The sequence below is a fragment of the Thermotalea metallivorans genome (assembly GCF_001562415.1).
Lineage (GTDB): Bacteria > Bacillota > Clostridia > Peptostreptococcales > Thermotaleaceae > Thermotalea > Thermotalea metallivorans.
On the sequence record NZ_LOEE01000035.1, the window covers coordinates 1 to 57,671 of the forward strand.

Annotated in this window: 63 protein-coding genes (1 of these 63 running past the window's edge); 55 read left to right on the forward strand and 8 right to left on the reverse strand. The window is 42.2% G+C overall.

What is annotated here, in order from left to right; genetic code table 11:
* Positions 1–249: 249 nt before the first annotated feature.
* The 3 genes from AN619_RS08695 to rlmD all read left to right on the forward strand — a co-directional run bounded on the left by AN619_RS08695 (position 250) and on the right by rlmD (position 3,428).
* Complete coding sequence (locus tag AN619_RS08695; RefSeq protein WP_068556345.1) at positions 250–1,626, forward strand: RsmF rRNA methyltransferase first C-terminal domain-containing protein; 1,377 nt, start codon at positions 250–252, stop codon at positions 1,624–1,626.
* A gap of 21 nt (positions 1,627–1,647) precedes the next feature.
* Positions 1,648–1,938 carry a hypothetical protein gene (locus AN619_RS08700; protein WP_068556346.1) on the forward strand — a complete coding sequence of 97 codons (291 nt, stop codon included), beginning with the start codon at positions 1,648–1,650 and terminating at the stop codon, positions 1,936–1,938.
* Positions 1,939–2,072: 134 nt separating this feature from the next.
* The gene (gene rlmD, locus AN619_RS08705; RefSeq protein ID WP_068556347.1) at positions 2,073–3,428 is read left to right on the forward strand and encodes a 23S rRNA (uracil(1939)-C(5))-methyltransferase RlmD; all 1,356 of its coding nucleotides are present in this window, start codon (positions 2,073–2,075) and stop codon (positions 3,426–3,428) included.
* Between the two features lie 209 nt (positions 3,429–3,637).
* On the opposite strand, the gene AN619_RS08710 is transcribed toward rlmD, so the two are convergent.
* The 6 genes from AN619_RS08710 to AN619_RS08735 are packed head-to-tail and all read right to left on the reverse strand — an operon-like array spanning position 3,638 to position 11,796.
* Positions 3,638–6,145, reverse strand: coding sequence for a DEAD/DEAH box helicase (locus AN619_RS08710; protein ID WP_004103232.1), 2,508 nt, complete (start codon positions 6,143–6,145; stop codon positions 3,638–3,640).
* Positions 6,146–8,455 carry a site-specific DNA-methyltransferase gene (locus AN619_RS08715; protein ID WP_068556348.1) on the reverse strand — a complete coding sequence of 770 codons (2,310 nt, stop codon included), beginning with the start codon at positions 8,453–8,455 and terminating at the stop codon, positions 6,146–6,148.
* A gap of 20 nt (positions 8,456–8,475) precedes the next feature.
* On the reverse strand, positions 8,476–10,113 hold the full coding sequence (locus AN619_RS08720) for a DUF2326 domain-containing protein (protein WP_068556349.1): 1,638 nt from the start codon (positions 10,111–10,113) through the stop codon (positions 8,476–8,478).
* A complete protein-coding gene (locus AN619_RS08725) occupies positions 10,088–10,330 on the reverse strand; it encodes an ABC-three component system middle component 7 (protein ID WP_014451309.1) in 243 nt (80 codons plus the stop codon). Before AN619_RS08725 ends, AN619_RS08720 begins: the two co-directional genes overlap by 26 nt.
* Entirely contained in the window at positions 10,314–11,552 is a 1,239-nt protein-coding gene (locus AN619_RS08730; protein ID WP_068556350.1) for an ABC-three component system protein, read from the reverse strand. Before AN619_RS08730 ends, AN619_RS08725 begins: the two co-directional genes overlap by 17 nt.
* A gap of 16 nt (positions 11,553–11,568) precedes the next feature.
* The gene (locus tag AN619_RS08735; RefSeq protein ID WP_028306832.1) at positions 11,569–11,796 is read right to left on the reverse strand and encodes a helix-turn-helix domain-containing protein; all 228 of its coding nucleotides are present in this window, start codon (positions 11,794–11,796) and stop codon (positions 11,569–11,571) included.
* Positions 11,797–12,068: 272 nt separating this feature from the next.
* On the opposite strand from AN619_RS08735, the gene AN619_RS08740 reads away from it, so the two are divergent.
* The 33 genes from AN619_RS08740 (at position 12,069) to AN619_RS08900 (ending at position 37,551) form a co-directional block, all read left to right on the forward strand.
* The gene (locus tag AN619_RS08740) at positions 12,069–12,278 is read left to right on the forward strand and encodes a hypothetical protein (protein ID WP_038002252.1); all 210 of its coding nucleotides are present in this window, start codon (positions 12,069–12,071) and stop codon (positions 12,276–12,278) included.
* A 152-nt stretch (positions 12,279–12,430) separates the two neighbouring features.
* Positions 12,431–12,820, forward strand: coding sequence for an RNA polymerase sigma factor (locus tag AN619_RS08745; RefSeq protein WP_028992620.1), 390 nt, complete (start codon positions 12,431–12,433; stop codon positions 12,818–12,820).
* Positions 12,821–13,091: 271 nt separating this feature from the next.
* Complete coding sequence (locus tag AN619_RS15945) at positions 13,092–13,262, forward strand: hypothetical protein (RefSeq protein ID WP_157064966.1); 171 nt, start codon at positions 13,092–13,094, stop codon at positions 13,260–13,262.
* A complete protein-coding gene (locus tag AN619_RS08755; RefSeq protein ID WP_154653795.1) occupies positions 13,229–14,587 on the forward strand; it encodes a DEAD/DEAH box helicase in 1,359 nt (452 codons plus the stop codon). The genes AN619_RS15945 and AN619_RS08755 overlap by 34 nt, the downstream gene beginning before the upstream one ends.
* Entirely contained in the window at positions 14,577–14,993 is a 417-nt protein-coding gene (locus AN619_RS08760; RefSeq protein ID WP_330382060.1) for a gp33 family protein, read from the forward strand. Before AN619_RS08755 ends, AN619_RS08760 begins: the two co-directional genes overlap by 11 nt.
* 121 nt (positions 14,994–15,114) lie before the next feature.
* Entirely contained in the window at positions 15,115–15,867 is a 753-nt protein-coding gene (locus tag AN619_RS08765) for a hypothetical protein (protein ID WP_068556352.1), read from the forward strand.
* Positions 15,868–15,925: 58 nt separating this feature from the next.
* Positions 15,926–17,848, forward strand: a complete 1,923-nt coding sequence (locus AN619_RS08770) for a bifunctional 3'-5' exonuclease/DNA polymerase (protein ID WP_068556353.1) — start codon at positions 15,926–15,928, stop codon at positions 17,846–17,848.
* Positions 17,849–17,852: 4 nt separating this feature from the next.
* Complete coding sequence (locus AN619_RS08775; protein WP_011838168.1) at positions 17,853–18,650, forward strand: phage antirepressor; 798 nt, start codon at positions 17,853–17,855, stop codon at positions 18,648–18,650.
* 15 nt (positions 18,651–18,665) lie between these two features.
* A complete protein-coding gene (locus AN619_RS08780; protein ID WP_011838167.1) occupies positions 18,666–19,091 on the forward strand; it encodes a DUF7768 domain-containing protein in 426 nt (141 codons plus the stop codon).
* Positions 19,088–21,643, forward strand: coding sequence for a phage NrS-1 polymerase family protein (locus AN619_RS08785; RefSeq protein WP_068556354.1), 2,556 nt, complete (start codon positions 19,088–19,090; stop codon positions 21,641–21,643). Before AN619_RS08780 ends, AN619_RS08785 begins: the two co-directional genes overlap by 4 nt.
* Before the next feature lie 299 nt (positions 21,644–21,942).
* Positions 21,943–22,230 (forward strand): VRR-NUC domain-containing protein, encoded by a 288-nt coding sequence (locus AN619_RS08790; protein ID WP_068556355.1) that lies wholly within the window; start codon positions 21,943–21,945, stop codon positions 22,228–22,230.
* Positions 22,231–22,336: 106 nt separating this feature from the next.
* A complete protein-coding gene (locus AN619_RS08795) occupies positions 22,337–22,792 on the forward strand; it encodes a hypothetical protein (RefSeq protein WP_068556383.1) in 456 nt (151 codons plus the stop codon).
* Between the two features lie 491 nt (positions 22,793–23,283).
* Positions 23,284–23,643: an HNH endonuclease gene (locus AN619_RS08800; RefSeq protein WP_068556356.1), complete on the forward strand. Its 360-nt coding sequence runs from the start codon at positions 23,284–23,286 to the stop codon at positions 23,641–23,643.
* A 120-nt stretch (positions 23,644–23,763) separates the two neighbouring features.
* Positions 23,764–24,315 (forward strand): P27 family phage terminase small subunit, encoded by a 552-nt coding sequence (locus AN619_RS08805; protein WP_003515999.1) that lies wholly within the window; start codon positions 23,764–23,766, stop codon positions 24,313–24,315.
* A complete protein-coding gene (locus tag AN619_RS08810; protein WP_068556357.1) occupies positions 24,315–24,497 on the forward strand; it encodes a hypothetical protein in 183 nt (60 codons plus the stop codon). Before AN619_RS08805 ends, AN619_RS08810 begins: the two co-directional genes overlap by 1 nt.
* Positions 24,472–25,770, forward strand: a complete 1,299-nt coding sequence (locus tag AN619_RS08815; RefSeq protein WP_068556358.1) for a site-specific DNA-methyltransferase — start codon at positions 24,472–24,474, stop codon at positions 25,768–25,770. Before AN619_RS08810 ends, AN619_RS08815 begins: the two co-directional genes overlap by 26 nt.
* Before the next feature lie 5 nt (positions 25,771–25,775).
* Positions 25,776–27,029, forward strand: coding sequence for a site-specific DNA-methyltransferase (locus tag AN619_RS08820; protein ID WP_068556359.1), 1,254 nt, complete (start codon positions 25,776–25,778; stop codon positions 27,027–27,029).
* 116 nt (positions 27,030–27,145) lie between these two features.
* Entirely contained in the window at positions 27,146–27,838 is a 693-nt protein-coding gene (locus AN619_RS08825) for a virulence factor (RefSeq protein WP_068556360.1), read from the forward strand.
* The gene (locus AN619_RS08830) at positions 27,831–28,166 is read left to right on the forward strand and encodes a DUF6329 domain-containing protein (RefSeq protein WP_023062550.1); all 336 of its coding nucleotides are present in this window, start codon (positions 27,831–27,833) and stop codon (positions 28,164–28,166) included. The genes AN619_RS08825 and AN619_RS08830 overlap by 8 nt, the downstream gene beginning before the upstream one ends.
* The gene (locus AN619_RS08835; RefSeq protein WP_013782362.1) at positions 28,163–28,393 is read left to right on the forward strand and encodes a DUF4314 domain-containing protein; all 231 of its coding nucleotides are present in this window, start codon (positions 28,163–28,165) and stop codon (positions 28,391–28,393) included. Before AN619_RS08830 ends, AN619_RS08835 begins: the two co-directional genes overlap by 4 nt.
* Positions 28,394–28,534: 141 nt before the next feature.
* Positions 28,535–29,434, forward strand: a complete 900-nt coding sequence (locus AN619_RS08840; protein ID WP_068556361.1) for an amidoligase family protein — start codon at positions 28,535–28,537, stop codon at positions 29,432–29,434.
* 61 nt (positions 29,435–29,495) lie between these two features.
* Positions 29,496–29,963, forward strand: coding sequence for a gamma-glutamylcyclotransferase family protein (locus tag AN619_RS08845; RefSeq protein ID WP_068556362.1), 468 nt, complete (start codon positions 29,496–29,498; stop codon positions 29,961–29,963).
* A gap of 3 nt (positions 29,964–29,966) precedes the next feature.
* Positions 29,967–30,161, forward strand: a complete 195-nt coding sequence (locus AN619_RS08850) for a DUF5049 domain-containing protein (protein WP_004400074.1) — start codon at positions 29,967–29,969, stop codon at positions 30,159–30,161.
* A 54-nt stretch (positions 30,162–30,215) separates the two neighbouring features.
* Positions 30,216–31,868, forward strand: a complete 1,653-nt coding sequence (locus tag AN619_RS08855) for a terminase large subunit (protein WP_068556363.1) — start codon at positions 30,216–30,218, stop codon at positions 31,866–31,868.
* The gene (locus AN619_RS08860) at positions 31,865–33,187 is read left to right on the forward strand and encodes a phage portal protein (protein WP_068556364.1); all 1,323 of its coding nucleotides are present in this window, start codon (positions 31,865–31,867) and stop codon (positions 33,185–33,187) included. Before AN619_RS08855 ends, AN619_RS08860 begins: the two co-directional genes overlap by 4 nt.
* Positions 33,126–33,854 carry a head maturation protease, ClpP-related gene (locus AN619_RS08865; RefSeq protein ID WP_008409538.1) on the forward strand — a complete coding sequence of 243 codons (729 nt, stop codon included), beginning with the start codon at positions 33,126–33,128 and terminating at the stop codon, positions 33,852–33,854. The genes AN619_RS08860 and AN619_RS08865 overlap by 62 nt, the downstream gene beginning before the upstream one ends.
* A gap of 50 nt (positions 33,855–33,904) precedes the next feature.
* Positions 33,905–35,107, forward strand: coding sequence for a phage major capsid protein (locus AN619_RS08870; protein WP_013297316.1), 1,203 nt, complete (start codon positions 33,905–33,907; stop codon positions 35,105–35,107).
* A 20-nt stretch (positions 35,108–35,127) separates the two neighbouring features.
* The gene (locus AN619_RS08875; RefSeq protein ID WP_046499149.1) at positions 35,128–35,436 is read left to right on the forward strand and encodes a head-tail connector protein; all 309 of its coding nucleotides are present in this window, start codon (positions 35,128–35,130) and stop codon (positions 35,434–35,436) included.
* Positions 35,437–35,438: 2 nt separating this feature from the next.
* Entirely contained in the window at positions 35,439–35,774 is a 336-nt protein-coding gene (locus AN619_RS08880; RefSeq protein ID WP_068556365.1) for a head-tail adaptor protein, read from the forward strand.
* 16 nt (positions 35,775–35,790) lie between these two features.
* Positions 35,791–36,222: an HK97 gp10 family phage protein gene (locus AN619_RS08885; RefSeq protein ID WP_068556366.1), complete on the forward strand. Its 432-nt coding sequence runs from the start codon at positions 35,791–35,793 to the stop codon at positions 36,220–36,222.
* The gene (locus AN619_RS08890; RefSeq protein ID WP_068556367.1) at positions 36,219–36,563 is read left to right on the forward strand and encodes a hypothetical protein; all 345 of its coding nucleotides are present in this window, start codon (positions 36,219–36,221) and stop codon (positions 36,561–36,563) included. The genes AN619_RS08885 and AN619_RS08890 overlap by 4 nt, the downstream gene beginning before the upstream one ends.
* 5 nt (positions 36,564–36,568) lie before the next feature.
* A complete protein-coding gene (locus AN619_RS08895) occupies positions 36,569–37,168 on the forward strand; it encodes a major tail protein (RefSeq protein WP_013782353.1) in 600 nt (199 codons plus the stop codon).
* Positions 37,168–37,551 carry a hypothetical protein gene (locus tag AN619_RS08900; protein ID WP_003516030.1) on the forward strand — a complete coding sequence of 128 codons (384 nt, stop codon included), beginning with the start codon at positions 37,168–37,170 and terminating at the stop codon, positions 37,549–37,551. The genes AN619_RS08895 and AN619_RS08900 overlap by 1 nt, the downstream gene beginning before the upstream one ends.
* 236 nt (positions 37,552–37,787) lie before the next feature.
* On the opposite strand, the gene AN619_RS08905 is transcribed toward AN619_RS08900, so the two are convergent.
* Entirely contained in the window at positions 37,788–38,192 is a 405-nt protein-coding gene (locus AN619_RS08905; RefSeq protein WP_004463999.1) for a putative toxin-antitoxin system toxin component, PIN family, read from the reverse strand.
* Positions 38,189–38,461: an AbrB/MazE/SpoVT family DNA-binding domain-containing protein gene (locus AN619_RS08910; protein ID WP_004463997.1), complete on the reverse strand. Its 273-nt coding sequence runs from the start codon at positions 38,459–38,461 to the stop codon at positions 38,189–38,191. Before AN619_RS08910 ends, AN619_RS08905 begins: the two co-directional genes overlap by 4 nt.
* Before the next feature lie 133 nt (positions 38,462–38,594).
* On the opposite strand from AN619_RS08910, the gene AN619_RS08915 reads away from it, so the two are divergent.
* The 19 genes from AN619_RS08915 to AN619_RS09000 all read left to right on the forward strand — a co-directional run.
* Complete coding sequence (locus tag AN619_RS08915; protein ID WP_068556368.1) at positions 38,595–40,883, forward strand: phage tail protein; 2,289 nt, start codon at positions 38,595–38,597, stop codon at positions 40,881–40,883.
* Positions 40,884–40,896: 13 nt separating this feature from the next.
* A complete protein-coding gene (locus AN619_RS08920) occupies positions 40,897–41,670 on the forward strand; it encodes a distal tail protein Dit (RefSeq protein WP_068556369.1) in 774 nt (257 codons plus the stop codon).
* 4 nt (positions 41,671–41,674) lie between these two features.
* Positions 41,675–44,197: a phage tail spike protein gene (locus AN619_RS08925; protein ID WP_068556370.1), complete on the forward strand. Its 2,523-nt coding sequence runs from the start codon at positions 41,675–41,677 to the stop codon at positions 44,195–44,197.
* Positions 44,198–44,207: 10 nt separating this feature from the next.
* The gene (locus AN619_RS15620; RefSeq protein WP_003520677.1) at positions 44,208–44,402 is read left to right on the forward strand and encodes a hypothetical protein; all 195 of its coding nucleotides are present in this window, start codon (positions 44,208–44,210) and stop codon (positions 44,400–44,402) included.
* A gap of 67 nt (positions 44,403–44,469) precedes the next feature.
* Positions 44,470–44,739: a hypothetical protein gene (locus AN619_RS08930; RefSeq protein ID WP_004400089.1), complete on the forward strand. Its 270-nt coding sequence runs from the start codon at positions 44,470–44,472 to the stop codon at positions 44,737–44,739.
* 79 nt (positions 44,740–44,818) lie between these two features.
* Positions 44,819–45,403: a hypothetical protein gene (locus AN619_RS08935; protein WP_068556371.1), complete on the forward strand. Its 585-nt coding sequence runs from the start codon at positions 44,819–44,821 to the stop codon at positions 45,401–45,403.
* Positions 45,400–47,868 carry a glycosyl hydrolase family 18 protein gene (locus AN619_RS08940; protein ID WP_068556372.1) on the forward strand — a complete coding sequence of 823 codons (2,469 nt, stop codon included), beginning with the start codon at positions 45,400–45,402 and terminating at the stop codon, positions 47,866–47,868. Before AN619_RS08935 ends, AN619_RS08940 begins: the two co-directional genes overlap by 4 nt.
* Before the next feature lie 87 nt (positions 47,869–47,955).
* Positions 47,956–48,375 carry a phage holin family protein gene (locus AN619_RS08945; protein ID WP_068556373.1) on the forward strand — a complete coding sequence of 140 codons (420 nt, stop codon included), beginning with the start codon at positions 47,956–47,958 and terminating at the stop codon, positions 48,373–48,375.
* Positions 48,372–49,376: an N-acetylmuramoyl-L-alanine amidase gene (locus AN619_RS08950; protein ID WP_068556374.1), complete on the forward strand. Its 1,005-nt coding sequence runs from the start codon at positions 48,372–48,374 to the stop codon at positions 49,374–49,376. The genes AN619_RS08945 and AN619_RS08950 overlap by 4 nt, the downstream gene beginning before the upstream one ends.
* A gap of 57 nt (positions 49,377–49,433) precedes the next feature.
* A complete protein-coding gene (locus AN619_RS08955) occupies positions 49,434–49,652 on the forward strand; it encodes an SHOCT domain-containing protein (protein WP_068556375.1) in 219 nt (72 codons plus the stop codon).
* Between the two features lie 61 nt (positions 49,653–49,713).
* The gene (locus AN619_RS08960; protein ID WP_068556376.1) at positions 49,714–51,282 is read left to right on the forward strand and encodes a recombinase family protein; all 1,569 of its coding nucleotides are present in this window, start codon (positions 49,714–49,716) and stop codon (positions 51,280–51,282) included.
* Entirely contained in the window at positions 51,282–51,737 is a 456-nt protein-coding gene (locus AN619_RS08965) for a recombinase family protein (RefSeq protein ID WP_068556377.1), read from the forward strand. The genes AN619_RS08960 and AN619_RS08965 overlap by 1 nt, the downstream gene beginning before the upstream one ends.
* Positions 51,700–53,268: a recombinase family protein gene (locus tag AN619_RS08970; RefSeq protein WP_068556378.1), complete on the forward strand. Its 1,569-nt coding sequence runs from the start codon at positions 51,700–51,702 to the stop codon at positions 53,266–53,268. The genes AN619_RS08965 and AN619_RS08970 overlap by 38 nt, the downstream gene beginning before the upstream one ends.
* A gap of 153 nt (positions 53,269–53,421) precedes the next feature.
* Positions 53,422–53,568 (forward strand): integrase, encoded by a 147-nt coding sequence (locus tag AN619_RS08975; protein ID WP_068556379.1) that lies wholly within the window; start codon positions 53,422–53,424, stop codon positions 53,566–53,568.
* A gap of 138 nt (positions 53,569–53,706) precedes the next feature.
* On the forward strand, positions 53,707–53,946 hold the full coding sequence (locus AN619_RS08980) for a single-stranded DNA-binding protein (RefSeq protein ID WP_066067925.1): 240 nt from the start codon (positions 53,707–53,709) through the stop codon (positions 53,944–53,946).
* Between the two features lie 20 nt (positions 53,947–53,966).
* Positions 53,967–54,707, forward strand: a complete 741-nt coding sequence (locus AN619_RS08985; RefSeq protein WP_066067927.1) for a response regulator transcription factor — start codon at positions 53,967–53,969, stop codon at positions 54,705–54,707.
* Position 54,708: 1 nt separating this feature from the next.
* Complete coding sequence (locus AN619_RS08990; protein ID WP_066067929.1) at positions 54,709–56,088, forward strand: sensor histidine kinase; 1,380 nt, start codon at positions 54,709–54,711, stop codon at positions 56,086–56,088.
* A gap of 185 nt (positions 56,089–56,273) precedes the next feature.
* Positions 56,274–57,053 (forward strand): hypothetical protein, encoded by a 780-nt coding sequence (locus AN619_RS08995; protein WP_066067932.1) that lies wholly within the window; start codon positions 56,274–56,276, stop codon positions 57,051–57,053.
* Positions 57,046–57,671, forward strand: partial view of a hypothetical protein gene (locus AN619_RS09000; RefSeq protein WP_066067936.1) — the 5' portion only. Its footprint extends 868 nt past the window's final position; only the first 626 of its 1,494 coding nucleotides appear in the window; it begins with the start codon at positions 57,046–57,048; its stop codon lies off the right edge, out of view. The genes AN619_RS08995 and AN619_RS09000 overlap by 8 nt, the downstream gene beginning before the upstream one ends.

The following is a 57,671-nucleotide window of genomic DNA, read 5'->3' on the forward strand; positions in this document are numbered from 1 at the left end:
ATTCACTACTCTAACTAAAAGGCTTTCTATGTGATATTAATCCTGATGAACCGCCGGATACGGGACCGTATGTCCGGTGGTGTGAGAGGACGGTAGATAAATTAATTATCTACCTCCTACTCGATTGCTAAAAAGATAAGAAATTTGTACTGAAAATTTGCGAGTCAGACAAGAAATGTTTATGGTGTATATTATGGAATGAATGAAAGGACACTAGGAATATAAAGGAACAATGGAGGGGATAGATGGATGCATTTGCCAAAGGATTTTTTGAAGAGAATGCAGGGATTTATGCAGGAAGAGTATGAAGCATTTGTAGAGACCTATAAAGAAAACAAAGTCCAAGGTTTGCGGATCAATACGCTGAAGATATCCGTAGAGGATTTTTTAAATTTCAATCCCTTTCATTTGAAACATATTCCCTGGATAGAAGAAGGTTTTTATTATGGCACTGAAGATAAGCCTGGAAAACACCCATATCATGAGGCAGGCTTATATTATATACAAGAGCCCAGTGCCATGGCAGTGGCCACCATTTTAGATCCTAAACCCAGAGAAAGGATCTTAGATTTGTGTGCAGCTCCAGGGGGAAAATCTACCCATATTGCTGCAAGGCTGAAGCATGAGGGTTTTTTGCTTTCTAATGAAATTCATCCGTCTAGGGCCAAGATTTTATCGCAAAATATTGAAAGAATGGGAATTAAAAATTGCGTTGTAACCAATGAAAGTCCTGAAAGGCTGGCACAACGATTTCAGAATTTTTTCCATAGAATACTGGTAGATGCCCCTTGTTCAGGAGAAGGTATGTTTCGAAAGGATGTAGAAGCTTGCGAGCAATGGAGCATGGAAAAGGTGGCTTCATGCGCTCGGCGCCAACTGGATATTTTAGAGCAGGCTGTCAAAATGCTAATGCCGGAAGGCAGACTGGTATATTCTACATGTACTTTTTCTCCGGAAGAGAATGAAGGTGTAATTGATCAATTTTTGAAAAAATATCATGAATTCAGCATAGAGGCAGTAGAAATTTATCATGGCTTCGGTGGAGGCAAACCGGAATGGATAAAATCTGAAAACGAAGGGTTGAGAAAAACCATAAGGTTGTGGCCTCACCGTATACAGGGAGAAGGACATTATATTGCGGTGCTGAAAAAGAATGATGGAGATGGAGAGTATAAAATAAAAAATAGTAAAAAAGAGATTGACCGAAAGGCCATCAAGGACTATTTTTGCTTTGCAGAAGAATATTTGCACAAAATTCCGGAAGGGGAATACATATTGTTTGGAGAGCAATTATATATTATGCCTAAGGAAATGATTTCTCTAGAGTATTTAAAAATTCTAAGACCAGGATGGCACTTGGGTACCATGAAGAAAAACAGGTTTGAGCCTTCCCATGCCTTTGCTCTGGCTCTCACAGAGAAGGAAGCAAAAAATAATATCTGTTTTTCTGCCGAATCCAAGGAAATTCTATCTTATCTGAAAGGAGATCCCCTATCTGTTGACGGAAAAAAGGGATGGCATTTGATCCATGTGGATGGATATTCCTTGGGGTGGGGGAAATTGGCAAACAATGTTTTAAAAAATCATTACCCCAAAGGATTGAGATGGACCGTGGATTCAGTCTAACGGCAAATTGATGAATTAATTGTGAACAGGCAGCAGAGAGACGTGCTGGATTTTCTTTATGGCAGACTAAAGACAGATGCATTTGCCCAAGGACTTGAGAAAAACAAAAAAATTTCTTTCCGGGGCAGTGTACAGGGACGTTTCCATCATTCTTTGACTGACTTGTTAGACAATAAGGCCCTTTCTTCTATAAGACAAGTATTTTTCGGGAAATTAGAAACAGACGGAAAAAGAAAGAAATTAAAAAAATCAGGAAACGTTATGATGGGGATCTTTATGAATACGCATATGCGGTCAATTTTCCATTTCTAAAGTTGCAAATTTTAGATATATGAAACAAAATGGACCAGCCCATCAAGAATCATGACACGAATGAAAACCAACGCAAGCAACAAAAGTTTTTACTTTGAATTTATAACCAAGGGGAAGAGGAGTGTGGAAAGAAAATGAAGAAGAAAGATATTTTAGAATTGATGATTGAGGAAGTTGCCTTTCCCTCCATAGGAATAGCCTTCCATGAAGGAAAATCAGTCTATATAAAAAATACGATTCCTGGACAAAAAGTAAAGGTTTTTGTCAATAAGGTAAAGGATGCTTACGCAGAAGGAAAGACTTTGGAAATCTTAGAAAGATCTCCTATGGAACAGGATTCTTTTTGTACCCATTTTGGACTATGTGGAGGATGTATTCATCAAACTATCGCTTATTCAAAACAATTGGAAATGAAGGCGGAGCAGGTGAAAAAACTGCTGGATGCCGCAGGAATTCAGGGCTATGAGTTTTTGGGCATTGAGGGCAGTCCTAAGGAATTTGCCTATCGAAATAAAATGGAATATTCCTTTGGCGATGCGGAAAAAGACGGTGATTTGACGCTGGGAATGCATAAAAAGGGAAAGTTTAATTCGGTGGTAACGGTAGAACAATGTAAAATTGTTGATGAAGACTTTAATCAAATTCTTAAAAACACCCTGTCTTATTTTAGGAGAAAAAATGTACCAAGGTATAACAGCAGATTCCATAAAGGATATTTGAGGCACTTGGTCGTTCGCAAGGGAAAAAAGACAGGAGAAATTCTTGTGAATTTGGTGACTTCCACCCAAATGCAGTTTTCTATGGAGGAATGGGTAAATCTTTTGAAAGGACTAAGGTTGGAAGGGAAAATTGTAGGGATTTTGCATACCTTCAATGATAATCTTTCCGATGTGGTAGTTAGTGACAGAACGGAAGTATTATGGGGACAGGATTATTTTATGGAGGAGATTTTAGGCCTTCGATTTAAAATCTCTGCTTTCTCTTTCTTTCAAACCAATTCTCTTGGCGCCGAAAAGCTGTATAATATGGTACTAGATTTTATTGAAGATGCACAAGGCAAAACAATTTTTGATCTTTACAGTGGAACCGGAACCATTGGGCAAATTGTGGCGAAAAAAGCGAAAAAGGTGATAGGCATTGAGATTGTAGAGGAAGCGGTAGAGGCAGCCAATAAAAATGCCAAGATGAATGGTCTGGAGAATTGTACATTTATTGCCGGAGATGTTCTGAAAAAAATCGATGAGCTCAAGGAGAAGCCTGACATTATTATTCTTGATCCGCCCAGAGCTGGAGTTCATCCGAAGGCCTTAAAGAAAATACTAAACTACCGAGCGCCTGAAATCGTCTATGTGTCCTGTAATCCCAAAACATTGGCTGAAAATCTAAAGGATGTCCAACAGGCGGGATACAGGGTAAATAAGGTAAAAGCAATGGATATGTTCCCTCATACCACTCATGTTGAGTGCGTCACATTGATGTCAAGGGTTTAGAAATAAAGAACAGAAAAGCTTGTAAATAAAGGGTTTCCAGACATTTAGTTTTTCCCGAGGCCGATCTGCCGGATGTGGCAATGTCAGGAAACCCTTATTTTGGTTGCTTGAGGGAACATATCAACCGTCCAGAAAATTAATAGTTGAGTTACCAGATTAGATAACCCCCTTTTTTACAGGGGGTTGAGGGTGCAGGATGGATGTATAATTTAATCTTCTCGCTCAGCATCCGTATCAAAAATTCTATCAAGTTCCTCGTTTGATGTAATGCCACGAACTTTATTTCTAACAGCTACTTTTGCCATATCAAGTCTATAGAAATGTTCACGACCGTCTAATCCTTTCTTTTGCCGGATAAGTTGAATTCTTCCAAATTTATCCCAATGTTTCTCTGCGAATTTTGCTAGGCCAACTGCCTTGGGATAATTGTCCTTACGGCTGGGGTCGTGTGGTTCTAGAATATCAAAAATGTAACCTTGTACATCAGCTCTCACTACCACTAAATCAGGAAACATAGAAGTGATAACACCGCCGACCTCATATGGGATTTCAAGTGACCACTTTTTACGATCAAGATTACGTAACCAGCAAACGGCACCGTTTTTTAGTTCTTCTTCAATAACTCCCTTTTCCCATGGGTTTAGTGATGCTTGGAATGTTCCATCCTCAGAACAATAGAGGTGTCGATCAATTTTTATACTGTTATCTGAAACTGAAAAATCGATTGAATCTGGCAATACCCAAGGAATAGCTATTGGTTGAGCGGAAGCATTTATTAATCTTTCATAGATGTTTTTTCGAGCCTCATTTAATCTTGCAATAGAGCGTTTATTATTCTCATATAGACTAATAAATTTCTCTTCTGCAAAGGCGTTTATTCGCTCCATAGCAGCAGTATCACTTGTAAGCACAATGACTTCAATCTTTACTTCAATATGGTCTCGGGTACTGTGGCGAATCCAATACTCCTTATGTAAGCCTTCTCCCAATATCCTTCCAGCTTGTTCAAAATGTCGAGAAATGTCAAATTCGGTAACAGTCATGGTTTGTGTAGCTTCATCAAATGAATAAGCATTTTCTCCATAGTCAAATGTTAGCGTATTAAGAGCAAATCCAGTGATTGAAGCAACTCGACCATCAAAGTCACCACTTTCTTTTATGCGAGCAATTTCTTCGTCCATTTTTGATAAAACTGCATTTTTAACGGCTTTTTGTGCTTCCAAATCAATACCATCCATTGTTAATGCTCTAGAAAGCTGTATTAATAACTTAAGCGGTGCTTGCTTGCGGGATGAATCCAGGCGGTATGTAATGAGCTTATCCATTGAATCAAACACATCAGAATAAGCGAGGTTGCGCCCGAGTGTTATAAGCTCTTTATTTGTACCAGTTTCAGTGGGCATAACCGATTCACTATCATGTAGAGCATTAACAACATTTTTTACTGTATCTTTATCAAAGTATGGAAGAAACAGACTTACATTATTAAGTTCAGCATCGGAGGCAATTCTTCTTGCCAAAGGAGTGCGAATCATACGCCCCAAAAGCTGTGCTATGTAGGTATAGTCCTGCGCGCTACGAAATGACATCATTGTTTCAGCACGAGGACAGTCCCAACCTGTGGAAAGGTTCATTTTGAAGAACACAACCTTCACATTTTCTTCGTCTTCGATTCTAGAAGCTTCAATTTGATGAATTTCAACGTCACGCACTTTGATCGTACCATAATCATTAAAGGTATGTACCACTTCACCGGGCAATAACTTGCGTACCATTGCCTCTTCCAGCAAATCGATACAAATCCCTAAATCGGTACGGGTTATTTCTCGTTCATTACCATCTTCGACTTGGACGACAAGGATAGGGTTTACCATTTTCTCATTTTCACGTTCACAGTAAGCTTTCCAGTGAGCACATTTATTAAGCCAATTTTCGACTGCACCTTTGAACATTGTCATATCGGCACCAAGTTGGATATCTGGGTAATGAATAATGATTCTGTCCTTTAAAAGCCCCGATTCACGTACTTGTTCAGGTGGAACAATAACTTTTTGTACTGTCGAAGTAGTCCCAGCAATTAAGTTATCAAATCTCTGGGGTGTTGCGGTCACGCCGATAACTAAAGGCATAATACAAAGTCCGTCTTCTTCGCTACCTTTGATGAATTTTTGCATGATGGATTGTGCTTTATTTTCTGCTTGAGCAGATGTATAAGTCCCTCTATGTGCTTCATCAATGACCACATAGAACTGTTTGGGAATGCGTTTAGCTGTATTTGTGAGTGTTTCCCAAATTGTATATTGCCTTGTATCGGACTTAGTTGTTAATAACTTGTCAGAACCGAGTTTTTGTGTGTTAATAAAATAAATACGTCCACCCTCCAAATACTCGGCATCAAAGTTTGAATCTACAGTTACTAAGTCCCGTACACGAATTTTGTCTGATTTGCTTTCAATTTTTAATCGCGTTTGCTCGTTAAGTTCCGGCGAATCGGAAAGCCAAACAAACACTGAATTCGGATCGCCGATATTATCTGAACCTCCATATAGGATTTCTTCAAAAAGTGCAGTCATAATTATAGTTTTTCCAGAACCCGTAGGTGCGGAAAACGATATTACCTGAGGGTCTTTTTCGCTCCACATTAAATGAGCTTTATTAATTTTCTCATGCAATTCTGCAAGAGCCGTTTCCTGAAATGGAAATAAAGTAACTCTCATTTATGAATCCCTCCTACTTCCCAACACAAAGTTATCAATGTAATCTCGGTATAGTTGGTATGTATTTTTTATTTTTATGCCATCAGTCATTTCGCGGAAAGCTTCCTCCGAGTTTGTTACAAAATATACCACTTTAATATTATTTACTTCTGAAATCTTTTTTGCAAACTCGGCATATTTTGCTTCATCAACCAGAACTGCAAAGCCGTTTTGAGGAAGAATTAACATATCTGGTTCTTCATCGCTGTTTATTTCTGGCCTCCGGCCGATAGCACCGGATTTTAGCCAAAGCAATGGTAATATTTCGCGGAATTGTTGACCTAGTGATACGCTGTTTTTATCTAAAAAACCTAGTTTAAAATACTCAACATTTGCAGGAAAACCATCGCTCATGGGACGTTTAACTTGCAATGTTACATTCATTGGACCGAGCAAGTTTGATACCTGTGCTTTAATTTCCTTGAAAGTGGCAGCAGATTTTACCACTATATAAAAGTCTGTGATGTGGTCTTGATCTTCTAAAGCTTCCAGCCATTCATTAACAGCATTTACATCAAACAAGATAGTCGCCGAATGTTTATCCGAAACAATAAATTTACTATCTGCTTTGACTAATGATTGTGGTAATTGCGACTTTCCATCCTTACCGCGTAGCAAAGAAACAAGCTGCTTTTTTGCATTAGTTGTTAGTTCCGTAGGATTATCAATAAAGCCAAGCTGATAGAATGAACGCTCTACCTCTTTTGATACTGTTTGGTTTGTGTAATACTCTCCTGATAGGATAGTGCCATCATCACGTTTTCCAAGGATACTATATTTTATCCTAGGCCAAGTAACCGAGCGACATATACCATGTTTTTCCCATTCTGGGTCGCCAGGTTGATATCCTTGTTCGCGTAAAGCTTTTGATTCTGCGTCTGATACTTCGTTATTTGTTACTAAAATACAACGACGGTTACCATTATCCTCTACGTTTAGTAAATTTACCGCATGGAGCGTTGTTCCACTACCAGCAAAAAAGTCGACAATTAAAGCATTTTTCTTTCCTGATACAGCGAATAACAATGCATCATGGACAGCATAGAGTGATTTTGGGTAAGAAAAACCGCCACCAATTATGGTTTTAAGCATATCTGTACCATGGGCTTCTGCATTATATAAAGGATCAGTCCAAACCGTTTTTGGAGGTTCGCTTTCTCTACGTAAAATAATTTCTATTCGATTTCCTCTTTTTTCAATAAACATTCTATCTTTTACTGATTCTACGGTATCACGTCCATATCGCCATTTCTTTTCAATGCCATTCTTATCAATTGGCCAAACATAAATTGTACCATCTGCATTATATTCTACTTGAGCTGTAGGGTGTAACTCTTCATCGAGTAAATCACCAAAACCGATGATGTTATAGTTAGAGTCTAGAATTACTGGATAAAAACATGTTGCACCTTCGTAGCGACCTGAAGTGCTTCCCCAACGTCTTAAATTATATACATCTCCACCAGTATGTTGCTTGCGAAAAATAGTACTTTCTGATGAATATGAAAATATTGCATATTCATGAGTCACAGAAAATTTTTTGCCCTGAGTTCCGCCGGGATTATGCTGAATGGTTATGCAGGTATGAGTTAGGTTTGGAAAAATTTCGTGAAGGAGAATCCATAGATGAGCATATTCATTGTCATCTATTGTAGTAATCAAAACACCATCATCAGCAAGTATTCTTTTTGCTATCTTTAAACGTTTCTGCATCATGGATAGCCATTTACTATGACGCCAATTATCAGTGGAATCAACATAATCATTATTATATTTCCAATCCCGAGCACCGGTATTGTATGGTGGATCTATATAAATGCAGTCTACTTTCTTTGGATATAAATATTCTAATAACTGGAGAGCGTGGTAATTATCTGCTTCAATAATAGTGTGCCATAAATTACTGTCGGGTGCATTCTCTACAGCAGCAATTGGCTGAAGCATGGGGAAAATAGGTTCTCCAAATTGAGCAACTGAAACCAACTCCGAAACTGGGATATTTCTAGTATCACCTGTTGTTTTGTTGCGGCAAAGGGCAATATCCTCTTCTATTTTTAACACCGTATACAAATCGTTAATATGACCTGTTTTGAGTGCAACCGTCGAGCCACGTTTTACAGGAACATCATAAAGAGGAGTACATTCAGGAATGTGCTCTTCAAATACAAGACCAAATTTTTTATTTTTTGATAAGCGGGCAAATTCCTGTTCTAATCGATCACGCAAAGAAGTGTCAGGAATTTGACGCAGTAAATCATTGATTGCAGCCATATTTTTCAGCCTCCTAATATTTAATCATTCGATTCGTATTTACTCCACGAACGACCAAATAGTTCATTACCATCTGATAATCGCAAGATTGCTGTTTCTTCTAAAATCTTGTGCGCTTTCTCAGTTGTAGAATCAGCTTTATCAAACGCAATGAAAACCTGGCGATTACTGGATTGATAACGTTCCAATATATGTTCTAAGTGTATATCCTCAATACGTTTAAGGATATTGGAGTCGTGGATAAGTGCAGGGATTGGACGTAGTTCAAGTATAGTTAAATCGTATATAACTAGGCTCTTGAAAGCGGTTCCCTCACTTGTGTTTCCGGGTGTTTCAAATATAATTTCCTTTTGAGGAGTTATCTGCAAAAGTGGGGCGATTTCCTGCTGTTCAGTTACTACGTCGTTAATCATTTTCATTCGTAAGTTAATGTTATCTTGTATTTCATGTATTATTTCGGTTTGTTGCAGCAGCAAATCTTTTAATTTCCTCTCCGCTTCAATGCGAGCTTCTTGAAGCTCTTTCTGACGAATTAAATCCGCCGTTTCTTCTTCAAGTCTATCAATTGTTTTAGACACATTAACACACTGTGATAGTATTCTCTCTGACATTTCCTTAGCTAAGCCAGTTTCTTTAATTTTTCTATTAAGGCGATTTATTTCTTTATCATATTGATCAATTATTTGCTGCAAACGCTCAATTTCCTGATTCATCTCTTCGCCTAAAATTTCTCTAATTTTCTCATGAAAATATTCAATCTTTTCAAATGCTGATATATTAGCATTTGGGAAAAAGTGTAACAATGAATCAAATTCACTTGCGATTTCGGCCTTGCTATCAGCTATATTGCTCGTAATAGCATTAAGCTGCGATTGCAAGCGATTACGTTTGCGAATAAAACTATTCAATTCTTTTTGAATTGCAGTTATTTGTTCGAATGTATGTGTATCAAACCCAAAAACTGCTAATTGCGCTTCTTCGTTGTTTTTCATTAATTTTTGAAGCCTTTTCTTTAAAGACTCGATCATTTTTTGATTGGTTTCGATTTTTTCTATATCCACTCTCTGATGTTGGCGGTATTTGAGCTGCGAAAATTTAATCCCAAGTTCTTCTTCCATGCTCTTAATCGCAGATAGAATTTCATAATGCCCAAAAAGTTTTAATAAAAAATCGACTGCCTTTTCATCTTGTTCACGAGGTTTTACAAGTAATGGATACTTTTCAAGCGTATTTTCGCGCCCATAAATGCGGAAAAAACGCTCAGTTATATCTGAAAATGTAAGAGAGGGGATACCAACTTTATATTCTTGAAATAGAAAGCTACGAAATTCATCAAGTGTCAATTTTGTAATAAAATGTCCGTCCTTATCACTTCGATATACATTTTTAGTATCTTCAGTACTTCTATAAAAATAGTACGGTTGTCCTTCAAACTCGTAAGTGAAATGGATGGTATGTGGGCCTATTTCCTTTTTTATATCATCCGACATGGAGTAGTATCTGTCACCGCCGAATGCATAATCTATAACCCACAGAAATGTTGATTTTCCTATTGCATTAGTACCGCTGGAACTGCCCAAAACCGTGTTTAATCCTTCATTAAGTTTTATCACTTGATGATTTGGAGCAAATTTATCGCATCGTATCTCTTTTAACATAGCGCAGTACCCTCTTTTCCTCAATTAGTTTAATTCTGCCTAATGCAAACAAGCAGTCTAAAGCACTTAGAAAATCAGCCATGTTTTTTTGGCGTGGCATGGTTCGTTCAAATAATTCTTTTGGGGACATATCTTGCTGTGACAATGCTTCTAAAATACCTGGAAAAAGCGCAATAATACTGTTTGAATATGATGTTACTTTATTTGGTAATCTCATCGAACACCTCACACCTTTGCACGAAGTAGGAGATTATTATCTCACAAGCCTCTCTGTATTTACGACCGGTCTTTTCAAATAATGTCTCAACAAGGAGGTTGTAAATAGCACTTTGTGAAATCTGTGATTCACTAGCATCTTCATACATCCGTTTAATACTTTTAGCAAATCTATCCACATTTAATTTATTTTCTCCGGCTAACCGATCTAATGTATCATTTACTCCTTCATAAAACCGTCTAACATCAAAAAGCACTCTTTCTTTCAGGCGTTTTTCAGTAATTTTATTTTCAACCTTAATAGGTTCCATTTTGAGTTGTGTATCGGCTGTAACATCCATTAGATCAACTTCTCGAAGTACTTGTTCAATTTGCTTTTCTATTTCATGTCTTGATGTAGCATCTCTTGCCTTAACAAGTATTTCTAAGTCATGCTTGTCGGATAATAAAGCCAATTTATCTTCTTCAGATAAATTTCGAATTTCGCGTTCACAGTCAACACATAGAATAATATCGTCAGTTTCTGAAAGGCGAACGATCTTAGCGTAGTTAATATCGTTGCCTTCTTTTTTTATACCAAGAATTCTACCGCACTTTTGGCATCTGCCGCCCGTTTCAGCTAGTAGCACCAAAGCTCGAGCATCGATCGCAACTTCATTAGCGGCTTCCATAGAAAAATTATTGTAAGTTGTAATAAATTTAATGCTTTTCTTTTGAGTTTCAAAGGATTGTATGTACTCATCGGTTATCTCTCTTACACTATTTTCACAATTCCTGTTTTCGACATTAAGTACTGTATAAAGAAATATTCCGGCAAGAAAGTCTTCCAGAACAAATGAATTACAGCTAACAATATCCTTCTTTGTCATGTTATTTACTTTCTCAACAATTGTTTCAGGTTCGATTGTGTCATCAGAAGCAATGATGTCCTTCAATGCAAGAACTATTAGGCTATTTTTATTACTATCCAACATGGGGAGGACTTTCTCCTTAAAGAAAACCGAAATATCACGAGCATCTACATCCGGAGCAGCATCGGTTACAACAGGTGAAAGATTTTTTTTACCTAATATCAAATCTGAAACGGTGCCATCATCGCTGCGAATATCATAAGTAGGCGCAATAGAAAGCAGCATGGTACCGCACAATTGCTTTTGTGTTACTCTTTTTGCCATGCAAATCTTTAAAATTGTTGCAAAAGTGCCAAAACATAGCTTCTTCATGTATTGCGCCCTCCTGTTATTTTGTTTTATTGGTTGGAATATCGTCGTCAACATAGTCGACAATATCGCCTATGTTGACATCAAGAGCTTTACAGATTCTTCCTAACACATCCATGCTTACCGGCAAATCTTTACTCAACTTCGCTATTGTTGTCGATGTTAAATTCGTCATCGCCATCAGATCTTTTTTCATCATCTTTTTATCAATTAATAGTTTCCAAAGTTTATTATAACTAAATGCCATTTTAATCGCCTCCAAGCACTATTGGATGGTATTCCCAACAGGTTATTTATTATTATAGCAATTAACTATACAAATTACAATTAGTTATTTATATATACAAACTTCGGCTTTACAAACGCTTATGTTAGTTTTGTTCCAAAAATAAATGGAGATTTGCGGAGTTTCAGCGGAGTAACAGCGGAGTCATAGCCGAGGACTTCAGGTGCTCGAATTAATAAAATTTAGATAGACGGCGGAACAAAGCTGTAATTTAAGAAAAAGGAGGGTAACTCATGAAAGATATTCGCGATTTCAATGGTCGCTTAGTCTGTAAAGCTGACGCAGCCACAGGTCTTGTAGAAGTTGCATATAAACGATGTAAAACCAGCACACAGATACCTATCGGAGGAACATTGAAGATTGAACGTGATGGGGTTGTCACAATAATCAAACGAATAAATGATGCTGCTTTTCATGTAGAAAGCTATGTCTGCGCAGCATAAGACGTTAATCAACTAAATAGAAAATCCGCGGAGCTGCATGACGGCCAGGATTAATTCTCATACCAGAGAATTATCCCGGCCGTCATTTTTTGTTCTATGGATTTTCGGCTCCTGCGGATTTCAAAAATCTGAAATTCAAGGAGCTGAGAAAAATGAAAATCAAATATCACTTCAACACTGAAACCATTGAAATTGAAGTATCTGAAGAGTGGGGAGAAATTCTGGTCGAACTTGACCGTCAGGAATACAACATTAACCATAAAGAGACTCGCCGACATACATCACTTGATGCAATGAAATATGAGGGAGAGATTTTCGCAAGCAATACCAACATTGCCGCAGAGTACATAAGAACTCAAGAAAATGAGACATTGCTAAAAGCCATCGATAGTCTTCTCCCACAGCAAAAAGAACTGGTACGAAGGGTGTACTTCAATAATGAATCCCTTGCTTCAATAGCACGAGAAGAAGGGGTCAGTAAGATGGCTATTACAAACCGCATGAAAAAGATCCATGAAAAACTAAAAAAAATTTTGAGTTAGGGGGTTTACTTTTACTGTTTTCGTGGCCTAACAGTGAGGGCCAAAACATCAGTCCTAAGAAAGATGAGGTGAAAAGAGCATATGAAACACAAACTCAAAATCAATATCTCGGATAATGACAGAGATTTAGGTATTGTGAAATGTCGCAATGTCACTCTACGAGAAAGGTTTTTGCAATATCTGCTGGGGAGAAAACAGAGAGTAACGATTATTGTTCCTGGTAACAGTGTAAAGTCTGTCGATATCCGCGAAGTTTCGGAGGTAGATGATCTTGATGCATTCTAAACGCGAAGAAATTATTCCAATGCCCATAAAGGGCAGACCATACAACCATCAGATTCGTGCTTTCAATTTCATCTGCAGTCTATTTGGGCTTTTGAAGGGTGGTGGTGTTTCTGCCATTTCCGGATGGGGTGCAGCGCTCCTGATGGAAATGGGCTGAAAAGCACCGGGAAAACTCTTGTCTCAATCGCCATTATAGGAGCATTGCTTGCTGCAGGAAGAATAAAACGTGTGCTGATTGTTGCGCCACTTTCCATTCTGGGAGTGTGGGAAGACGAGTTTAAACGGTTCGCAGATTTCCCATATCAGCTTATAGTCCTTAATGGCACGATTCAAAAGAAAATCCAACAACTAAGATTTTTAACTGGCGAAGGTGTCCATGTAGTGGTAGTCAACTATGAATCAGCATGGAGAATGGAAAAGGAACTGGCTAATTGGCATCCTGACCTTATCATTGCTGATGAAGGACATAAAATTAAAACTCATAACACTTCAGTTTCAAAGGCAATGCACCGGTTGGGCTTGCTTGCCCGGTATCGGCTCTTGCTAACAGGAACGGTTATAACCAACAAAGCCATAGATGTATTCAGCCAATATAAGTTTCTCGATCCACGCATCTTTGGCAACAGCTTCTATGCCTTCAGAAACCGTTATTTCAACATGGTCGGCTATGGCAACCATACACCAGTGCTGAAAAAATCAATGGAACAGGATTTAATGAAAAGGATCCACAGCATCGCCTTCCGGGCGACCAAAGCGGAGTGCCTGGATTTGCCGGAAACCACCGATATTATTCGCCACATTGAGCTTGAGCCTGTCACTTTAAAGAAATATAAAGAGCTTGTCAAACAAAGCTATACTGAGCTGTCAGCAGGAGAAGTAACAGCTACAAACATACTGATACGCTTGCTTCGTCTTTCGCAATTAACCGGCGGCTTCATCGGAAGCGATGACGGTGGGAAAATCGAGCAAGTCAGCGATGCCAAGTTGAAAGCTCTTGAAGATATCCTTGAAAGCAGTATTCAAGAAGGACATAAGCTGGTTGTTATAGCAAGGTTTATCCCTGAAATTCATGCCATATGCAGGTTGCTGGAGAAGAAGAACATCGGTTATGCGTGTATTTATGGTGCAACTAAGGATCGCCAAGGGCAAGTAAACCGGTTTCAATGTGATCCCGACTGCATGGTGTTCGTAGGCCAGATTGCAACTGCTGGCCTCGGTATTACACTAACCGCTGCAAGCACAATGGTATTTTACTCACTTGATTATTCCATGTCGAATTTCGAACAGACAAAAGCCCGTATCCATAGAGTTGGACAAAAGAACGGTTGCACATATATCTACCTTATCGCCAAGGGTACTGTAGACTCAAAAATCCTGACTGCTCTGCGCAATAAGGCAGATCTTGCAAAAATGCTGATAGACGACTACCGCAAAGGAGCAAATCCTTTTGCCCCAGAGGGAGGTGAAAGCTGTGAGCAATAATGCGATGTTTGAACTTGCTGATCGTCTTAAGGAGCTTCGCGATGCAAAAAAGGCCGCGGAAGAGGAAATGAAAAGCATAAATGCGGAGATTGACGATGTCGAATACCGTCTGTCTGAGCTGATGATCAGCAGTGAGACGCAAAACTTCACAAGAGCAGGAACAATGTTCTGCCTTACAACGACAACAAGAGCCAGTGCTGCCGCAGGCATGAAGGAGGAACTGTTTGACGCACTACGCAGTAAAGGCTTTGGAGAACTCATCTATGAAACAGTAAATGCAAATTCCCTGTCAGCATTTGTTAAAGAACAGATTGCGGAGAATGGGGACGAGCTTCCGGACTGGCTGAAAGGCCTTGTGAATGTCTTCGAAAAGACAACAGTAACTGTGCGGAAAGCAGCAAGGTAAATAGCTTCAGAAAGCAATGCTCCAATATCAATGTTCAAGGAATAACTGTTCGAAGAACAATGCTTCAAAGAACAATGATATAGATTACATTCCAAATTCATAATTACGGAGGTATAAAAGCATGAAAAACAATGAACTCGTAACTATTAACGAAAATACAGGTTTTCTTCAGCTCGCTAATTTCAATCTTGACGAGGCAATGGCATCAGAACTTGACGGTCTTGACATGACTTTTGAACGCATAAAAATCCCGTCCGCAGGCAGCACAGTATTTGAAGTGCCCGGGGAAAATCCCGGAGAACCTGATACTGTCAAGGAATTCTCAGCGGTAATTCTTTATCATCATCCACTTTATGCATACTACAAGGACAAGTATACCGGAGGCAGTAACCCACCGGATTGCGGAAGCTTTGATGGTATAACCGGCGAAGGAGACCCCGGAGGAAGCTGTGCCAAATGCCCATATAATCAGTTCGGTTCGGGGGAAAACGGCAGCAAAGCTTGCAAGAACCGCCGCAGGATATATGTACTGCGTGAAGGGGAGATTTTCCCGTTGATACTCTCATTGCCAACAGGATCGTTGAAAGAGTTTTCCCGCTACATCAAAAGGCTGCTTTCTAAAGGTAAAAAATCGAACAGCGTAGTTACCCGCTTTTCATTGAAAAAGGCGACCAATTCAAGCGGTATCACCTATTCACAGGCTCAGTTTGCTGTAGATCGGAATCTGACCGCTGACGAATATGCGTTGATATCCAAGCTTTCCGAGCAGGTCAAAGCATTCAGTACCCGAGTCGGCCATGACACTGAACCTGCCGGTGAAGAGGTAATAAATGTAGACCCTGAAACAGGTGAAATTACAGAGCCGCTTAAGTGATCAATTGCCCTATCGGAGAGGAACTTTCTATCTCCGATAGGGCGGAAAGGAGAACCGCATGGGATACAAATGTGTTTATACGCTGGCTGAAATACAGGAGTATCTGAAAAACACTGTCCTATTTGCTTTCGACTTTGAAACGTCACCCCGCGATAAATGGAGGAACGATAAAAGTGCAGCTCTGGATGCTCATAAAGCAGATATTACAGGGATCAGTTTTTCAGTATCAGAAGGGACTGCTATATATGTTCCACTTAAACATCGTAGCGGGCGAAATGCAGAGAACCAGGCGGCAATATGGGAATATCTGAAATTACTATTCGAATCCAAAGATGTAATAAAGGTTGCCCATAACCTGGCTTTTGAGTCTATGTTCCTTTATGCAAGAGGTATTGTCCTTCAAAAGCCTTGTTATGACACTATTGCAGCATCACAGCTTACATTGAAGAGCAAGTGGGAGTTCAGAAGCCTTGCTGACAGTGGACTTAAGACGCTTGCACCCGCACTATGCAAAGCGGAAATGACAGAATTCTCAACAGTTACTGACGGTCGATTTTTCGATGAATTGAACCCTCAGGATGAGAAGACTATCTGCTATGCCTGTGCTGACAGTGATTATACTCTTCGCCTATACCATGTTTTCAATCAGTGGTTTGATAGATTTCTACCCAAACACAGAACCATTGTGGAAGAGGTGGAATCGCCTACATCAGTGTATGTCGGGATAATGAAGTATAACGGCATATTGGTGGATAAGTCAGCCATGCTGAAGAAACAAGCGGAAGCTGCGAAAAAGATCGTCAGTATCAGGAATGAGATTGCCGGAATTATCGGCAACGTAGAGATAGGGGCAAATGCTTCAACTTCAGCATTTAAGAAGTATCTTTTTGTGGATCTTGGCCTTCCGGTTATGAAAACAACCGCAAAACATCAGGAAGCTGCCGATGATGAAACCATGATTCTGTTAAAAGAATGGTGTGCAACTAACAGGCCCGAGCTAGTTCGCTTATTTGAGCTGGTACAGGAGTACCGCAAATGGGGAAAACTCAAATCCACCTATATAGACGGTTATCTTCGATTTATTGATGAGGATATCGGCAGGATTCATCCAGATCTTATGCCGCTGGGGACAGAGACAGGGCGGTTTGCTTCAAGAAACCCGAATATGCAGAATTGTCCGCAGAAAGACAATGACCCAATAGGTGTACGAAAATTTATCATTGCGCCAGCCGGAAAGGTTCTTTTATCCCTTGACTTTTCACAGATAGAACTGCGCGTCGGAGCGTTTTATTGCAGGGACAAACGTATGCTGGAAACCTATCGTACAGGCGGTGACATCCATGCGCAGACCACTTCTGTTATTTACCGCATTCCTTTTGAGGAGGCAGCAGACAAAAATGCTCCGCATTATAAAGAGCGAAGAACCATCGCAAAGAACTGCAATTTCGGTGTGTTCTATGGCCTGTTTCCCACTGGCTTACAGAGGACACTAAAATTTAAAGCTGGCATAAACCCAACTTTGGCTGAATGTGAGACCATCATTCAAAACTTGAAATCCGGATACCCCGGTCTTGCCAAATGGCAGGATGAGGTAAAAAAGCGGGCTGCTGTAAGCTGCTATTCAGAAACATGGCTGGGCAGGCGAAGATACTTGCTGGGAATTCGGTCATCAGATTGGGGCAAGAAGTCGTTTGCCGAGCGGTGCGCATTAAATACACCTATTCAAGGTACAGCGGCAGATATTCTAAAGCTTGCCTGTGGGCGCATCATCAGTGGACTTCCCGAAAGGCTTTGGCTGAAACCTATGCTGCAGATACATGACGAGCTGGTTTTTGAATTACCGGAAGACAAGGTGGACGAAGCAGTTGTTTTTATAAAAGAGTGTATGGAAACACAACCCTTCCCTGCATTTGATGTACCTATTGTGGCAGAGGCTTCGGTAGGAAGAAATTTTGGAGAAATGAAAGAAATGGAGGATTGATATTATGACTAATTTACAGGTTTTTAAGAATACAGAATTTGGAGAACTTAAAGTACTCGTTATTGATGGAAAGGAATACTTTCCTGCAACGGATTGTGCAAGGATGCTGGGATACAGTAACCCACACAAGGCAGTAATAGATCATTGTAAGTACCTAACAAAACGTGAGGTACCTCATCCGCAAAATCCTGAAAAAACCATCAACATAAATTATATTCCCGAAGGTGATTTGTTCCGGTTGATAGTTAAATCCCAACTTCCTGCAGCTGAACGCTTTGAGAAATGGGTCTTTGATGAAGTGCTGCCCACGATCAGAAAATATGGAGTTTATGCTACAGATAAAGTTATCGAAGAGATGATTTCTAATCCGGAGTATGGCATCAGGATTTTCTCTGAACTAAAGGCAGAACGCGACAGGCGGAAAGCTTTAGAAATAGAAAATGCAAAGAATAAACAGATTATCAGTGAGTTGAAGCCCAAAGCGAGCTATTATGATCTCATATTGCAAAATAAAAGCCTTGTGCCGATCAGCAAGATTGCCAAGGATTACGGAATGTCTGGCCGCGCTTTCAATAAGCTGCTTCATGAGCTTGGAGTACAGTACAAAATGGGAAACTGCTGGCTTTTATATCAGGAGTACGCCGATCAAGGATACACGCAGTCCAAGACTCATGCTATTGATGCAGAAAGAAGCGTAATGCACACATATTGGACACAAAAAGGAAGGCTATTTATCTATGACCTTCTTAAAAACAAGAAAGGTATATTGCCTGTAATCGAACGTGAACAAAAAAGCGCATAGGCAGGGGGTAATACCATGAGTATCAGCAAGTTTAACGCAGAAGGATATTACGACCCCACACCTTATGAAGCACTGCTTAGGATTGAGCGAGAGGCCAGGAAAGCGCCTTACAGACCGATGGTATTTATCTGCAGCCCATATGCTGGTGATATAGAACGTAATATCCGTAAGGCTCAGGGGTACTGCCGCTTTGCAGTGAGCAGGAATTGCATACCTATTGCTCCGCACCTCTTGTTTCCGCAGTTTATGGACGACGATGATGAACAAATGCGAAATCTGGGCTTGTACTTTGGCATGGTATTGATGTCAAAGTGCTCAGAAGTGTGGGTATTTGGCAGAAAAATTACTAAAGGGATGTCCATTGAGATTGAAAAGGCAAAGCAGCGCAGCATTCCGATCCGGTATTTTAATGAACGATGCGAGGAGGTGCAGTGTAAGTGAGCATCTCATTCCCTAAAGAATTAGCAAACCGGAAGCAATGGATCTGCTGGCGTCTGGAACCAAACACAAAGGACGGAAGAGACAGTAAAATCCCTTACAATCCCTTAACCGGTAGAAAAGCCTCAAGCACTAACCCAAACGACTGGTCGACCCTTGACGATGCGATTGCGGCAAAAGAACAATATCTCTATACCGGATTAGGTTTTGTATTCGCAAAAAGCGGAGGTTTAGTAGGGATAGACATAGATCACTGCCGCGACAAAAACACTGGGGAATTAAGCGATACCGCCAAGGATATCCTTGAGCGGTTTCCGTCCTATACGGAAATCAGCCCTTCAGGAACTGGGCTTCATATTTTCTATAAAGGGGAGATGCCCGCCAAGGGCAATAAAAACACTAAAACCGGCGTTGAAATGTATGCCCACAGCAGATACTTCACAATGACTGGCGAACGACTGCCAGGGACTCCTGATTACATTGCTGAAGATAACGGGGCACTGGCCTGGATACATGAGAATTATATCAAAAGTAAAAAACGGAGAGGAAAAAGCAAGAAAGACAGTAAGGTGGTTAAGCTAGAGCCGCTTACAGATGAAGAAATTCTGGAGAAAGCCCGTACAGCCGAAAACCATAAGGAATTTGATCTGCTATGGGAAGGAAAATGGCAGGAAGCAGGGTATCCGAGCCAGTCCGAAGCCGACATTGCTCTTTGCTGTATGCTGGCTTTTTGGTCAGGCAAAAACAAAGAGCAGATGGACAGGCTGTTTAGAAATTCCGGGTTATTCCGGGAAAAGTGGGATACGGTACATCATGCAAGTGGAGCAACATATGGGCAGGAGACACTGGATAAGGCCATTGAAGTTACAGAGAACGTATACAGCCGCGAAAGCGAGTCAGTTATCTTTGAACATGAGGGCAGGTATTACCGCACCAGAGGCGAAAGTGTGTATCCTATAACAAATTTTATCATTCAACCGGTGGAGATGATTGTATCGGAAGATGAAACGCAGATGACTGCTGACCTTATTACAATCCGTGATGAAATATACCGCCAGACATTTATGACTACCGACTTCAATAACATCCAAAAATTTAAAAATATCTTGAACCGCCGGACAATATCCTTAGGCTATTTTGGCTCAGAAGGAGATTTGGAACTGCTGAAAGGTTATATATCTGAAATGGAGTGGGTAAGGAAAACAGGGGTCAAGGCTCTTGGGATTTATGAGCATGGCGGGCGGATGGTATATGTTTCAACGGATGGTGCCATTGAAGCAGGAGGCAACATTGTTGAAGATATCGTGCAGCTTGATAAGTATAAAAGCATAACAACCGATATCCTAACCTTTGAGCCATTGACAAAGAAACAGCTTATTATGCTTGGTGAATGGCTCCTCAGCTATAACGAGCCCATAAAAACGGTATCAGTAATGGCCTGGGTGGCCGGATGCTTCATTAAACCGCATCTTAAAAAATCAGGCATCAAGTTTCCTCATTTATTGCTTGTCGGAGAACAAGGCAGCGGAAAAAGTAATACATTGGAGCGGGTTATTCTGCCGGTATTTTCGTGCAGCAAAATCCGCGCGGCTACGCAGGTTACTGCATTTACACTGATGAAGGAATCTGCATCATCGAATCTGATACCGCAGTTGATGGATGAGTTCAAGCCTTCAAAGATAGATAAGTTAAGGCTAAATGCCTTATACAACCATCTTCGAGATGCATATGACGGCCATGAAGGTGTCCGCGGTAGGGCGGATCAAAGTGCTGTTACTTATGAACTGTTGGCACCTATTATTGTAGCTGGTGAGGAATCGCCGGATGAAGCGGCCATCAGAGAACGGAGCATAGAATTGCTATTCAGCAAGAAGGACTTAAAACCAGCCAGCCATAGACAAGCATTTTATAAGCTGTGTGCAAAAGCGGATCTGCTTGGCAGCTTCGGTCGGAGCCTGCTGGATATAGCACTCAGAGTATCGGTTGCTGAGGCAGAGAAGTGGTATGAGGAAGCAAAGTCAGAGATATCTGATGAGTTTCCATCTCGTATCGTCAATAATCTCGCCTGTTGCTATGCCGGATTGAGCCTAGTAAACAAACTGTGTGAATTCCTTAATGTAACGTGGGCTGAAGTATTTCCCATTAACAAAGGGGCATGTATTCGATATCTTCAAAACGGTGTGCAGGAGTACTTGCTGGATGGCGGCAGCAATAACAAGACCATTGTAGAACAGACCCTGGAAATCATGGCCCGGATGAAACTGGCTCCGAATCAAGACTACACTTTTGATAAAGATGGCAAGGTTATCGGGATTCGTTTCTGTGATGTATATGACCGCTATACCAAGTACAGACGCGATTATGCAATCACTGGTGAATGTCTTCCATATAACCAGTTTTTGAAGCAATTGAGGCAAAGTGACTTTTTTATAGAGAGCAATAAAACGATGCGTTTCGGGAATGAAACAAAAAAAGCGTGGGCTCTTGATTTCTCAATACTGAAAGAGCGATGCGATGTGAGCGGTTTTGAAATCACAGATATTGAGCCTCTTTAGTATTGAAAAAGGTAACAAGGTAACAAAAAGGTAACGCCAGAAACGCTGATGAATAGCCACTTGTTACCGATGTTACCTTTGTTACCTCAACTTTATATATACGCGCGAAAGTACCATTGCTTTTTTAAGACTAAAAAATATAAAAATAAAAATATTTGTGTATACACCTACCCCAAAAAGAGGTAACAAGGTAACAAAATCCTGAAAAGCGCTTGGGAAGCTGATTTATGAGATGCCTTTTTTGGACGTTACGAGGTTATAAGAGGGAAAAAGGTAACATTTTTGGAGGATGAGCGGTTATGTCTGAAAAAAGTATTGTGACTAAAGTACTGCGGTACTTAAAGACAGTACCGGGGTGTTTCTGTTGGAAGGAACATGGTGGTATGTACGGGACAGCGGGGATACCAGACATTATTGCCTGTGTAAATGGACGGTTTATAGCTTTTGAAGTAAAAACCCCATCGGGAAAGACAACAAAACTGCAGGAAGCAACTATAAGGAAAATCCTCAATGCAGGAGGAGTGGCAGCGGTTGTCCATTCGGTAGATGAGGTGAAGGTTATTTTTGAAAAGCATGGCCTTTCATAAAGAACGAAGACATAACGAACAAGGAAACAAAGCACTGCAAAGCAACGCAAAAAAGCACACTGCTTCAAAGATCAAGGTTTTTATCTTGATTTTTTGGAGGTGCGATATGCTGATTGCATGGCAGTATTTAGATAAAAAAGCGGCTGCTGTTGAAGCTTTGAAAGATTACAGCAGCATGCAGTACATTATCGAACACAGTGATGAGGATATATATGAAATTGAAAACCGTATGACAAGCCCTCACAGTGCAAAGATTACCGGAGTTCCGGGCAAACACAATCCCAAAAGCGGCGAAGAACGCCTTGCTGCTTGCCTTGACGAGATTGATGTGTTGAAAGAACGTTACAGACGGGCATTAGAATATATGGAGTGGTTCAAGCCTGCTTGGGAAGCCCTGTCGGAGGAAGAACAGTTTATACTGACAGAATTTTTTGTTAATGATGTGAGCAAGACAGAAGCTGTAGCAAACATCGGAGAGAAGCTGTTTCTTGAAAGAGCACAGGTGTACCGTAGGAAAGACAAGGCACTTAATCATCTGGCACTGCTTTTATACGGGAAGTAGTAATGAGATTTCTATGAGATGTAAAACACAGGTATCCAATATATAATGATATCGTGAAAAAATGACATTAAAACGCATAAGCCCTTCGGGGCTTTTTCTTATGACATAAAACAGGAGTGAGGAAAGATGTACGATAATTGTTTTGGCAGTAACGGACGGAATGGCTGCAATATCCTGACTGTACACAAGTGCTTGTAAGATAAATGTTCCTTCTATAAAAGCACCCAAGAGTTAGAGGAAGATAGAAAAAAGGCTTATCTTTTGCTTGCAGCTTTACCACCCGATATGCAGCGGTATATCTCCGATAAGTATTATAACGGTAAGATGCCATGGTCAAATAGCAAATGTGTTGTTCAATATTCCAGATGAGATTTTTATGAGATGAAATTCATTATAAATCCAAATATAATGGTATTGTGAAAAATTATGGATAAGCCTTCATGGGATGAACCTGTGAGGGCTTTTTTTATACCCGTAAAGGAGGTGGCCAGATGCCAAGAAAACCAAAAAGGCCTTGCTCCTTTCCCGGCTGTCCTGAACTGACGGACGGAAGGTACTGTGACATGCATCAAAGGCAAGTGGATGCTTATTACAACAAATACGAACGAGATCCCCAAACAAGAAAACGCTATGACCGGAGATGGAAACGCATCAGGGACAGATATATCTCAGAGCATCCGCTTTGCGAGGAGTGCCAAAAATACGGAAGGCTTACACCAGCCGAAGAGGTACATCATATTATCCCTTTATCCAAAGGCGGAACCAATGCAGACAGCAACCTTATGAGTCTGTGCAAACAATGTCACTCATCGATCACTGCCCGCGAAGGGGAGCGATGGGCAAGACGGTAGGGGGGTCAAAATCTCTGGCGGAGTAGTTTTGTGCAACGGGCGGGGGGTCACGCGCGAAAAATCGCAGTTTCAAACGGGGTATATCCCCTGTTTATTTTTACATGAATCGAGGTGATGTGTATGGCAAAGGACGGTACCAACCGCGGCGGGGCACGTATCGGTGCAGGACAGAAGAAAAAACCTCTGGCGGATAAGATTTTGGAAGGAAATCCCGGCAGACGAAAGCTCATGGTAATGGAGTTTACGGATGCTGCGGAACTGGAAGGAGAGAGCATGCCGCCACCGAGGGATTATCTTGCTGCAAAGCAGAAGAACGGAAAAACAACACTGGCAGTGGAAATATACGAAAAAACATGGCAGTGGCTTAAGGAACGCAGGTGTGTTCACCTTATCCCTGCGCAGCTTATAGAGCAATATGCCCAGAGTGTGGCGCGGTGGATCCAGTGCGAGGAATGTATCACTGAATTTGGCTTTCTTGCTAAGCATCCGACGACTGGTAATGCCATCCCGTCACCTTATGTGGCTATGAGTCAAAGCTTTATGAAACAGGCCAATAACCTGTGGTATCAAATTTATCAAGTCGTGCGGGAAAACTGTGCTACCGAATACAAGGGGGCTACTCCTCACGATGATGTTATGGAAAAACTCCTGACAGCCAGGAGGGGTGGCTGATGCATAAAACAAATTCAATCTTTCTTAGGGAACTAAGAAAATATAAAGACCATTTAACGAAGCAGCAGTTTAAGACTCTGCGGGGACAAGTATTAAACGGAGATAGTGAGGGTGCTAAAAAGGGTCTTAAGAAAATATTGAACAGGAGAATGCAACATGAACATACAAAAAATATCTGTTGACAAACTTAATCCAGCAGCATACAACCCGCGCAAGGATTTAAAACCTGGCGATAAGGAATATGAAAAGCTGAAACGGTCAATAGAGGAATTTGGCTATGTGGAGCCTGTAATCTGGAACCAAAAGACGGGCAACGTGGTAGGCGGGCATCAACGCTTAAAGGTTTTACTGGACTTAGGACAGACTGAGATAGACTGCGTCGTTATAGATCTTGACCCGCAGAGAGAAAAAGCGCTCAATCTTGCTCTTAATAAGATTCAGGGAGAGTGGGACGAGAATAAACTGGCTGAACTGATGGCTGAGTTGGACGCAGGTGCATTTGATGTTTCGCTCACAGGATTTGACGCTTCTGAAATAGACGAACTGCTCAACCGATGGTACTCCAAAGAGGCGATACAAGACAGCTTTGACATAGATAAAGCGCATGAGGAAATTGTGCAGTGCGAGCCGGTAACGAAGCGGGGCGATATCTGGCTTCTCGGGAATCATCGCTTGATGTGCGGCGACTCTACTAAGGATGAGGATTTTGAGAAGTTGATGGAAGGGTGTCACGCACAGATGGCAGTAACTTCCCCTCCATATGGGGTAGGCAAAGAATATGAAAAGGCCGGGATTGAACCATGGTTCGAGACAGTACGCCCAGTGATTAGAAACCTGTGCAGGTATGCAGATATTGTCTGCTGGAACTTAGGTGATCTCTATGCCACCGGCTCTCAGTTTATTGAACCCACCAGTGTTTACAGCGTGAATATGTTCTTGGACAACGGTTACCGCCCTATCTGGATCCGCATTTGGAAGAAACAAGGGCAAAATTTCGGTGTAGGACCCTATCATCTTGTTTCAAACAAGCCGGTTCAGCAGTATGAGTATATTTCAGCCTTCAGCAATAAAGGAGAAGTTGAGGAATATAACGATCAGGAATATGTGTGGCTTTCAGCCTTTGCGGGACACAGTTATAAATTTGTGAAACGGCTTACAAAGGAAGAACGCAAGAAATGGGGTTATGCTGGGATATGGGAGATGACCACTGTACGGGCAAACAAGGAGCATCCTGCAATGTTCCCTGTGGAGCTTCCATGGCGGTGCATCAAAATGCACAGCGACAAAGGCGGTATTGTGCTTGAGCCGTTCTCTGGTAGCGGAACTACTATAATTGCGGCTGAACAGACCGAGCGTAAATGCTACGCAATGGAGTTATCCCCTGTTTACTGTGATTTAGCTGTTAAGCGCTGGGAGGAATTCACCGGCGAAAAAGCCGTCAAACTGGAGGGTTAAGATTTATGGATATACTGAAAATACCAGCAGAAAAATTAAAACCTTCGAAATATAATCCGCGGAAAGATTTAAAGCCTGGTGACCCTGAATATGAAAAATTACGTCGGTCTATTGAAGAGTTTGGATATGTAGAGCCGGTCATATGGAATAAACGCACCGGGAATATTGTCGGCGGACATCAGCGTTATAAAGTACTTACAGCTTTGGGGTATAAGGAGATCGACTGTGTTGTAGTTGATTTGGATGAACAGCGGGAAAAGGCGCTCAATGTTGCACTGAATAAAATCAGTGGCGAGTTTGATATTCCGCTTTTGACCGATCTGCTTATGGATTTAAATGAAGATGGTTTTGACGTTTCTCTTACCGGGTTTGATGCTGCGGAAATTGATGAGTTGTTCCGTGATAAATCAACCGCTAATGTCAAAGAGGATAATTTCGATACAGAAAAGGCAATTGCAGAGATTAAAATTCCGGTTACCAAAAAGGGCGACCTATGGATGCTTGGCAGCCACCGTCTGATGTGCGGTGATAGCACCATGCTTTCAGATGTGCAAAAGCTGATGGATGGCCAAAAGGCGAGATTTGTTTTCACCGACCCACCCTGGAATGTTGATTACGGTTCAGATACCAGGCATCCGAGCTGGAAGCCAAGACAAATTCTAAATGACAATATGAGCACCGAAGAATTCGGCGCTTTTTTATTGTGCGCTTTTAAATGCATGAAAGAGGTTTCTGAAGCCGGATGCATGACCTATGTAGTAATGAGTGCTCAGGAATGGGGCAGTTTGATGAACGTCATGCGGGAGGCAGGGTATCACTGGTCGAGCACAATTATATGGAAAAAAGACAGCTTGGTACTATCAAGAAAGGACTATCATACCCAGTACGAGCCGATCTGGTATGGTTGGCTTGAAGGAACACGCCTTTGCCCGCTTAAAGACCGTAAACAGTCAGATGTTTGGGAGATACCCCGTCCTAAAGTATCGGAGGAACACCCTACCATGAAGCCGGTATCGCTTGTAGCAAAGGCAATGCTCAATAGTTCCCATATTGGAGATTTATCTCTTGACCTGTTCGGTGGTTCTGGTACGACAATGATTGCGGCGCAGCAGACCGGGCGGGTTTGTTTTATGATGGAGCTTGACCCGAAATACTGCGATGTGATTGTAAAGCGCTATGTTTCACAATTTGGAGCAGATTCAGTATTCTTGGTGTCAGGTAGCGAAAAAATACCTTACGCGGAAACAAAGATTGCTTAAAAATGTCCTTGCTTTCCCCTCAAAACAGAGCGTTAATGTACCCCACCAAAAAGTAAAGGTGGGATTTTTTATGGGAATCAAAAATGTTTTAGCTTATTTGAGGGGAGGTGTATGGCATGAGCAATAACAGCTTTCGCTTTTCACAGAAGATTGTCGGTCAGGAGAGAAAAGCCATTGCCTCGGTCATAGCTGAAGCCCTTGAAGGCCAGGTGCGCTATGCCGGAGCACCGGAGTTTTTGTATGAGATTAAAGACGAAAAATCTGCTGGCAGTTGGACGATTGACAGGGACAGTGTGGTTCACTCACCGAAAATCAGTCTCAATGAAATAAAAACCATCCGTTCAGTTATTGACGCGCTGAATATGGCGGGCTTTTCAGCAGAGGGAACCATGACAATTACTCTTTCGTTGGAGGGCTTTAGCGCGATTAGCCTTGAAAACCTAAATAATATGCTGGCCAGCAAAGAGACATTGATAAAGAAGGCAATGTTGATTGAGGGGGAACTTGTAGTCTTAGCTGAAAATGATGAGATTTCCTTCCCTTTCTGGAACGCGACTTTAAATGCTGATGAAGTGCAGACCTATATAACGCTGGCAAAGCAGATGGCAGAACAGGCAAAATTACAGAAGCGAGTACTACGAAAAGAAAAACCAACAGATAATGAAAAATATGCTTTTCGCTGTTTCCTGCTTAGGTTGGGGTTTATAGGTGATAACTTCAAAACTGAACGCAAGGTGTTACTTTCAAGGCTGTCCGGTAACGGGGCGTATCGGAAAGGCAGAGCAAAGGCGGTGGACGAAAATGAATGATTTTCATAGCACCGCCTTCTTTGTCAAGCATCCGTTTAGAATAGAGGATTTAAAAGTGCCGCATCGGTATGAGACGAGGAAACGATTTGTAGTTGTAAAAACTATCGAGCTATCAAAGATTGATTATGATAACTTCGTTGCCGACCTATGTGTTGATCGCATTTTCATTGAGGAAAATAAAGGGCTTTGTCACGTTAATGAGGATGGAGTGTGGCGTTGCCTGCTGGTTAAGCAGCGGGGACGGTCTGATGGAGTGTTGGTAATGCCGGATGGTAGAGATTACCCAAAGTATGCCGCATATTATCCTGGAGAGGAGGACGAACTATGAGTGCAAGAGGCTTCCCTTCAAAAGAAACAGTCCTTCGCATTAAAGAGCAGTATCCGCCGGGAACACGTGTTGAGCTTATCTGCATGGATGATCCGTATTCTAAGCTGAAACCGGGAGACCAAGGAACAGTATCTTTCGTGGATGATATCGGAACTGTTCATATCAACTGGGACTGCGGTTCTTCTTTGGGTGTAGCCTATGGTATAGATGTGATCAGAAAGCTGTAAATGTACACAATTCAAGATGTGTAAAATTGTTCAAAATCCAGTGAAAACTCACGCAGAATTGCCTTGCTATCCTGTGTTTTCAATGGCCTAATGTACACTGCCAAAGGGCAAAAAACACAGAGAAAGCGAGGAAAAAGCGCAATGCTTACAACGAGATTTGGAATCGAGGTAGAATTTACAGGAATTACAAGGGCGCAGGCGGCAAAGGTCGCCGCCGAGTTTTTGGGCGGGAGGATCGAAAGCGGCAGCGACTACTACAACACGCAGAAAGTTATTGCACCGGATGGACGGATATGGAAATTCATGAGCGACGGGAGCATCCGGACTCAGAAAAAGGAAAGCGGCCGGGTTGCGGCGGCTGGCCGAGAATATAGCGTCGAGTTGGTAAGTCCGATACTGACATACCGCGAAGACATTGAAACCCTGCAGGAATTGGTAAGAAGGCTTCGCAAGGCTGGAGGTTTTGCAAACACAAGCTGTGGGATCCATATCCATATAGACGGTGCAAACCACACTCCGCGAAGCATCCGCAATTTTATCAATATTATCGCCAGCAAGAATGACCTTTTCTATAAAGCATTGCAGATTGAGCCGGACAGGATGCGGTTTTGTAAAAAGATGGATGCGGCACTGGTTGAGAAGATGAATCGGCGTAAGCCCAAAACCATGGCAGCGATTGAGAGCATCTGGTACGAGGGTTACAGCGAAAGCCGAAGCACCCATTACCATAATAGCAGATACCACTTTTTGAACCTGCACAGCTTTTTTAACGGCAATGGGACAATTGAGCTTCGAGGCTTTAACAGCGAACTTCATGCGGGAAAAATTAGAAGCTACATAGTGCTTGCCCTTGCGTTAAACCATCAGGCATTAACCCAAAAATGTGCTTCCAGCAAGAAACCACAGGTTGAAAATGAGAAGTTTGCCATGCGGACATATCTCAACCGCATAGGACTTATTGGTGATGAGTTCAAAAACTGCCGGGAGCATCTTTGCAAACACCTTGATGGTAACGCAGCATGGCGGTTTCGGGCAGCATAGATAGACAAGCGCAGGGGTGGATCTCCGCCTCTGCCTTGGTAAATACAAGGAGGATGATACGATGAGCAAAGAAAAAGGAACCATATATTTAGCATACGGAAGCAATCTGAACTTAAGGCAGATGGCATACCGCTGCCCAACGGCAAAAGTGCTGGGGAGTGCAAAACTCACAGGATACCGGCTGTTATTCAGAGGAGGGAATGGCGGCGCAGTAGCGACAATAGAAAAACAAAAAGGTGAAAGTGTACCGGTAATGCTTTGGAGAATCATGCCTAATGATGAGAAGGTGCTGGACAGATATGAAGGTTATCCGCATCTATACCGGAAAGAAACGGTTAAGGTACGTTTCAAAGGGCAGTGGGTACCCGCAATGGTGTATATCATGAATGAAGGTAGACCTTTGGGAGCACCGGGTCGTTACTATTACGAGGTGATTCGGCAGGGCTATATAGATGCGGGTTTTGATATTTCGTTTCTCAATAAAGCGGTAAGAGATTCAATTTCAGCGGCAGAGAAGTCAGAGGTGTAGGACATGGGTAACGAGAATCTGATAACTGATAAGATTTATCGGCAGATTATGGCCATACGGGACAGCGGTGCCTGCAATATGTTTGACTTGCCAAGAGTACAGGAAGAGGCATATAAAATGGGGTTTTATGAATTAGTAGTATTTCTTAATGAACACAAGAAAGAATATGCCGAGTTTATCCTGACAGGCAAACGATAACGGTTATAACGTAACAAGTTTCATAGAAATCCACTAAGGAGAGGAACTTCATCCATGAGGTTCCTTTTTTCTTGCTCAATTTTAGGAAAGGAGGCGGCAAAGCTGCGGAAGTTAAAACGGTATAAACCAACCAAGTTTATGGCGGAAGGTTCTCGATATGACAAGGAAGCGGCGGATGCCGCTGTTACTTTTATAAACTGCCTGAAGCATACCAAGGGTGAATGGTATGGAATGCCTTTTGAATTAATTGACTGGCAGGAACAGATTGTCCGGGACATATTCGGAATCTTGAAACCTAATGGATACAGGCAGTTTAACACTGCCTATATAGAAATTCCAAAAAAGCAGGGTAAGAGCGAACTTGCAGCGGCAATTGCTTTATACCTTACCTGCGGTGATTTCGAACATGGTGGCGAGGTTTACGGATGTGCATCTGACCGTCAGCAGGCATCCATCGTTTTCGATGTTGCGGTAGATATGGTGGAACAGTGTCCGGCATTAAAATCTCGAATTAAGCCAATGCTGTCACAGAAGCGGCTGGTTTATAAACCGTTAGGCAGTTTTTATCAGGTGCTTTCAGCGGAGGCATATACAAAACATGGCCTAAACGTCCATGGTGTGGTATTTGACGAACTTCATGCTCAGCCAAACAGGGATCTTTATGATGTAATGCTTCACGGATCTGGCGATGCAAGAAAACAACCGCTGTTTTTCCTGATCACAACTGCTGGCACAGACCGCAATTCCATCTGCTGGGAAGTACATCAAAAGGCTGAGGATATTCTTCAAGGGCGTAAGATAGATCCGACTTTCTACCCTGTTATCTACAGCGCAGCCGATACCGATGACTGGACAAGTGAAAAGGTATGGAGAAAGGTTAACCCGTCACTGGGCATTACAGTCGACATCGAAAAATTGAGGGTGGCTTGTGAAAATGCCAAGCAAAATCCTGCAGAGGAAAATTTATTCCGTCAGCTCCGCTTAAATCAGTGGGTGAAACAATCGGTGCGCTGGATGCCAATGGATAAATGGGATAAGTGTGCGTTTCCTGTTGATGCAGAAAAATTGCGCGGCAGAACCTGTTACGGAGGACTTGACCTGTCATCTACTACCGATATTACCGCCTTTGTGCTGGTGTTTCCACCGCTTGATGAATCTGATAAATATCAGATTCTACCTTTTTTCTGGATACCGGAGGAGAATATTGATCAGCGTGTGCGGAGAGATCATGTGCCTTATGATGTCTGGGAGAGGCAAGGCTTTTTATATACCACTGAGGGTAACGTCGTGCATTATGGCTTTATCGAGACCTTTATTGAGGAACTCGGAATGAAATATAACATTAAGGAAATAGCCTTTGACCGCTGGGGCGCAATTCAGATGACGCAAAACCTCGAGGCTTTGGGGTTTACGGTTGTTCCATTCGGTCAGGGTTTCAAGGATATGTCGCCGCCTACAAAAGAGTTGATGAAGCTGACATTGGAAGAACGCATCGCCCATGGTGGTAATCCAATACTGCGGTGGATGATGGACAATATCTATGTCAAAACCGATCCCGCCGGAAACATTAAGCCGGATAAAGAAAAATCCACCGAGAGAATAGATGGTGCGGTAGCGTTAATTATGGCGCTTGACCGCGCGTTAAGGCATGACGGGGATGAACACAACGGATCAATTTATGATGAAAGGGGGCTGTTGATTATATGAGTGTATTTTCCCGTTTGTTCAAAGCAAGGGATAAGCCGAAAAACAGCCTGTTCGGTAATGCATATAGCTTTTTCTTCGGCGGCACATCCAGCGGAAAGACTGTAAATGAGCGGACTGCTATGCAGACAACTGCAGTGTATGCCTGTGTAAGGATACTTGCAGAAGCCATCGCCGGGCTTCCGCTTCATGTGTACCGCTATAAAGAAGACGGTGGCAAAGAAAAAGCGTTGACCCACCCGCTCTATTATTTACTCCATGACGAACCAAACCCTGAGATGACTTCATTCGTGTTCCGAGAAACACTGATGAGTCATCTTCTTTTATGGGGAAATGCTTACGCTCAAATTATTAGGGATGGTTCCGGACGAGTGCTGGCGCTTTATCCACTTTTGCCAAACAAAATGACGGTAGACAGGGCTCCAAACGGAGAACTGTTTTACACTTATCGGCGCGACAGCGATGAGAGTAGGGTTAATCCAAAAGCAGGCCTTATATACCTACGAAGTGATGAGGTTCTTCACATCCCGGGACTCGGTTTTGACGGACTGATCGGATACTCCCCTATTGCTATGGCCAAGAACGCCATAGGCATGGCTATTGCCTGTGAGGAGTATGGTGCATCCTTTTTTGCCAACGGAGCAAATCCGGGTGGCGTTCTGGAACATCCCGGCGTATTAAAGGATCCGGCAAAGGTGCGAGAAAGCTGGAATGCTGTTTATCAAGGAAGTGCCAATGCTCATCGCATTGCAGTTCTGGAAGAGGGAATGAAGTTTCAACCAATCGGCATTCCACCCGAACAGGCACAGTTTTTAGAGACAAGAAAGTTTCAGATAAATGAAATTGCTCGGATATTCCGAGTACCTCCCCATATGGTTGGAGATCTTGAAAAGTCAAGCTTTTCAAACATCGAACAGCAATCTCTGGAATTTGTTAAATACACGCTTGACCCGTGGGTGGTGCGTTGGGAACAGGCTCTCCAAAAAGCGCTGCTTTTACCATCAGAGAAGCGGGCATACTTTGTCAAATTCAATGTAGATGGCCTTCTGCGCGGTGATTATGCAAGCCGCATGAATGGTTATGCTGTAGCTCGACAGAACGGCTGGATGTCTGCTAACGATATCCGCGAGCTTGAGGACATGAACCGGATTCCGGCGGAGTTGGGTGGAGATCTGTATCTTGTTAACGGTAACATGACCAGGCTTGCCGATGCAGGTGCCTTTGCAGGCAAAAACAATGCTAAAACGGAGGGATCAAAAGTTGAACAAATCACAAAAACCAAAACCGGTTCGCCGCTTCTGGAACTGGATACAAAACGATGATGGCAGCCGGACATTATATATTGACGGCCCAATAGCTGAAGAAAGCTGGCTGGGAGACGAAGTAACTCCCAAACAGTTCAAATCAGAGCTGTTGTCCGGAGAGGGTGATATAACGATCTGGATCAACAGCCCTGGCGGAGATATATTTGCAGCTAATCAAATTTACAACATGCTTATGGATTACAAAGGCAAAGTGACGGTAAAGATTGACGGTATTGCAGCCAGCGCCGCTTCGGTCATAGCTATGGCCGGAGGTGACGTCTTTATGTCACCAGTCAGCATGATGATGATTCACAACCCTATGACAATAGCCATCGGTGATACGGAAGAAATGGAGAAAGCTATCGCAATGCTGGAAGAAATAAAGGAATCCATCATCAACGCTTATGAGCTGAAAACCGGACTTTCCAGGGCAAAAATATCGCACTTAATGGATGCAGAAAGCTGGTTTAACGCAAGAAAAGCGGTGGAACTTGGCTTTGCCGATGGAATCTTGTTTATGGAGGATGAATCATTCCCATCCGAATTTGAAGTATCAGGAGGAATGATCTTCAGCAGGCAGGCAGTAACAAATTCCATCCTGCAAAAGCTTAAACCAAAAGAAAAACCAAAAGGAACACCAATTGAGTCGCTTGAAAAGCGGCTTTTTCTACTTTTACCCCACTAAATCTGCGATTTAGCGGGGACCCCAAATAAAACCGTAAGGAGGATTTGATTATGAGCAAAATACTGGAACTGCGTGAAAAACGCGCTAAAGTATGGGAAGCTGCTAAAGCTTTCCTCGACAGCAAACGCGGGAACGACGGACTGCTTTCACCGGAGGATACCGCGACTTATGAAAAAATGGAAGCCGACGTTATTGCGCTGGGCAAAGAAATAGAGCGTCTTGAGCGTCAGGCTGCCATAGATTTGGAACTGTCAAAACCGTTGAATATTCCTATTACAGACAAACCCACTTCCATATCTGGCAACAATGAGAAAACCGGACGTGCCAGCGATGAGTACAGGCAGTCTTTCTGGAACATGATGCGCGGCAGGCGCAAATATGACGTACACAACGCGCTGCAGATTGGAGAGGACACCGAAGGTGGATATCTTGTTCCCGACGACTTTGAGCGTACTCTTGTGGAAGCACTGGAGGAGGAGAATATCTTTAGGCAGATTGCCAATGTTATTACCACGTCCAGCGGTGACAAGAAAATTCCTGTGGTGGCAAGCAAGGGTACTGCATCCTGGGTGGATGAGGAAGGCCAGATTCCCGAAAGCGATGACTCCTTTGCACAGGTATCCATCGGCGCATATAAGCTGGCTACTATGATCAAGGTGTCAGAGGAATTGTTAAACGATAGTGTATTTAACCTTGAACAGTATATAGCCAAAGAATTCGCCCGCCGAATCGGAGCAAAAGAGGAGGAAGCATTTTTTATCGGTGACGGATCTGGCAAGCCAACCGGTATCTTGGCAGATAACGGCGGTGGCGAGATAGGAGTAACTGCGGCGAGTGCAACAGCCATTACCCTTGACGAGATCATGGACTTGTTCTACAGCCTAAAGTCTCCGTACCGCAGGAACGCTGTATTCATTATGAATGATTCGACAATTAAAGCTATAAGGAAGCTCAAAGACAACAACGGTCAGTATCTCTGGCAGCCTTCTGTAACTGCTGGAACACCGGATACTATCCTCAATCGTCCAGTTAAAACTTCTGCATTTATGCCAGCCATTGCCGCCGGAGCAAAAACGATTGTATTCGGCGATTTTTCTTATTACTGGGTGGCAGACCGTCAAGGCAGGGTTTTTAAGCGGCTTAATGAGCTGTATGCTGCGACCGGACAAGTTGGATTCATGGCAACCCAGCGTGTAGATGGCAAGCTGGTACTGTCTGAAGCAGTCAAGATACTGCAGCAGAAATCAGCTTAATTAAAACGGAGGGCTGCGGCATGGAACTTTTGGAGAAGGTTAAAGCAAACCTCATATTGCAACACAGCGAAGATGATGCACTTTTACAAGAGTATATCAAAGCCGCAGTGGCCTATGCAGAAAGTTACCAGAAAAAGCCGGAAGGATATTATGCCGAAAACCCAATGCTGCCTACTACTGAGCAGGCTGTCATTATGCTGTCGAGCCATTTTTATGAAAGCAGGGATGGCTCGACGGCTGGCTTTTTTGGGGATAGTGTGCAGGCTGGACAGCAGGTATGGAATACAGTTAATCTATTGCTGCGGCTCGACCGGGATTGGAAGGTGTAAATATGGGCTTTGGGAAAATGAATACTTTCGTGGACATTATCTCAGTCAAGCCGGTTAAGGATAGTGAGGGTTTTGCTGAAAAAGGTGATGTTATTCTTGCTTCGGTAAGGGCATACAAGGAAGATAGGCATGGCAGTGAAAAATGGGCAAACAGGGCGGCGTTTTCGCAGGCGTCTGCCCTGTTTCGCTTCCGTAAGATACCTAACCTGGAAGTTACCACAGATCTTGTACTCGTTTGCAGCGATGGCAGGTACAACATTATCAGTGTTGAGGACGTAAAAGGACGTGGAATGTATATTGAGGTGCTTGCGGAAAAGGTGAAATCAAGCAAAGCATAAAAGGAGGGGCTGCAACGTGGCTAAGGTGGAAGTTAAAATGCCGGAAGAGTTCTTGCTCAAGTTATCCAGACTTGGAGAAGGAACAGATGAAATCATACCTAAGGTGCTGGAAGCAGGCGGGGAAGTGGTTCTTTCAAAAGTGAAGTCCAATCTTCAGTCAGTTATCGGGAGCGGCACTAAATATCCGTCCAGAGCAACCGGTGAATTGGTAAATGCTTTGGGGCTCTCTCCTGCCAAACAGGACAGGAATGGAAACCACAACATAAAAATCGGCTTTACTGAACCAAGGAAAGATGGGGAAAGCAATGCGAAGATCGCTAATATTATTGAGTATGGCAAGTCCGGGCAGCCTCCAAGGCCCTTTTTGAAACCGGCAAAATCAGCTACAAGGAAGTCCTGCATCGAAGTAATGAAGTCAAGACTGGAACAGGAGCTGGGTCGTATATGAGCATATTGTCAGAATTAAACTCGTTATTAGATGGTTTGGGTATCCCCATTGAAACCGGGGTATTTAGCGGTGTACCGCCAGATGAGTACCTTGTCATTACTCCGATGACAGATACATTTGAGGTTTTTGCAGACAACCGGCCTCAGGTAGAAACCCAGGAGGTAAGATTGTCTTTATTTATAAAGGGAAACTACACTGCCCGTAAAAACGAAATAGTGAACACATTGCTCCAAGCAGGCTTTACCATTACCGACAGGCGGTATATAGGCCATGAGGACGATACCGGCTATCACCATTATGCCATCGACGTGGCGAAAGAATACGAGATAGAGGAGGAATGAGAGGCATGGCGACAATCGGACTGGACAGGTTGTATTACGCCAAAATAACAGAGAATGAAAACGGGGAAGAAACCTACGATACACCTGTTCCGCTGGCTAAGGCGATTACGGCGGAGCTTTCGGTGGAACTGGCCGAGGCGACACTTTATGCCGACGACGGAGCGGCAGAAGTGGTCAAAGAATTTCAAAGCGGCACACTGACTCTTGGTGTTGCAGATATCGGAGTAGACGCTGCTGAGGTTTTGACGGGAGCCACCCTTGACGACAACAAGGTGCTGATTTCCGCCAGCGAGGATGGGGGTGCTCCGGTGGCTATCGGGTTCAGGGCAAAGAAAGCCAACGGCAAGTACCGGTATTTTTGGTTGTACCGCGTAAAATTCGGTATTCCGGCAACAAATCTGCAGACGAAGGGCGACAGCATTACCTTTTCGACACCCACCATTGAAGGGACAGTCATGAGACGTAACAAACCAGATGGCCAGGGAAAGCACCCTTGGAAGGCGGAGGTCAGCGAAGACGATCCCGGTGTATCGCCTGAAACTATTACCGGTTGGTATACGGAAGTTTATGAGCCGGTATTTGCTGTGGGAGGAGGTAGCGAATAATGCAGGATAATGACAGAAGCGCAATTATCAAAATAGGCGATGAAGAATATCAGCTTATTCTAACCACTAAAGCGACAAAGGAGATTGCAAAAAGGTACGGCGGTCTTGAAAACCTCGGCACGAAACTGATGAAAACCGAGAACTTCGAGATGGCTCTTGACGAAGTGGTATGGCTGATTACACTGCTGGCTAACCAGAGCATTTTGATACACAACCTTAAAAATCAGGATAAGCGTGAACTCCTGACTGAAGAGACAGTGGAACTTCTCACATCTCCTTTGGAACTGGCAGCATATAAAGACGCTATCATGGAAGCAATGTTCAAGGGTACCAAAAGAAACGTTGAAAGTGAGGATGACTTAAAAAACACACCGGCCGAGTGAGCGATGAGGAATTGTTCACTCGGCTTCTATATTACGGTACTGTCCAGCTCAACCGTTCAGAGGATGAAGTATGGCTAATGCCTATTGGGTACCTGCTTGATTTATGGGAGTGCCATAGACAGTTTTTAGGACTGTCTAAACCGAAGCGCATGCTGACCATTGATGATGTGATACCTTATGGAATATAAGCAGCAAAAAAGCAGGGTGGCTGTAATCCCTGCTTTAAAAAGCTGCTTTTATTCCATTTGCAAAAACTCTGCCGCTGTTACGATCTTTGGGTTTGTTATGCCGGATTCAAGGAAATCCCTGTCTCCGGTTACAAGCACGTCAGCTTTTGCCGCAATGGCCGCCCTGAGTATTGGCCTGTCGGATGCGTCCCGGACAAGCGCCTCATCCGACACGTCAACTGCGGGAGTTGGAACAACTTCAAGAACAGTAAGCGCAATCGCCAAAAAGCGTTCAAGCGCCTGGATCTTATGGGGGAATTTCCGGTTGTATACCCGGCGAAGCTCATCGATGTTTTGATCGCAAACCATACCATGGTTGGGGTGTGTTACAGCTTTAATGTACGCCTGATAAGGCGTTCCTTCGCAGCTCAAGGAAGCGGAGATCAGGATGTTGGTGTCAATTAACACTCTCATAGACCTTCAATCTCCGCGCGGACGTCCTTCACCAGATCCATAACATCGTCATCATTGCGGATCCCGGCTTTTTCCGCTTCGCCCTCCATTTCTTTCTGTAGCATTTTCATGGCGTAGACAGCGGAGTTCATAAGGATAACCCGGTCTTCCTCGCAAATGAGGGTGACGCGGTCTCCGGTGGAAAGGCGAAGTTTGGAGCGGATATCTTTTGGCAGCGTGATCTGGCCTTTTGCCATTACCTTTGCATTATCAACTATGGGAACGTTCATGCTAAGTCCTCCTTTTTAGGATTTGAAAAGCAGGAAATTCCCTACTTTCCCTACTATTAGTATATGCCAAACCGCATTGAAATACAATAGCCTTTTATAATTTTTTAATTTTTACTCGAAAGGAGGCGGTTATGTGGCAGACAATTTTGGCTTGAAGATCGGGATTGAAGGCGAAAAGGAATTTAAAAACGCCATTCGTGAGATCAACCAAAGTTTTAAGGTACTGGGTAGCGAAATGAACCTGGTCGCATCTCAGTTCGACAAGCAGGATAAGTCAGTTGAAGCTGTTACTGCAAGAAACAAGGTGCTTAACAAAGAGATCGAATTGCAGAAAGAAAAAATAGCTACTTTGGAGAAAGCCCTTGCCAATGCCGCCTCATCTTTCGGAGAAACCGACAAGCGGACGCAGTCCTGGCAGATACAGCTCAACAACGCCAAAGCCGAGCTGAACAAAATGGAGCGCGAGCTGGAAGCGAACAACAAAGCGCTGGACAATGCGGGAAAAGAGTTTGACGAAGCGGAAAAACAGGCGGACGAATTTGGCAGAGAAATTAAAAAGGCCGCGGATCAGGCGGATGACGCAGGCGGGCGCTTTGAAAAACTGGGAGGTGTATTGAAAGGTATCGGTGTGGCCATGGGAGCAGCCCTGGCCGCTATTGGTACAGCAGCGGTCGGTGCGGGAAAAGCTCTTGTGGATATGTCGGTAAATTCGGCGGCCTATGCCGATGAAATCCTTACCGCCTCGACCGTAACCGGCATGTCCACCGACAGCCTGCAGGCGTATAAATACGCCGCGGAGCTTGTGGATGTCTCCTTAGATACTTTAACCGGCAGCATGGCAAGGAACGTCAGATCCATGTCTTCCGCAAGAAAAGGCACCGGCGAGATCGCAGACGCTTACCGGAGGCTCGGTATTTCGGTAACTGACGCAAACGGCAATCTGCGCGACAGCGAAACGGTATACTGGGAAACCATAGACGCACTTGGTAAGGTGTCAAACGAAACCGAGCGCGACGCGCTGGCCATGCAGATTTTCGGAAAATCAGCCCAAGAACTGAACCCCTTGATCGCACAGGGTTCGGCAGGGATAGCGGAGCTGACCGAGGAAGCAAAACGTATGGGCGCGGTTATGAGCGAGGATTCGCTGAACGCTCTCGGCAAATTCGATGACAGCATCCAACGGCTCAAAGCAGGCAGCGCAGCAGCCAAGAACATGCTGGGTACCGTGCTGCTTCCCCAGCTTCAGATATTGGCCGATGACGGAGTTACGCTTCTTGGGGAATTTACTCGTGGATTATCTGAAGCGGGCGGCGACTGGACGAAGATAAGCGAAGTCATAGGCAATACGATGGGAAGCCTTGTGAGTATGATGATGGAGAACTTGCCCAACCTCATTCAGGTAGGCTTGGATATCGTCACCTCCATCGGCGGTGCAATAGTGGAGAACCTTCCCGTCATTATCGACGCGGCGGTTCAGATTGTTATGACCCTATTGCAGACGTTGATCGACGCACTGCCGCAGATAACAGAAGGCGCTTTGCAGCTTGTCATGGCGCTGGTGCAGGGCATAATCGATAATCTTCCTGCTTTGGTGGAAGCCGCGGTGCAGATGATTGTTACGCTGGCGTCCGGCATCGGAGAGGCGCTTCCGGAGCTGATACCCGCTGTTGTTGAAGCCGTCATCCTTATTGCCGAGGTTCTTCTTGACAATATGGATAAAATCCTTGACGCGGCGTTTCAGATCATACAGGGGTTGGCACAGGGCCTTTTGAATGCCCTGCCGAAACTCATTGAGGCGCTGCCGAGGATTATTGCGTCAATCATTGATTTCGTGACGAACAATATGCCGAAGATCATAGAATTAGGAATTACGCTTATCGTACAACTCGCTGTCGGGCTTGTGAAAGCCATTCCCGAACTAGTAAAGTCTTTACCTCAGATTGTTGCGGCTATTATTGAAGGTTTGGGTAAGGCGGTTGTTTCGGTAGTTGAGATCGGTAAGAACATTGTAAAAGGCATCTGGGAAGGTATTAAGAGCCTTGGAAGCTGGCTGTGGGACAAGGTCAGCGGCTTTTTCTCCGGAATTGTCGACGGAGTGAAAAATTTCCTTGGCATCCGCTCACCGTCCACTGTTTTTGAAGGTATCGGCGGCAATATGGCATTAGGTATTGGCGAGGGATTCGATAAGGCTATGGCCAGAGTGGCCGACGATATGCAAAATGCAGTGCCGACGGACTTTAATGTTTCCCCTGACATTAATGTAAGTGGACGAGGTGGATTTAACGGTTTAGCTTCTGGGCCGCTTGTTGTGGTGCAGCAGATGATTGTTCGTGGTGAAGAAGACATCCGCAGGATTTCACAGGAGTTATATAACCTGATGCAGACAGGTTCAAGGGCGCAGGGACGTTTTATAACAGCGTAATGGAGGGAAGCATATGGGATTTATCTACAATGGAATATCGTCACAAAGTATGAAAATACGAGCAAGACTTACCAAATGGCAGGTTTCCCCTGCCCTGCGTAATTCCTTTGAAACTGTGCCGGGCAAAGCAGGTATTGCAGATTTTGGCTGCGATATATCAGAACGAAACATAATAATTAGCTGTAGTGTGCTTCCCCAGCGCAGTTTTGCTGAGCTTGTATCGGTTCTTGATAATGTTGCTGAATGGTTAAATCCGGAAAACGGGCTTAAACAACTTGTTCTAGATGATTTGCCCGACCGATATTTCATGGCTCGCTTATCAGAAGCGGTTGACTGTGAGCGGTTACTGCGGACAGCGGGCAGCTTTGAACTTCGGTTTGTTTGTCCCGACCCGTATGTTTATGCGTTGGAAGATGAGATATTTGTTCTTTCTGAAACAGGTCTGCATGAGTTGGAGAGAGTTAAAGGAAATGCGGATTCCAATCCGGTTTATCTCTTGAAGGGTTTGATATCAACGTCCTCATCAGGCTATATTTCGCTTATTACAAACGGTGAGAAAATGCGAATTGTTGGCTCATTATCTGAAGGTGAAACTCTGATTGTCGACTCCGGCATGGTAACAGCTAAGGTTATTGATGAAACAGGCGGAACCTTGAGAAATGGCCTTCCAAGCTTGCAGGATCTGAATTTTCCAATTCTCAGGAAAGGTGTTAATCATATTGAGATTGCCGCAGAAAACGCGACCTTTACTGAGTTAAAAATACAGGCAAAAAGCAGATGGAGGTGATAACATGGCGATAAAATCAATCCTGACAAACCAAGAGGATTTTACCGGTGAGTTTCCTGTAACATCAAGGACGTCTGCTTTATGGCGATTTAATGAAAAAACACCAGACGAAAATCTTCAGCTTATAGACTCATCGGGACATGGCAGACATTTTACCATCTCCGGCTGGTCAGGGACATCGGCAAACCTTATTGCTGGAAGATTCGGAAGATACTTCAGGCAAAATATTGTTAATCCGACTTCTGAAAAGACCCATCTTATAGCAGAAAATGATGGGAGTTTCTTTAGCAATCTGGGCGAAAAGATTGTTGTAGGCGGTTGGATTAATCCTACCACCTATTCGGTTGGCCAGACATATATACCCATATTCAATACCCGCCAAGGACCCGGTCAGCCAATTTTTTATGTTTCACTTTATCAAGGGAGACTTAGGCTTATGTTGTATAACTCCTCCGGCACACTAATCTACGACCAGAGTGAAACAGCTACCATTACCTTGAAAAACGGCGGCTGGTATTTTATCGCCTCCATCATTGAAGTAAACAACAAAATGGTACAGAACATCATATGCGATCGCAGCGACGGGGCAACCTGGGTGTCACCTGTGCGTTCCTTTTCGGGAGAGCTGAATCGGGAATGTATAGCAGACATTATTATGGGGATGCATGCAAATACCTACTACTATGCCGGAGGCTTCGACGACTGGTTTCTGGAAACGGACTCACAGCTTACAGCTGATGATTTGCTGTTATATTTTAAGTCGTCTTTACATGCAAACGGTGGGGATGCGTCTTCGGATGTAGATGCTTTGGCAGAGCCTGGCGCAGTCACCCTTAAAGCAACAGATGGCGAGTATCCTGCAAGTGGCGTACTTTATACAAGGGCGGTTCCACGTGCATTATCGGGCAGCGGTCGTGTAGCTGTGACAAGCGAATATACTGCAGGTGTTACTTCAGTGTCTCTAGTAGAGACCAGCACAAGCGATGATCTTGAAGAATGGTCTGCATGGCAGGCTGTGGGAACCAGCGGTGAACTTCAATCGCCAAATCGGCAATATATAAGGTTCCGTGTTACCCTTACCAGCAGCGATCCGTTGAGGACGCCAAAACTTCTGGAAATACAGCTTCATGATATACCGAAAGCGCCCTATGAGAAATTAGGCTTTGCCCGTCCTGTGATTTTGGACAAAAACGGAGCATGGGAAGCTGTTCTTGAAAATGCCTTTGATATCATTGTCACTGGTGAGGTGAACGGCGCGGATACGCTGGAATTCAAGCTTCCGTTCCATGATCCAAAAAGAAGCACACAGGAAAATGAAAAACAAGTGCAAATCGTAAATGACATTTACCGGATCCGAACCTTAACGGACAATAAAAGCGAAGATGGGCGTGTTATTACGCAAGTATATGCTGAAGCGGTGTTTTATGATCTGTCTTTCAGTGCGGAAAAAGAACCTAGAGAATTCAATGCAGATACTGCAGATGTTCCGATGCAATATGCACTTTTGGGTACAGGCTGGACAGTAGGAAATGTTACAGTCACTACGAAACGGACATGGCAGTGTACAGAAAAAAATGCCTTATCCATCCTTCGCGCCGTACAGAATATTTATGGCGGCGATCTGGTGTTTGACAGCGCCAACCGCCAGGTACACCTTTTGACTTTTAGTGGTACTGATAGCGGAGCGCTTTTTTCATATAGAAAGAATTTGAAAAGTATTCAGCGGGTAGTCGATACACGCGAATTAGTGACAAGGCTCTATGCTTATGGAAAGGACGGATTGACCTTCGCTTCGATTAACGGAGGTAAGGCATACGTGGAAGATTACACTTTTTCCAGTGAAGTGAGGGTGTCGACGCTTGATTGTTCGTCGTTTACAAATCCGTATCAGATGTTGGAATATGCAAAAATGCGGCTTGCAGAATATTCGAAGCCTCGCGTCTCTTATGTACTGTCTGCAATGGATTTATCTGCGCTAACCGGTTATGAGCACGAAGCATGGAAACTGGGTGATATTGTAACGGTAGACGATAAGGAACTAGGCCTTTTGGTAAAGACACGTGTTGTGCGTAGGCAGTATAACTTGCAGGAGCCATGGAAAACAGTGATTGAGCTTTCAACTAAACTGCGGGAACTTGGCGATTCTTCAGCACAGTGGGACAAGGCAGCAGATGCGCTGTCCTCAGCAGAGTTGGTAAACCGTCAGGACATTAAAGATATGGTACCATTCAACCATCTGCGCAATTCCAGAGCGGATGATGGTTTTGCCTACTGGGTCAATTCCGGATTTGAAGTGGATACTGAGAATGGTGTTTCGGGAACTGCTTCCTTCAAGGCTGTTGGTGTACCTGGTATGACAAAGAGTCTGTCACAGACGGTATACCCAGCAACACGTAAAAGTTATACATTTTCAGCGCAGATTGCTTCCGAAAACCTTGAAAAGGGCGAAAACGGCCAAGTTGGTGTTGAGATAGTCATTGAATACGAGGACGGTACAACAGAAACAAGATTTATAGACCTGATTTGAGGGTGATGATATGGCATATTTCAATCAGATTGCACACAGTATTTCTCCCAAAAGTATCAGCAGAGTCAAATCTATCACCATCAGGCTGTGCGTCACTGACTGCACCGGCACAGTGTACTTTACAGACTTATTGCTTCAGGGCGGTTCGGTTTCCACTGGATGGATCGGGCATGTATGCGAAATTCAGTGGACATTGGACGGATAAATAGGAGCAGGAGGTATTAATATGGTATAATTTGTTTGATTTATATTTTTGAAAGGATGTGCCGAAGTTGGATAATAATAAAATTAAACAGTTTCCAATAACATATTCACAACGCCGAAAAAACTCCCTTGGACCATTGCATGTAGAATGTCAAATCTCTGGGAGGTATTTAAAGTTTTACAAAAACACATCGATGTTACAAGGTGGCGAATTCATTACTCTGGATGTAATGGCGACGCCTACTGAAGATGGGAAAGCATCAAAAAAGATATGTCAAATGATTGTAACGAGAGAAGATTTAATAGAAGCTTTAAATAATATAACTCCTAAAGAATAAGGCATTGTAAAAAATTAATCCAGTTTTGTTATAAGAGATCGCATCAGCGGTCTTTTTTATTTTATCTGGAGTGTCGACGATGGCAAAAAACAGCTTTATCAGGTTCGCAGAAACGTTAATGATCAAGAAAGAAATGCGCGTGGTCAGTATCACAGTTCGTCTGATGATCACAGATTGTACCGGAACTATATATTTCACCGACATGCAGCTTCAGGATGGAGATCAGTTGACAGGCTATACCGTCCACACGAGCAAAATGTTAACGAAAATGCAGGAAAACGGGCAGCCAGTTCCGCCCCGGCATTATAACGGTGTGGTGCGAACAGCGGAGACTGTAATTTTATTCAACCTGGGTAAAACTTCTGCTGGCCTTGACTGCTATATCTATCCTATACAGTATATGGCCGCAGGAAGTATTGAAATATCCCAAGGTATGGGCGCGCATAAGGTAAGGTTTCTTGACTCGGTTAACGCAGGCGATGAGCTGACACTCAAGGCTTCCACCCGCCAATGCCTAAAAAACGGAAGTCAGACTCCTAAGGATGGGTTTTATCAATATTCTGCGGCATGGGACAGCAAACATACAGTGAAACTGGAAGAGAGAAAATCGGCGCGGGTGCTCTTTGAATTTCAGGAGATGCAAGAAGGCGGTGACCGGTTGTGAGGGATTATTTAAAAGGTAAGCGGTGCATGGTGTGGAGTTTTATGGGAAATGCCCGAATGTATGAAGCACTTAGAGACTACGGCGACCAATTTGATACGGTAGGCATTTTTACTTTTGAGGTTGACGCAACAGGCACAATCACTGAAACCGGTACCAGCATCAGCAGCATGCTTCCGTATATTCAGAAATGGCCGCACATTAAGTGGCTGCTCACTATTATGAATCATGGAATAGCCAATATTTTTACTGCACTTCGCAACAACGAAAACGGTGCAAAGGATAAGTTTCTTACTGAAATCATCCGAATCATGAACAAGTATCCATGGTGCGCTGGGGTAGATATTGACCTGGAGCGCGGCGGCGGTTATGAAAACAAGGATGCGGCGAATGCACTATTTAGGGATATATACAATACAGTTAAGTCTTATGATGCAACAAAGCTTGTCAACATCTGCCTGCCTGGTATGACCGGCGTTCAAGGCTCGGTGGGCGGTGAAAACTGGTGTGTTTATGCCGATCTTAACGACTATTGCGATACCGCCGCCATCATGAGCTATGGCATGGCATGGGCGGGCTCTGCTCCCGGCCCAGTATCTCCTCGTGACTGGCTTGAGGGCATATATGATTATGCTGTTTCCGTTATGTCACCCGATAAGATATTCATGGGGTTGCCTGCTTATGGCTGGAACTGGAGGATTCATGATACACCTGAAAACCTTGGAATAACCTATCGAGGGGTGTCTAATACCTACTATGCGGCAAAATACTGGATGACTGGGGTTTACAATTTCACAGGCGATGCACCGCCCCAGCCGTTTATTCCAATTGTGGCTTACTGGGATGACTATAACAAAGTACCTTGGGCTCTTCCTCATGTATATGACTATATGGAAGGGTGGGATGCTATATCCTGGGAATATCCGCTGCTAAAAGGGGTTTATAACAGGCGAAGATATTTGACAAGCTATGGCAAGGAGCAGAAAGCGGAGTTCGGAACCATTTATATTGACAGGAACGGAGTTCCGGATGAATACGAAGGAAATGTCATTATTACTGATGAGATGGCCTCACTTGGAGATGACCAGGCGTCAGCAGAGTACCGTTTTGAGATAAGAGAAGCGGGATATTACGATATTGCAGTACAGCTTTGCTTTCCTTACTGGGACAAAAATGCGATTATCGTTTCCCTTGATGGTGAATCAAAGACTTTCAGCGAGAACCGTTTATGGTGGCCATACTGGAGAAGAGTTTGCTGGTTGACACTTGCAAAAGGTGTATTTCTCCAAGAGGGAACGCATGCTGTCAGCATAAGCGGTGGTGTGCCGGGAGTCCAGTTTTACGGTTTTAGGGTTTGCAGTGGATTTTCGGAGTATCCCTTTGCCGGTGAAGCCAGCTTTATGCTCTCTCCCCGTCGGTTCAAGGATGTAAATGGTGTGATGGTTGAGCCGGATCGAGGTTTTAAACTGACCTTTGAAATGTTGCGAAGAAAACCCGACTCGGCGCTTATTTGGTATGAGGATTTTCGGGACAGGAACATCCTGCCTGAAAATTATTGGACTGTGCTGGATGGCGAATGGGATGTTTGGCAAGATCCAGACAGCACAGAAAGCCGCCCATATTCCCAGCTCGAGGGATATGGCAAACTTGCATGGAAATACGACGGGTTTTCCGACATCCATATCCGGGCAAGGCTGGCTTTCCCTCAAAATAGCAGTGGACGGGCTGGGGTGTTCCTTGGGGATATTTTCTGCTGCTTAAACTATGACACGCAAAGAGTCGAGCTTTATCAAGGTAATTCCTTGCTTGGTAGCTACTCCGCCAGTTTCTCAAAAACTGCAGATGCCGATCTTCGTGCTAATCCGAATATGTATACTATGGAGATGCGAAAACGCGGCAATAAGGTAAGAGTATATTCTGGTGCAGCTTCAACCCTGCGTTTCACAGTGAATGTAAACGGTGGTAGTGGTTATGCAGGGTACTGCTCGGACAACCGGACGGTATGCGAGCTGCTGCGGCTGGGCGATGCGTGGGTATATGAACCATACGAGCGTTTTGATGTGGAACTCCCGGATGGAACTATAACCAGCTTTGGCAGGCTTGCTCGCACTGGTGTCACGTGGGATGATGAATTTCAGGTGTTTTCAGTAAATAACGATGTGGAGGAATCGATAACTCGCAGTGAGGACATTTCGATGGATTATGACTTTTTCCACTCACAACTTTTGGCTCTTTCTTGCGGTAATGACTATGAAGTAAAGATTATACCGAAAGACATCAATATTTGGATATCCCGTCTCTTCCTCGGAGATGCAGATGGTTTTTCTATTCTGTATTATCAGGATGTGGACAGCCTTGTTTACTGGGCAAACGAAGCGGCTTATCGATGGAAACTGCGAGGTATAGCTATCTGGTCTCTTGGGCAGGAGGATATGCGGCTGTGGGAGGCGCTTCCGAAGCAAATATAGTTTAGAAGTTTTATTTATTCAGCGCTTTGCTTTAAGGCAGGGCGCTTTTTTATATGCAAAACTCAAGTTGAACGGAGGTTTAAGACAATGAAAACAGTATGGAACTGGGTACAGGCGGTTTTTACTGCTATTGGCGGATTTCTTGGCTGGTTTCTTGGAGGGCTGGATGGATTTTTATATGCACTCATCGCTTTTGTAGCCATTGACTATGTGACCGGAGTGATGTGTGCCGTTGTAGACAGAAAGCTTTCGAGTGAAGTCGGGGCCAAGGGCATCTTTAAGAAAGTGCTTATTTTTGTACTTGTAGGAGTAGGACACATCATCGACAGCCAGGTGCTCGGCAATGGCGGGGCAATCCGGACAGCGGTGATTTTCTTTTACCTGAGTAACGAGGGAATTTCAATTCTTGAGAATGCAGCACATATAGGACTGCCCATTCCTGAAAAGCTGAAGAACGCATTGGAACAACTGCATGGCCGCTCAAATGAGGAGGATGAAAAGAAATGAAGCTTTTTACTAAATACATGACGCGAAACGATTGCTATACAGCAGGCCGCAAAATCACGCCTAAAGGAATCATGGTACATTCGACAGCTGTGCCGGGTGTAATGGCGGCTGAGTGGTTTTCCCGTTGGAACAAATCTTACAAGGCCGGCGAAATAAATAGGCAGGTATGTGTACATGCTTTTGTAGACGATAAAGAGGTTTGGCAATACCTGCCTTGGGATCATCGCGGGTGGCATGCGGGAGGAGCAGCCAACAATACCCATATTGGCTTTGAAATCTGTGAGCCTGCTGGGTTTTCGTATAAATCCGGGTCGGTAATGGTGGGTTATGATGCAGCAAAGCAGGAAGATTATTTCCGTAAAGCGTGGCAGAATGCGGTTGAACTCTGCGTTATGCTCTGCAAGAAATACAGTCTTAATGAGTATGACATCATCTGCCACTCCGAAGGATATAAGCTCGGTATTGCCAGCAACCATGCTGATGTAATGCACTGGTTTCCCAAGCATGGGGAGAATATGGACACTTTCCGTAAAGCAGTAAAAAAAGCACTGGAGAACAGTACAGATACCAATACTGATATTGGAATTGGAGATATGGTGGAGTTTAAGGTCAGTGTAAAGAATTACTACCCCGGCAGTGTGGAAGTTCCAACGTGGGTCAAAAATGACTATTACCACAGGGTCACACAGACTTTATACAAAGGCAAGCCGGTCATAAAAGGCGGCAAAGAATGTGTATTGCTTGGCAAAAAGGTTAAGAAATCCGGCGGTCAAGAAATTGCAGGCATAAACACTTGGGTAGCAAAAGAAAACCTTGTAATTGTAAACAGCATTCCTGATAACAAGGGCAATAGAACCTATACAGTGCAAAAAGGCGACACCTTATGGAGAATAGCGGAAAAAGAACTCGGTAGAGGAACAAGATTTCCGGAGATTAAGAAACTCAATGGCCTGACTTCAGATACTATTTACCCCGGACAAGTTCTCAAATTGCCGGAATAACGATAAAGGACAGCCAGTCGAGGCTGTCCTAAGTTTTTATAGGAGGTGCTTTCTTGAATGATAGAGACGGCTAATCATATACCATATAACCCGCAGGAAACGAACTATACAAAGATAACACAGGAGGAAATTCAAAGAGAGGTTGATTACTGGCGGGCATACAAAATTCTGCAGAGGATGCTTAAGGCGGGACTGATTTCAGAAGAAGAATTCAACAAAATCGACAAGTTGAACCGCAAAACTTTCACGCCGATGTATGCACAGCTTATGGCCTAATTGGCTTGCTATTAGCGGCACACAGAGGTAACATGTCACATACCAAAAGGAGGTGAAAACAGTGAGAAAGGTAACGAGGATTGATGGAAACAATGCTCTCCAAGCTTTCAAGCCAAAGGTGAGGGTAGCGGCTTATTGCAGGGTTTCAACAGACAGTGATGAACAAATGGCAAGCCTGGAAGCACAAAAAGACCATTATGAATCCTATATAAAAGCAAATCCTGATTGGGAATTTGCAGGGATTTACTATGATGAAGGCATATCAGGCACAAAAAAGGAAAACCGAACTGGACTTTTGAGACTGCTTGCAGATTGTGAAAACAAGAAAATTGACTTTATTATAACCAAGTCAGTCAGCAGATTTGCCAGAAACACAACCGACTGCATTGAAATGGTGCGAAAACTTACCGATCTCGGTGTTTTCATCTATTTCGAGAAAGAGAATATAAACACCCAGCGCATGGAAGGCGAATTGGTGCTGACAATTTTGAGCAGCCTTGCAGAAAACGAGTCATTATCCATTGCAGAAAATAGTAAGTGGTCTATCAGGCGTAGGTTCCAAAACGGAACATACAAAATTTCGTACCCTCCCTATGGTTACGATTATGTGGATGGAAAGCTATTTATCAATAAAGAACAGGCTGAAATCGTAAAGCGGATTTTTTCTGAAGCTTTGGCAGGTAAAGGCACACAGAAAATTGCAGATGGGCTAAATTCCGATAAAATCCCAACAAAGAGAGGTTCATACTGGACAGCGACAACTATCCGCAGCATTTTAAGCAATGAAAAATATACTGGGGATGTCCTTCTGCAAAAAACCTATACAGATGAGAATTTTAAGCGGCATTATAATCGTGGGGAAAAAGATCAATACATGATAAAGGATCATCATGAAGCCATTATATCCCATGAGGAATTTGAAGCCGTCAAAGAAATATTGAAGCAAAGAGGTAAAGAAAAAGGCGTAATCAAGGGAAGCAGTAAATATCAAAACCGCTATCCTTTCTCGGGGAAAATCAAATGCGCAGAATGTGGCAGCAATTTTAAGCGTCGAACGCATGGCAGCGGTAACCGTAAATATATTGCCTGGTGCTGCACAAAGCATATAAAGGACGCTTCGTCTTGTTCCATGAAGTTTGTCAGAGAGGATGCAATCCATCAGGCCTTTGTTGTAATGATCAATAAGCTTATTTTCGGTCATAGATTCATTCTAAGACCATTACTACAAAGCTTAAAGAAAACAAATTACTCAGATAATATAGCAAAGATTCAAGAGCTGGAAACAAAAATCAAAGAAAATACAGAGCGGGTTCAGGTAATCATGGGACTTATGGCTAAGGGGTACCTGGAACCCGCTCTTTTTAATACACAGAAAAATGAGCTGCTTAAAGAAGCGGCTTTATTAAAAGAGCAAAGAGAAGCCATAAAACGCACAATCGATGGTAGTCAGACTATCCTCGTTGAGGTTGAAAAGCTTCTTAAATTTGCAACGAAAGCTGAAAAGCAGATTGATGCATTTGATAGTGAAATATTTGAGGATTTTATTGAAGAAATCATTGTGTTTTCACAGGAAGAAATAGGTTTCAAAATGAAATGCGGGTTGAACTTAAGGGAAAGGCTGGTGAAATAATGAGTCATATACCTTTTGGATATACCATTCAAAACGGCAGGGCTGTAATTAATGAAGAGGAAGCAGTTAAAATTAAGAAGCTATTTGAGGTCTATCTTTCCGGGCTTTCTTTAAGCGAAGCGGCGCAAAAAGTGGGTATTAAGCGTTACCACACATCTGTTGCAAGAATGCTGGCAGATAAACGGTATGTTGGGGACAAATTCTATCCGCCAATTATCAGCAGGGATATATTCGAAAAAGCACAACTGGAAAGACGCAAGCGAGCTGAGGCTTTTGGCAGGATTTATGAACATAAAGGGGATGAAAAGAAATGTCTGAATTTTAAGTTTCAATTTTCAATTCCGGATAAGCAATACAACGATCCATTTAAGCAGGCGGAGTATGCTTATAGTCTTATTAAGAGCGAGGTGATTTTAGATGACAACCAGGAATGTTACGGTAATTCCTGCCCGTAAGCGAATTGGGAATAGTGCAAAGGCCGAGGAATTGCCTAAGCTTCGGGTAGCAGCTTACTGTCGTGTTTCTACGGACAGCGAGGAGCAGGCAACCAGTTATGAAGCGCAAATTGAGCACTACACAAACTACATTAAAAGCAATCCGGAATGGGAGTTAGCTGGCATATTTGCAGATGAAGGTATTACCGGAACTAACACGAAAAAGCGCGAAGAGTTTAACCGGATGATAGAAGAATGCATGCAGGGCAAAATTGATATGATAATTACAAAATCTATCAGCCGGTTTGCAAGAAATACGCTTGACTGCCTAAAGTACATAAGGCAGCTTAAAGAAAAAAATATTCCGGTTTACTTTGAAAAGGAAAATATAAACACGCTGGATTCAAAAGGGGAAATCCTGTTGACCATTATGGCATCTTTGGCACAGCAAGAAAGCCAATCTCTAAGCCAGAATGTAAAACTGGGTATTCAATACAGATATCAGCAAGGGAAAATCCATATCAATCACAACCGGTTTCTTGGCTATACAAAGGATAAGGATGGCAATTTAGTTATCGTACCTGAAGAAGCTGAGATCGTTAAACGCATTTACAGAGAATACCTCGAAGGTTCCAGTATGCTGCAGATTGCGAGGGGTTTAGAAGCTGACGGAATTCTGACGGGGGCAGGTAATCCTAGATGGCATACCAGCACCATCAATAAGATTTTAAGGAATGAAAAATACATCGGTGATGCACTGCTGCAGAAAACCTATACTGTAGATTTTTTATCGAAGAAAAGGGTACCCAATAACGGTATTGTTCCGCAATACTATGTAGAAAACAGCCATGAGCCTATAATCCCGCGTGAAATTTTTATGCAGGTTCAGGAAGAGCTTGTCCGCAGAAGATGTGTGCATATAAGTAAGAACGGAAAGAAGAGAAACTACAGCAATAATCATCCCTTATCCCAAATGGTGTTCTGCGGCAAGTGTCATGAAGTATTCCGCAGGGTTCATTGGAATAACCGAGGGAAAAAATCCATCGTTTGGAGATGCGTCAGCAGATTGGAAAACACCGGTTTGTTTTGTACCGCTTCCACTATACTTGAAGATACTCTCAAAGAGAAGATTGTAGAAGCTATCAATATAGCCGTCAGCGGGAAAAACTCTTTCCTGGCCATACTGAAAAAGAATATTGAAACCGTATTAAACGAGGATTTGGACGAGAGTACGGCAGATATTGATAAAAGGCTGGAAGAGCTTCAAGCCGAGTTGATCCAATTGGCAAATTCAAAGGAAGCATATGATAATATTGTCAATGAGATTTACCGCTTACGGGACTTAAGGCAAGAAACCCTTTCAAGAAACGCTCTCCGTCAAGATAAGCGGGATCGGATCGCTGAGATGACGGACTTCCTTAATATGCAAACCGGTGGTATTACGGAATTTGATGATAAACTGGTTAGAAAACTAATTGAAAAGGCAACTGTATATAATGACAGGCTAGTGGTAGAGTTTAAGTCAGGGTTAGAAATAGAAGTAAACCTATAAGCTCGTATTAAGATAGCCGCCAGTAGGGGAAGAGTACTTATACTATTATAAATAACTACAGGAGACATAATTGGATTACCGATTGCGGGAGCAGAAGCAAAATGCGCTGGTTAAAAATGCAGAGCGTGAAGGAAGAAGCAGCGAATAGCTGAAATGACAGACTTCTTGAATGAACAGTCCTATGAGCTGGAGGAATATGATGAGCAACTGGTAAGGCGGCTTATTGAAAAAGTTACAGTTCACGATGACAGCATTGAGGTAGAATTTAAGTCAGGCATCGTGATTAATATAGAAATTTAAAATGAATTTGGTCGTCGATTGAGGGGAAGGACACTCTAATTGACGGCTTTTCTTGTTGGTGGATTGACATATACTAATAATACAATATAATATTATTAACAATGTTGTTGATATCGTTATTGATAAGGAGAGAATAACATGATAGATGTTAACGAGTTACTAGAAGAAGCAATCAGAGAAACTGAAAATCTGAACGAAGATGAAGTTTTTCTAGTTAAGGACTTATTTAAAGGTTACGTATGGAACAGAATACCAAGAAAGGATCGGCTTCTGCTTGGAACGCTATTTCTTAACTACGTAAATATGATGGAGGGCAGCATAAAGGCTATTGAAAAGACCTCATCCAATCAACAAAGATATAAAAAGATAAAAAGTTAGGCCGAGGAGGAAATGATTTTATGATAAATATTAATTCTTTGAATTTAAATAAGAAAATACTATTAATCGATGATGAAAAAGATATTCTAAACTTATTGGAAACTGTCCTTATAAAAGAGGGATTCAAAGAAATTTATAAAGCCGAAAATGGCAACAAAGGGATAAAATTATGCGAGGAAATTAAACCCGATATTATTGTACTTGATATTATGCTTCCGGATATTGATGGATATGAAGTTTGTAAAAGAATTAGAGAATTTAGTATGTGTCCTATAATATTTTTATCTGCAAAATCTGATGATGTTGATAAACTTTTAGGCCTAGGAATTGGCGGTGATGATTATGTTACAAAGCCTTTCAGCCCAAAGGAAATTGCTTTTAGAATAAAAGCTCACTTTAGAAGACTTGAACATATGCAGTCTAAAGTAAATGAAAGCCTAAATGATGACAAAAAAGAAGTTATAAAATTTAAGGATATAGAAGTAGACGAAAAGAAGGCAGAGGTTAAAAAGTCAGGTGCTGTCCTAAATCTAACAGCCAAGGAATATCAGTTACTGCTTTACTTGGTAAAAAACCCAAACATTATACTTAGCAAAAACTCACTGATTGAGAACATATGGGGTAGTGATTATGAAGGGTATGATAATACTCTAATGGTTCATATTAGGCATCTTAGAGAGAAAATTGAAGATGATCCTTCAAGGCCTAAATATATTACTACTTTTAAAGGTTTAGGCTACAAATTTATAAAAGGTGATTAGTATGAGAGGTAAAATAACCCTAAGTTTTTTAGGAGTGGCACTATTATCAATATTATTAATAATAGTGATAACTATTGCAGGAATCTATTATTTCTTCTTTACAAAGGATGTTATTACCACAAATTATCCTCCAAACCTCGCATTAAGTTTTAAATTATATATTGAAGAAGATGAAGACGGTATTTCAATTAGTAGGGATGGTCAAGAACTCCTAAAGGAAAATAAAGCTTGGATACAAGTACTAGATGAAAATGGAAATGAATTATATGAATTAGGTAAGCCGGTAGATGCTCCTAGTCACTATTCGCCAGCAGACATTGTCCATTACCATATGTACCCAGACACAATAGATGGCTATACATTATTTGTATCATCCGCTGGTAGTGATAGTAATTTTGATTATGTTATAGGCTTTCCTAGCACAACTATCAGTAAACACATATTTGAATACGAATCCAGCTCATCCGCAATTATTATAAAATCTATTTTGATAGCTTTTTCTATTTCTATTGCAGTATTTTTGGTTATGGGTTTTATATTTGGGAATAAGCTTACTACACCTTTGCTTTATATAATCCAAGGGGTGGATTTTTTAGCCCAAGATAAATACATTATCGACTATGAGGAAAAAGGGGTTTATGGTAAGGTGTTCAAAAGTTTAAATAAGCTTACAGAAAACTTAAGAATAAATAGGAGAGAAAGAGCAAAAATTGAAAAAATGCGGGAGGAATGGGTTGCTAACATTTCTCACGATTTAAAAACTCCCCTTTCTTCTATAAAAGGATATGCTGAGATTTTGGCAAATAAAGATTATGAAATTTCCGATAAGGAAATTGTTCAGTATTCTAATACAATTTTAAATAAAGCAAATTACATGGAAGAATTAATAGAGGAGCTAATATTGCATGAAAAATTAAAAAATAACGCTCTAGCAATTAACAAACGGAAAGGTAATCTCACTGAATTAATAAGGAGAATAATAATTGAAATATTAAACCATCCGGATTATGAAAACAGATTAATACATTTTAATCCCCAAAGTGAGAAAATAGAATTTGACTTTGATGAAAATCTTATGCGTAGGTGCATATCAAACCTTATATTTAATGCTTTAATTCATAACAGTGAAGGTACAGAAGTTGTTGTAGATATTAGAAATCAAGGTAGGATAAATATTGAAATTAGAGATAATGGAAAGGGTATTGATGAAGAGGATATAAGGAAGTTATTTAATAGATACTATAGAGGGACCAATACAGAAAGTCATAAAGGATCTGGTCTTGGGATGTCTATAGCAAAGGAAGTAATAGAAGCTCATGGAGGAAATATATTTGTTGAAAGTGAATTAGGCAAAGGGACGTCTATAAAAATAGAATTGTAATTCGTAGAAAAGGGTGGCATAAACCGAATAGCTACCTTTTTTTATTTAATTCTATTCTCTTGATTATTAAATAATTAAGGAAGAATTAAGGAAGATAAAATTCTAAATTAAGATTCGTCTTATATAGTTATATTTGTAAAAAACAAAAGTAATTAAACAGAATATTAAAGAGGAAGGTGAGGAATTTGAAACATTTAATTTCTATTGAATTCAAAAAAGCATTAAATAGGAGATTTATTATTTATAGTTTGGCTCTTATATTTTTACCACTTATTATCATTTTACCAATAATGAATGGTTCATATGTATTTCACAGGGCCATAGATGTACACGCCCAATTATTAACTAAATCACCAATACCACTATTATTTCCATTACTTTTAGTACCACTTTATGCCGGTTCTTATGCTAATGAGAAAAAAGATAATTACCTACAGTATGTAAGGCCGAGAACGATAATATCTGAATATGTATTGGCAAAGGGGATTGTTAATGCTTTTCTAACTTTATTAGTAGCGTTTCTAATGATTTTTGTTCCATTTTTATTCATTCAATATATAGATCCGATGATTGGTTATATTTATTATGAGACAGAATTTTTTAATCCTGTTTCTATAGGAACATTTGAGGTTGTTGCCCAAAATTCAGTTTTACTTTATGGCATAGTATATTCATTATGGGTGGGTATTAATGGAGCAATATATATGACTATAGCTTACTTACTTACAATATGCCTTAAAAATAAATTCGTTGCATTATCCATCCCTTTTCTGTGGTGGTTTATTATGAACTTTGTAACAGCAGTTCTATGGATAGAGAGATTTTCTCCTGTTTTCACAGTTTTTCCTTTTTCCATTACTGCACAGCCAATGTGGACAATATTTATTCCTTTTATAGTTTTAATCTTAATTATTGTAACTTTGATTGTTTATATAAAGAAAACTAGGAAGGTTTGGAATGAGTAGTATGATAAAGGTAAAAAACAGAATTATTTCGTGGAAATACTTAATTGCTGCTATCCCAATAGTCCTATACGCTTTAAGCAATAGGCAATCAATGCCATTCTTCGAAGAGCTTCATAATGTAACTGCTAACTTTTGGGATTATATATTTATGTCATTTAGTGATGTGTATTTATTATTATTTTATTTTTTTCCTTTGATTTTATTTATATCAACAGTGTATATAAATAGAACATTTGAATACATCGAGCTTATTCGCTTAGGTTCTTATAAGAAGTGGATTTTTACGAGGTTAAAGCAGTTATTTAAAATAGACATTTTCTTTATTTTAATTTTTTTAGGTTCATTAATACTAACTTCATTCAATACTTCATTTTCAATGGAATGGAGTAATGTCGGGCTAATTGATATATCAGGGAATGAAATCCTATATTATTCGCGCCATTATTTCTCTAAACCAATTATTGCGTTGCTATTACAGTTAGGGTTGTTACTATTAACAACAACAACATTTCAATTAATGTTATGTATCCTTTATGCGAGATTTAAAAAATCATCGCTATTACATCTGTTAAATGGATTATTGTATTTATACGGCTCAATTAGTTTTAAAGTGTTTCC

Excerpts from the sequence above, each read along its gene's own strand:
- AN619_RS08695 (WP_068556345.1), top strand. The coding sequence starts at position 250 with ATGCATTTGCCAAAGGATTTTTTGAAGAGAATGCAGGGATTTATGCAG.
- rlmD (WP_068556347.1), top strand. The coding sequence starts at position 2,073 with ATGAAGAAGAAAGATATTTTAGAATTGATGATTGAGGAAGTTGCCTTT.
- AN619_RS08710 (WP_004103232.1), bottom strand. The coding sequence starts at position 6,145 with ATGAGAGTTACTTTATTTCCATTTCAGGAAACGGCTCTTGCAGAATTG.
- AN619_RS08715 (WP_068556348.1), bottom strand. The coding sequence starts at position 8,455 with ATGGCTGCAATCAATGATTTACTGCGTCAAATTCCTGACACTTCTTTG.
- AN619_RS08720 (WP_068556349.1), bottom strand. The coding sequence starts at position 10,113 with ATGTTAAAAGAGATACGATGCGATAAATTTGCTCCAAATCATCAAGTG.
- AN619_RS08725 (WP_014451309.1), bottom strand. The coding sequence starts at position 10,330 with ATGAGATTACCAAATAAAGTAACATCATATTCAAACAGTATTATTGCG.
- AN619_RS08730 (WP_068556350.1), bottom strand. The coding sequence starts at position 11,552 with ATGAAGAAGCTATGTTTTGGCACTTTTGCAACAATTTTAAAGATTTGC.
- AN619_RS08735 (WP_028306832.1), bottom strand. The coding sequence starts at position 11,796 with ATGGCATTTAGTTATAATAAACTTTGGAAACTATTAATTGATAAAAAG.
- AN619_RS08740 (WP_038002252.1), top strand. The coding sequence starts at position 12,069 with ATGAAAGATATTCGCGATTTCAATGGTCGCTTAGTCTGTAAAGCTGAC.
- AN619_RS08745 (WP_028992620.1), top strand. The coding sequence starts at position 12,431 with ATGAAAATCAAATATCACTTCAACACTGAAACCATTGAAATTGAAGTA.
- AN619_RS08755 (WP_154653795.1), top strand. The coding sequence starts at position 13,229 with ATGGGGTGCAGCGCTCCTGATGGAAATGGGCTGAAAAGCACCGGGAAA.
- AN619_RS08765 (WP_068556352.1), top strand. The coding sequence starts at position 15,115 with ATGAAAAACAATGAACTCGTAACTATTAACGAAAATACAGGTTTTCTT.
- AN619_RS08770 (WP_068556353.1), top strand. The coding sequence starts at position 15,926 with ATGGGATACAAATGTGTTTATACGCTGGCTGAAATACAGGAGTATCTG.
- AN619_RS08775 (WP_011838168.1), top strand. The coding sequence starts at position 17,853 with ATGACTAATTTACAGGTTTTTAAGAATACAGAATTTGGAGAACTTAAA.
- AN619_RS08780 (WP_011838167.1), top strand. The coding sequence starts at position 18,666 with ATGAGTATCAGCAAGTTTAACGCAGAAGGATATTACGACCCCACACCT.
- AN619_RS08790 (WP_068556355.1), top strand. The coding sequence starts at position 21,943 with ATGTCTGAAAAAAGTATTGTGACTAAAGTACTGCGGTACTTAAAGACA.
- AN619_RS08795 (WP_068556383.1), top strand. The coding sequence starts at position 22,337 with ATGCTGATTGCATGGCAGTATTTAGATAAAAAAGCGGCTGCTGTTGAA.
- AN619_RS08800 (WP_068556356.1), top strand. The coding sequence starts at position 23,284 with ATGCCAAGAAAACCAAAAAGGCCTTGCTCCTTTCCCGGCTGTCCTGAA.
- AN619_RS08805 (WP_003515999.1), top strand. The coding sequence starts at position 23,764 with ATGGCAAAGGACGGTACCAACCGCGGCGGGGCACGTATCGGTGCAGGA.
- AN619_RS08810 (WP_068556357.1), top strand. The coding sequence starts at position 24,315 with ATGCATAAAACAAATTCAATCTTTCTTAGGGAACTAAGAAAATATAAA.
- AN619_RS08815 (WP_068556358.1), top strand. The coding sequence starts at position 24,472 with ATGAACATACAAAAAATATCTGTTGACAAACTTAATCCAGCAGCATAC.
- AN619_RS08820 (WP_068556359.1), top strand. The coding sequence starts at position 25,776 with ATGGATATACTGAAAATACCAGCAGAAAAATTAAAACCTTCGAAATAT.
- AN619_RS08825 (WP_068556360.1), top strand. The coding sequence starts at position 27,146 with ATGAGCAATAACAGCTTTCGCTTTTCACAGAAGATTGTCGGTCAGGAG.
- AN619_RS08830 (WP_023062550.1), top strand. The coding sequence starts at position 27,831 with ATGAATGATTTTCATAGCACCGCCTTCTTTGTCAAGCATCCGTTTAGA.
- AN619_RS08835 (WP_013782362.1), top strand. The coding sequence starts at position 28,163 with ATGAGTGCAAGAGGCTTCCCTTCAAAAGAAACAGTCCTTCGCATTAAA.
- AN619_RS08840 (WP_068556361.1), top strand. The coding sequence starts at position 28,535 with ATGCTTACAACGAGATTTGGAATCGAGGTAGAATTTACAGGAATTACA.
- AN619_RS08845 (WP_068556362.1), top strand. The coding sequence starts at position 29,496 with ATGAGCAAAGAAAAAGGAACCATATATTTAGCATACGGAAGCAATCTG.
- AN619_RS08850 (WP_004400074.1), top strand. The coding sequence starts at position 29,967 with ATGGGTAACGAGAATCTGATAACTGATAAGATTTATCGGCAGATTATG.
- AN619_RS08855 (WP_068556363.1), top strand. The coding sequence starts at position 30,216 with ATGAGGTTCCTTTTTTCTTGCTCAATTTTAGGAAAGGAGGCGGCAAAG.
- AN619_RS08860 (WP_068556364.1), top strand. The coding sequence starts at position 31,865 with ATGAGTGTATTTTCCCGTTTGTTCAAAGCAAGGGATAAGCCGAAAAAC.
- AN619_RS08870 (WP_013297316.1), top strand. The coding sequence starts at position 33,905 with ATGAGCAAAATACTGGAACTGCGTGAAAAACGCGCTAAAGTATGGGAA.
- AN619_RS08875 (WP_046499149.1), top strand. The coding sequence starts at position 35,128 with ATGGAACTTTTGGAGAAGGTTAAAGCAAACCTCATATTGCAACACAGC.
- AN619_RS08880 (WP_068556365.1), top strand. The coding sequence starts at position 35,439 with ATGGGCTTTGGGAAAATGAATACTTTCGTGGACATTATCTCAGTCAAG.
- AN619_RS08890 (WP_068556367.1), top strand. The coding sequence starts at position 36,219 with ATGAGCATATTGTCAGAATTAAACTCGTTATTAGATGGTTTGGGTATC.
- AN619_RS08895 (WP_013782353.1), top strand. The coding sequence starts at position 36,569 with ATGGCGACAATCGGACTGGACAGGTTGTATTACGCCAAAATAACAGAG.
- AN619_RS08900 (WP_003516030.1), top strand. The coding sequence starts at position 37,168 with ATGCAGGATAATGACAGAAGCGCAATTATCAAAATAGGCGATGAAGAA.
- AN619_RS08905 (WP_004463999.1), bottom strand. The coding sequence starts at position 38,192 with ATGAGAGTGTTAATTGACACCAACATCCTGATCTCCGCTTCCTTGAGC.
- AN619_RS08910 (WP_004463997.1), bottom strand. The coding sequence starts at position 38,461 with ATGAACGTTCCCATAGTTGATAATGCAAAGGTAATGGCAAAAGGCCAG.
- AN619_RS08920 (WP_068556369.1), top strand. The coding sequence starts at position 40,897 with ATGGGATTTATCTACAATGGAATATCGTCACAAAGTATGAAAATACGA.
- AN619_RS08925 (WP_068556370.1), top strand. The coding sequence starts at position 41,675 with ATGGCGATAAAATCAATCCTGACAAACCAAGAGGATTTTACCGGTGAG.
- AN619_RS15620 (WP_003520677.1), top strand. The coding sequence starts at position 44,208 with ATGGCATATTTCAATCAGATTGCACACAGTATTTCTCCCAAAAGTATC.
- AN619_RS08935 (WP_068556371.1), top strand. The coding sequence starts at position 44,819 with ATGGCAAAAAACAGCTTTATCAGGTTCGCAGAAACGTTAATGATCAAG.
- AN619_RS08945 (WP_068556373.1), top strand. The coding sequence starts at position 47,956 with ATGAAAACAGTATGGAACTGGGTACAGGCGGTTTTTACTGCTATTGGC.
- AN619_RS08950 (WP_068556374.1), top strand. The coding sequence starts at position 48,372 with ATGAAGCTTTTTACTAAATACATGACGCGAAACGATTGCTATACAGCA.
- AN619_RS08955 (WP_068556375.1), top strand. The coding sequence starts at position 49,434 with ATGATAGAGACGGCTAATCATATACCATATAACCCGCAGGAAACGAAC.
- AN619_RS08965 (WP_068556377.1), top strand. The coding sequence starts at position 51,282 with ATGAGTCATATACCTTTTGGATATACCATTCAAAACGGCAGGGCTGTA.
- AN619_RS08970 (WP_068556378.1), top strand. The coding sequence starts at position 51,700 with ATGACAACCAGGAATGTTACGGTAATTCCTGCCCGTAAGCGAATTGGG.
- AN619_RS08975 (WP_068556379.1), top strand. The coding sequence starts at position 53,422 with ATGACAGACTTCTTGAATGAACAGTCCTATGAGCTGGAGGAATATGAT.
- AN619_RS08980 (WP_066067925.1), top strand. The coding sequence starts at position 53,707 with ATGATAGATGTTAACGAGTTACTAGAAGAAGCAATCAGAGAAACTGAA.
- AN619_RS08985 (WP_066067927.1), top strand. The coding sequence starts at position 53,967 with ATGATAAATATTAATTCTTTGAATTTAAATAAGAAAATACTATTAATC.
- AN619_RS08990 (WP_066067929.1), top strand. The coding sequence starts at position 54,709 with ATGAGAGGTAAAATAACCCTAAGTTTTTTAGGAGTGGCACTATTATCA.